Consider the following 55,603-nt stretch of genomic DNA (forward strand, 5'->3'; position numbering starts at 1 on the left):
GGAGGCGGTGCTCGCCGGGATCAGGCGGTTCGCGGAGGGGCTGGAGGCCGACGGCGGCACGGCGATCTACGACAGCCTCGACCACGCGTACCGGCAGCTCGGACCGGCGGTGGCCGCCGACCCGGACCGGTTTCACTCGATCGTGTTGATGACGGACGGGGAGAACGCCAACGGCAAGGACTTCGCGGCGTTCCGGGCGTCGTTCGGCTCGGTGCCCGCGCCGGTGCGGCAGGTGCCGGTGTTCACCGTGCTGTTCGGCGAGGGCAGCAGCGCCGAGCTGACCGAGGTCGCCGCGATGACCGGCGGCAAGGTGTTCGACGCGCGCCGAGGTCCGCTGGCCGAGGTGTTCCAGGAGATCCGCGGGTACCAGTGACGCGTTACCTCGGCTCGACCAGGAACCTCGCCGGCTGCGTCGGCGGGCTGCTCGGCGTGGGGCTGCACCTGCTCGGCCTGGTGGGCGCGTGGTGGCCGCTGGTCGTGGTCGCCCTGTACACCGCGGGCGCGTTGCTCGCGCCGCCGGAGAAGGCGCGGCCGGTGTCCGTCGACGCCGCGACCGAGGCCGACCGGGTGCGGGCGGAGCTGGACGAGCTGGTGGCGGGGTCCTCCGCGCTGCCGGGGGCCGCGGCGGACGGCGTGCGGCGGGTCGCGGACCTGCTGCGGGACGTGCTGGCGCGACCCGACCGGCTGGCCGCCGACCCGGACCTGCGGCACGAGCTGGTCCGGTTGGCCCGCACCGACCTGCCGCTGTCCGTGCGGACCTACCTGGACCTGCCGCGGTGGCTCGCGACCCGGGAGACGGGTGACGGACCGGGTGCGGAGGAGGAGCTGGTCACCCAGCTCGGCCTGCTGGAGCGGCAGGCGCACCGGCTGGCGGAGCGGTGCTACGCGGACGACGTGCACCGGCAGGCCGACCACACCCGGTACCTGCGCGGGCACGACGACTGACCGGAGGACCTGTCCTCGAACCGCCCCCCGCCGGGCGTGGGGAGGACGGTGGTCGGGCGGGGGCCTATCTTTCAGGCAGGCTCCCTGAAAGTTTCGAGACCGGCCCTAGCCGCGCAGGTGGGCGAGCACGGCCAGGACGCGCCGGTTGGTGTCGTCGTCCGGCGGCAGGTCGAGCTTGGCGAGGATGTTGCCGACGTGCTTGCCCACGGCCGCTTCGCTGACCACCAGCCGCCGGGCGATGGCGGCGTTGGAGCAGCCCTCCGCGACCAGCGCCAGCACCTCCCGCTCCCGCGCGGACAGCCGGTCCAGCGGGTCGCGGGCGAGCAGTTGCCGCACCACCTCGGGGTCTATGACGGTGCCGCCGGCGGCGACGCGGCGCAGCACGTCCACGAACTCCTCGACGTCGACCACCCGGTCCTTGAGCAGGTAGCCCACGCCGACCCCGCCGTGGGAGTCGAGCAGTTCCACGGCGCAGCCGCGCTCGACGTACTGGCTCAACGCCACCACCGGCAGTCCCGGGCGCGTCCGCCGCAGGTCGACCGCCGCGCGCAACCCCTCGTCGCCGAAGCCAGGCGGCATCCGGATGTCGGTGACCACCAGGTCCGGTTCCTCCCGCGCGACGGCCTCGACCAGGGCGGGCGCGTCGCCCACGGCCGCCACGACGGGCAGCCCGAACCGGTGCAGCAGCCCGGCCAACCCCTCGCGCAGCAGCACCCCGTCCTCGGCGAGGACTACTCGGATCGGTGACACGGCAGCTCCACCCGCAGCGACGTCGGCCCGCCCACCGGGCTCGACAACACCATCCTGCCGTCGAGCACCGCCACCCGGTCGGCGAGGCCGGTCAGCCCGTCACCGGGCACGGCCCCGCCACGCCCGTCGTCGGTCACCTCCAGCACCAGCGCGTCGGCCACCACGTCGGCGGTGACGGTGATCGCCGTCGCGGTGCCGTGCCGGGTCGCGTTGGTCAGCGCCTCGGCGGCCACGAAGTAGGCGGTGGACTCGACGTGCCGGGGCAGCCTGCCGACGTCGGCGCGCACCGTCACCGGCACGGCGCAGCGCCCGGCCAGGTCCTCCAGCGCGGCGCCCAGGCCCCGGTCGGTGAGCACCTTCGGGTGGATGCCGCGCACGAGTTCCCGCAGCTCGGTCATCAGTGCCTTGGCCTGCTCGTGGGCGTCCACGACGTCGCGGTGCGCGGGCGAGTCGGCGGGCAGGTCCAGCCGCGCCACGCCCAGCCGCAGGGTGAGGCTGACCAGCTTCTCCTGCGCCCCGTCGTGCAGGTCCCGCTCGATGCGCCGCCGTTCGGCGTCGAACGCGTCGACCAGCCGGGCCCGCGACCGGGTCACCTCCACCAGTCGGGCATCGTCGGCCAGCAGCGCCCTGGCGACGGCCGCGTGGCCGTGCGCCAGCAGCGCCACCAGGTACGGCACGGCGGGCAGCAGCACGAGCCCGGCCACCGCGTACCCGATCGACTCGGGCAGCGTCGCGCCGCCGGTGGACCACACCGCCACCGGGCCGTCGACGGTGGCGACCAGCACCGGACCGGCCAGCAGCAGGAACGGCGCGACCGCGAGCAGCACCACCGGCGCGTACACGGCGGGGGCGAGCGTCACCAGCAGGACCGCGTACCCGACCTCGCGCCACGTGGCGGGGTCGCGGTAGCCGCCGGGTGACGGGTGCGTGGTGGCGTCCGGTGCGACCAGCCGCAACCGCCGCCGCTCGAGGCGGGCCAGGGGCCGCGCGATCTGCGGCAGGGCCCCGAACAACACCGCCGACCCGAACGCGCCCAGCAGCAGCGCGGTGCCGAGGGTGGCGGCGCCGAACGCGAGCACCACCGGCGCGGCGAGCAGCCAGATCGGCACGGCGGCGACCACCGCGACCGGCACCGTGCCCGCCACGTACCCGAGTGCCCGCCACGGCCACCACCCGAGCAGGAAGTCCTTGCGCCGCAACGCGGCGGGCAATGTCGGTCGGATCATGCCGGGAACGCTAACCAACGGGCGGGGCGTTGTCGGTGAGCCCCGGTGCAGTCCCGGGGTATGCCCAGCCCCACCTCCGGTCCGCCCACCACGGGTAGTGCGCCGGGGTGTGCCTCGCTGGTCTGCTCGGCGCATGACGATGGCCCCGGCCCGGACGCGCGGCGTCCCGGCGTTCCTCCTGCTGTCCTTCGGCATCGCGTGGTCCGGCATGTTCGGCGCGTGGCTGCTCGGTTTCTCGTTGGCGAACCCGTTGGTGCAGTTGCCTTTCGGCTTCGCGCCCGCGTTCGCGGCGTTCGTGGTGCGGCGTTGGGTGACCCGGGAGGGCTTCGCCGACGCCGGTCTCGCGCCGCGGTTGCGGCAGGCGTGGCCGCAGTACCTGGCGGCGTGGCTGGGTCCGCTGGTGCTGGTGGGCGCGACGTTGGCGACGGCGGCGTTGTGCGGGCTGTGGACGCCCGAGGTCCCGTCGGGCGAGCAGTGGGCGCTGGTGGCGGTGCTGGTGCTCGGCGTGCCGCTGCTGACGCCGATCTACTGGGGCGAGGAGTTCGGCTGGACCGGCTACCTGCGGCCGCGGCTGCTGCCCGGACGCCCGCTGGCCGCGACCCTCGGCACGGGCCTGATCTGGGCGGTCTGGCACTACCCGCTCGCGTTCGTCGGCTACATCGAGTTCGACGACGTCGTGCTGGGGCTGGGTGTCTGGACGTTGTCGTTCCTGTGCCAGGAGGTGCTGCTGAGCTGGCTGTGGGTGCGCAGCGGCACGGTGTGGACGGCGAGCCTGGCGCACGCGGGCAACAACATGGTGCTGTCGCTGCTGGTCGGTTTCGTGCTGGACGACGGCGCGGGCCTGGACACGGCGACGGTCACCCTGATCACGGCCGTGCCGATGGGGTTGGTGGCGTTGTGGGTGGTGCTCGGCGGGCGGCTGACGGGCCGCCGCTGAGCTTCACCGCTGAGCTTCACCGCTGGGCGGCCCACCAGCGGCGGCCGGCGTCGCCGAGCGTGGAGATCGGGTCGTAGTAGGGGTAGCGCCGGTCGAGCGCGTCGGCGTCCTCCAGCTCGATCCCGGTGCGGTAGTTCTTGGTCCAGTAGGAGATGCCCAGTTCGCGGTCGTACTCGGCGACCTGGTGGACCCAGCGCTTGCCGACGTAGGGCACGTCGCACACGATGCGCGGTGTGGCGTAGCCGGGGAGGTAGCCCATGATCGCGTGCTGGAGCTGTTGGGCTTCCCAGACGGCGACGCGCCAGTGTTCGGCGTTGGGGATCATGTCGCACATGTAGAAGTAGTACGGCAGGATGTTCGCTTCGCCCTGGAGGGCGAAGCAGAGGTCGAGCAGGTCGTCCGGGGTGGCGTTGACGCCCTTCATGAGCACGCCCTGGTTGCGCACGTCGCGGACGCCGACCTCCAGCGCGGTGCGCGCGGCTTCGGCGACCAGGGGTGTGACGGACTGGGCGTGGTTGACGTGGGTGTGGATGGCGAGGTTGACGCCGCGTCGGGCGGCGGTGCGGGCGACGCGTTCCAGTCCCTCGACGACCGCGGGCTGGAGCCAGTGCTGGGGCAGTCCGGCGAGGGCCTTGGTGGCCAGGCGGATGTCGCGGACGGTGTCGATGTCGAGCAGCCGCATGAGGAAGGACTCCAGTTGCGGCCAGGGGACGTTGGCGACGTCGCCGCCGGAGACGACGACGTCGCGGACGCCGGGCGTGCGCCGGAGGTAGTCGATCATCCGGTCGCGGCGGTCGGCGGGTTTGAGGTCGAGCTTGAGCTTGCGGACCTGGGGGGTGGAGTTGCCGACGAGGTCCATGCGGGTGCAGTGGCCGCAGTATTGGGGGCAGGTGGACACCAGCTCGGCGAGGACCTTGGTGGGGTAGCGGTGGGTGAGCCCTTCCACGACCCACATCTCCGCCTCGTGCAGGGAGTCGCGCGTGGAGTGGGGGTGGCTGGGCCACTCGGGGTCGCGGTCGGCGCGGATCGGGAGCATGTAGCGGCGCACGGGGTCGGCGAGGAACGCGTCGGTGAAGTCCGCGGGCCGCGCGTGCGGGGCCATGGTGTTGAGCATCTGCGGGGGCAGCAGCATCGACATGGTCGCCAGGTCGGCCTGGTCGGCGGCCAGTTCGTCGTAGAACGACTCGGCCAGCATGTCGCCGGTGACGGCGCGGAGCTGGCGTGCGTTCTTCACGCAGTTCGCCCGCTGCCACTGGGCGTCGCGCCACTGCGCCGCGGTGACGTCCCGCCAGCCCGGGAACCGCCGCCAATCGGGCTCCACGAGCTGCCGCCGGACGTAGGTGTACGGCTGGCGGTCAGGTCGGTGCGGCGCGGGTGCGACTTCGGGTAGCGCGGTCATCCATGCTCCCTACCTGGTGAGTGGCGTAAAGATATTCTGCCATCCTGGCACTTCGACGTAAATATTTCGGCAGGGAGTGTTTTGGCGGGTTCGTACGTTGAGCGGGTATGCGCGTGTTCGCCGTAGTGCTCATCGGACTGGCCGTCGAGATCACCGCCCTGGTGGCGGCCTTCGGGTCGTGGGGCTTCCTGCCCACGCTCGGGCTGCTGGTCCTCGGCGGCGTGGTCGGTTCGCTGCTCATGCGGCGGGAGGGCGCGCGCACCATGGCGGCGTTCTCGGCGGCGCTGCGCGACCGGCGCGCGCCCCACCAGGAGGTGGCGGACGGCGTCCTCATCGCCGCCGCCGGGTTCCTCATCCTCGTGCCGGGCTTCCTCAGCGACATCGCGGGCCTGTTCCTGCTGCTGCCGCCCACGCGCCGCCTCATCAGCCGCCGGATCGCCCGGCGTGCCGAGCAGCGTGAGCGGGAGATGACCCTGAACCTCCGCTACGGCCGCCCGCCGGCGGCGGGCGGTGTGGTGATCGACGGCGACGTGATCGACATCCAGCCCGACCGGCCGAACCCGGTGAACCGCACCGAGCTGACCTGACCCCGGGACCTGTGCGCTGGGGGCCTGTGCGCTGCCACGAGCCGAGTGCCCGGGGCGGGCGCGAGCGGGGTGGGGCGAGACGGGCGGCGCGGGGCGGGATCCGACCAAGCGGAACGGAGCGGCGGGCGGCCGGCCCCGCGGGGCTCGGCGCGGCACGCGGCGGGGCCGGACCCGGGGCAGCCGGTCCGCGTGGCTGAGCGGGCGGACCTGGCTCAATGCTTGCGCAGACTCGCCTCGTCGCGTGAAGATATCCCGGTCCAGCCGCTGTCGACCGAAGGATTTCCATGACTTCGCCGTACGGTCTGCACCGCGTCCTCGAACCCGCGGGTGTGCTGCCGCAGCAGGCGTGGCGGCTGGACGCGACACCGGAGTGCGGCGCGGACGAGGTGGTGCTGGACGTCGAGCGGCTCAACCTGGATGCCGCCTCGTTCCGCCAGTTGCGGGAGGAGCACGGTGCCGGCATCCGCCGCGCGGTGCTGGACATCGTGGCCGAGCGCGGCAAGATGCAGAACCCGGTCACGGGGTCCGGCGGCATGTTGCTCGGCGTGGTCCGCGCCGTCGGCCCGGACTCGCCGCTGGGCCTGCGCGTCGGCGACCGGGTCGCCACCCTCGTGTCGCTGACCCTCACGCCGCTGCGCATCACCGACGGCCTTGCCCGCTGGGACGGCACCACCGAGCAGGCGCCGTGCGCGGGCACCGCCGTCCTGTTCGGCCGCTCCATCGCCGCCGTCCTGCCCGGCGACCTGCCCGACGAACTCGCGCTGTCCGTCCTCGACGTCTGCGGCGCGCCCGCGCTGACCGACCGGGTCGTGCGCCGCCGCGCCGCCCGCTCGGTGCTGGTCCTCGGCGGCGGCGGCAAGTCGGGGTCGTTGTCGCTGGCCGCCGCGCGCCGCGCGGGCGCGACCCGCCTCGTGGCGCTGGTGCCCGACCACGCCGAAGCGGAACGGGTCACGGCGTCCGGGCTGGCCGACGAGGTGGTGCTCGCCGACGCCCGCGACCCCGTGGCGGTGCTCGCCGCGGTCGGCGAGCCGGTCGACGTGACCGTGGTGTGCGTGGACGTGCCGGGCTGCGAGCACGGCGCGATCCTGGCCACCGCGGACGGCGGCACGGTGGTCTTCTTCTCCATGGCCACGTCCTTCTCCGCCGCGGCACTGGGCGCGGAGGGCCTGGCGGCCGACGTGGAGATGATCGTCGGCAACGGCTACGTGCCAGGTCACGCCGCGTTCGCCCTCGACCTGGTGCGGACCGAACCTGCCGTGCGGTCCCTGTTCGAGCACCGGCAGACTGCACAGGCGTGACTACTTTGCTCGTGGGTGGCCGCATCCACTCCCCGATCTCGACCGACGCCACGGCGATGGCCATCACCGACGGCACCGTGGTGTGGCTGGGGCAGGACTCCGTCGGCCGCGCGCTGCACCCGGACGCCGAGGTCGTGGACCTGGCGGGCGCGTGGGTCGCGCCCGCCTTCGTGGACGCGCACGTGCACGCCACCTCGGCCGGCCTGCTGCGCACCGGCCTGGACCTGACCGGCTGCGACTCCCTGGCCGACCTGCTGGCACGGGTGCGCGCCGCGCCCGGCGACCTGGTCTGGGGCCACGGCTGGGACGAGACGCGCTGGCCGGAGGGCCGCCCGCCGACGCGTGCCGAACTCGACGACGCCGCCCGCGGCCGGGTGGTGTACCTGTCGCGGATCGACGTGCACTCGGCGCTGGCATCCACCGCGCTGGTCGACCGCGCCCCGGCGGCCCGCGCCGCGGACGGCTGGCACCCGGACGGTCCGCTGTCGCGTGCCGCGCACCACCACGTGCGCGGTGCGGCGAAGGACGCCATCCCGGTGGAACGCCGCCGTGCCGCGCAGGACGCGTTCCTCGCGCACGCCGCCGCGAACGGCATCGCGTCCGTGCACGAGTGCGCGGGCCCCGACATCTCCAGCCGCGACGACCTGGCCGACCTGCTCGCCCGCACCGACGGCCCGGAGGTCGTCGGCTACTGGGGCGACCGGGAACCGGTCGACCTGCCCGTGCGCGGCCTGGCGGGCGACCTGTTCGTGGACGGCGCGCTCGGCTCCCGCACCGCCGCGCTGTGCTCCCCGTACGCCGACGCCGACACCACCGGCGCGCTCTACCTGGACGCCGACGAGATCGCCGCGCACCTCGTGACCTGCACGCGAGCCGGCATCCAGGGCGGTTTCCACGTGATCGGCGACGCCGCCGCGGCGGCTGTCGTCGCGGGTTTCGAACGGGCCGCCGAGGTCGTCGGCGTGCCCGCCCTGGCCGCCCGCAAGCACCGCCTGGAGCACGTCGAGATGGTCACCGCCGAGCAGGCGGCGAAACTCGGGTCGTTCGGCGTGGTGGCGTCCGTGCAACCGCTGTTCGACCACGAGTGGGGCGGCCCGTCCGGCATGTACGCCCAGCGGCTGGGCGTGGAGCGCGGCACGGCGCTCAACCCGTTCTCCCGGCTCGCCGCGTCCGGGCTGGTGCTGGCGCTCGGCTCGGACGCGCCGGTCACGGCCGCGGACCCGTGGGCCGCGGTGCGCGCGGCCGTGCGGCACCGCACGGACGGCTTCGGCATCTCACCCCGCGCGGCGTTCAACGCCCACACCCGCGGCGGGTGGCGCGCGGCGGGCGTGGACGACGGCGTCACCGGCACGTTGCGGCCCGGCGCGCCCGCCACGTACGCGGTGTGGGAGGTGGGCGAGCTGGAGGTCACCGCGCCCGACTCGCGCGTGCAGCGGTGGTCGACCGACCCGCGCTCGGGCGTGCCCGGCCTGCCGTCGCTGGACGACAACCCCACCTGCCTGCGCACGGTGCTGCGCGGTCGCACCATCTACGAGCGGGGCGCGTCGTGACCGCCCGCGAAAGGGAGTGACGATGGCGCTGCTCGACCTCGACCCGGAGGTGGTCGCCACGGCGCGGCGGCTCGCCGCGCGCGCCGCCGAACCGGTGGTGGCCATCGCCCGGGCCCACACCACCGTGGCGGTCGAGCGCGCGACGCTCCGGCTCGCCGGCATCACCGGCGCGGACTCCACCCACCGCGCGGGCGACGTGCCGTGGGTGAACCGGCTGGTGGACACCGTCCGCGAGCACTGCGGCCTGGAGCACGGGGTGGCGCTGCCCGCGTTCCACGCCCTGCGCCGGCACGACCTCGGCTCGCTCACCGAGCTTGCCGAGGCGACCGCCGCCGGGCAGGTCCGCTTCACCCTGCCCGAGGGGCGCGACGCGGTCCGCGCCGAGAAGGCCGCGCGCACGGCGATCGCCAGGGGGCTGCGCACGGTCGACCGCAACCGCGCGCAGCGCGACCGGCTGGTGGCGCGGCTGGGCGACCCGCCACGCAGGCCGTGGATCTACCTGATCGTGGCGACCGGCGACATCGACGAGGACGTGGTCCAGGCGCGCAACGCGGCGCGGGCGGGCGCGGACGTCATCGCCGTGATCCGCTCCACCGGGCAGTCCCTGCTGGACTACGTGCCCGAGGGCGCGACGCACCACGGTTTCGCGGGCACCTACGCCACGCAGGAGAACTTCCGCATCATGCGTGCCGCGCTGGACGAGGTGTCCAAGGAGGTCGGCCGGTACGTGCGGCTGACCAACTACGCGTCGGGCCTGTGCATGCCGGAGATCGCGGTGCTGGCCGGGTTGCAGCGGCTGGACATGATGCTCAACGACTCGATGTACGGGATCCTGTTCCGCGACATCAACCCCATCCGCACGTTCGTCGACCAGCGGTTCTCCCGCCAGGTCCACGCACGCGCCGGGATCGTGATCAACACCGGCGAGGACAACTACCTCACCACCGCCGACGCCGTGGACGCCGCGCACACCGTCACCGTGTCGCAGCTGCTCAACGAGCACTTCGCGCACGAGGCCGGCCTGCCCGACCACCTGCTGGGCCTGGGCCACGCCTTCGAGATCGACCCGCGGGTGCCCGAGTCGTTCCGGCTGGAGCTGGCGCACGCCCTGCTGGCCCGCGAGCTGTTCCCGGACGCGCCGCTGAAGTGGATGCCGCCCACCAAGCACATGACCGGCGACGTGTTCCACGGCTACCTGCTCAACGGGTTCTTCAACCTGGCGGGCGTGCTCACCGGCCAGAGCATCCTGCTGGTGGGCATGATGACCGAGGCCGTGGTGACGCCGTTCCTGTCCGACCGGGACCTGGCGCTGGCCAACGTGCGGTACGTCCTCGACGCCGCGGGCGGGCTGCGCGAGGACTTCCGCCCCGCGCCGGACGGCCTGATCGTGAAGCGCGCGCACCAGGTGCTCGGCGAGGCCGTGGACCTGTTGGCGCGCATCGTCGACGACGGGTTGCTCAACGCCATCGCGGACGGCACGTTCGGCCTGATGAAGCGCCCGCCCGACGGCGGCAAGGGCGCGGACGGCGTGGTGGTGAAGGCCGACGGCTACCGCAACCCCGCCGCGGACCTGCTGGAGGCGCGGTGAAGCGGCACGTCCGGCCCTACGGCGACACCACCGGCGACGGCATGGTGCAGACGTCGTTCACGCTGCCCGTCCCGTTCGGGCCCAAGGCGGACGGCGCGGCGCAGCAGCTGGCCAACCGGATGGGCATCGACCCGGCGATGGTCGTGCACTCCCACCCGATCGGCGAGGACTTCACGTTCTTCGTCGTCTACGGCTCGGTCAAGCACGTCGTGGACCTCGACGCGGTGCGGGTGGTGGAGCGCGAGTACCCGCTGCTGTCGCCCGCCGAGGTGAACACGGCGCTGAAGAAGTTGTTGCGCCGCAAGCTCGTCGTCGTGGGCGGCTGCATCGGCACCGACGCCCACACGGTCGGCATCGACGCGATCCTCAACATCAAGGGGTTCGCGGGGGAGAAGGGCCTGGAGTATTACCGGGAGCTGAAGGTCGTGAACCTGGGCGCGCAGGTGTCCGTGCCGGAGCTGGTGCGCCGGGCGCGGGCGGAGCGGGCGGACGCGGTGCTGGTGTCGCAGGTGGTCACCCAGCGCGACGCGCACCTGCTCAACACCCGCGAGATGTCGGCCGCCTTCCGCGAGGCGATGGGCGACCGGCGACCGCTGCTCGTCGCGGGCGGCCCCCGGTTCGACCCGCTGATGGCGGGCGAGCTGGGCGTGGACCGCGTGTTCGGCCGGGGCACCACCCCCGGCGAGGTCGCCAGCTACCTGGTGCACGCCGTCCGGACGAAGAAGGGACCAACCGCGTGACCCCCACCGTGGGCTTGACCGTGACCCACCGCCGCTACGTGCCCCACTCCCACGCCCACTACGGCGGGAACCTGGTGGACGGCGCGTACGGCCTGGGCCTGTTCGGCGACGTGGCCACCGAGCTGCTGATCCGCACCGACGGCGACGAGGGCCTGTTCGCGGGCTACTCGGAGGTGTCGTTCGACGCGCCGGTCCAGGCCGGTGACGTGATCGAGGCGACCGCGACCCTGGTGCGCGTGGGCAACCGGTCCCGGGAGATCGAGTTCGAGGCACGCGTGGTGTGCCGGTCGGCGCCGGACCGCGGGCCGTCGGCGGCCGACGTCCTCGACCCGCCGGTGGTGGTGACCCGCGCGCGCGGCACGGTCGTGGCGCCGCCCCGCCCGTCCTGAGTCAGCCGTACGGCCTGCTGCTGCGGCGGTGCGGTCTCTGCCACTATCAACGGCGTGATCAGCCTCGATCCGGTTTCCTCCGTACCGCCCTACGAGCAGGTGCGGTCCCAGTTCGCCCGCAAGATCACCGACCGGGAGCTGGCCGTGGGCACCAGGTTGCCCACGGTGCGCGCCCTGGCCGCGCAGCTCGGCATCGCGGTCAACACCGTCGCCCGCGCCTACCGCGAGTTGGAGGAGGCGGGTCTCATCGAGACCCGCGGCAGAGCCGGGACCGTGGTCAGCGCGGCGGGGGAGCGCAGCCGGGAACGGGTGCTGCGCGCCGCCCGCGGTTACGCGGCCACGGCCCGGGAACAGGGGCTGTCCGCCGACGAGGCGCTGGAGATCGTGCGAGCGGCCCTCGCTGATTGATCAGTAGTGTGGTCGGGTGGCGACCGAACACAGCGGCGGAGGCGACCCGGCACGCACCCTCGCGGTGCTCTGGCGCACGAACCCGCCCAGCGCGCGCAAGGACCTCGGCGTGGACCGCATCGTGGCCGCCGCCGTCGAGCTGGCCGACGCCGAGGGGCTGGGCGCGTTGTCCATGCGCCGCGTGGCGGACCGGCTCGGCGTGGGCACCATGTCGCTGTACACGTACGTGCCCGGCAAGGGCGAGTTGATCGACGTGATGGTGGACGTCGTGCACGGCGAGACGGCGCGGCCGGTCGACGTGCCCGGCGGGTGGCGCGGCAAGCTGACCCGGATCGCGCGGGAGAACTGGGAGCTGTTCCTGCGCCACCCGTGGCTGCTCCAGGTGGCGACCAACCGGGCCGTGCTGGGCCCGAACGTGGCGGCCAAGTACGACTACGAGCTGTCCGCGGTGGACGGCATCGGGTTGACCGACGTCGAGATGGACGCGGTGCTGGGCCTGGTGCTGGGGCACGTGCAGGCGTCGGCGCGGCTGGCGGTGGACGCGGCGCGGATCGAGCAGCGCACCGGGTTGACCGACGAGCAGTGGTGGCAGGCCACCGCGCCGTTCCTGGCCCGGGTGTTCGACCCGGAGCGCTTCCCGACCGCGGCGCGGGTGGGCGCGGCGGCGGGTGAGGCGCACGGTTCGGCGTACTCGGGCGAGCACGCGTTCCGGTTCGGCCTGGAACGCGTGCTCGACGGGATCGAGGTGCTGGTGGCGTCCCGTCAGTAGTCGCGCTTGGGCATGATCACCCACAGTGCGAGGTAGATGAGGAACTGCGGTCCGGGCAGCAGGCAGGAGAGCAGGAACACCAGCCGGACGGTGTTCGGCTGCCAACCGAACCGCTCGGCCAGGCCCGCGCATACTCCGGCGATCACCCGGCGGTGTCGAGGTCTGGTCAACGTGGTCATGCCTCCACGGTGCCTGCCCGCGGGGCGGCGCGCATCGGTGACATCCCTGATCCCGGCCCTGCGGCCACCCCTACCCGGGTGGTGGGGGCAGGCCCCCGGGCGCGGTCGCGGGCGGACGGCGAACCGCGGGGCGCGCGCCCCGTGTTTTATTCCTGCGATGATTTCAGTGTGGACTAAAAGAGCAGTCACTTGACGACGTCGACCTTGTCGCCCTTGTTCAGGCGGTCGAAGAACGCCTTGGCGGCGGAGGCGGAGAGGTGCACGCAGCCGTGCGACTCGACGCTCAGGCTGCCCGCGTGGAAGCCGACCGCGGGCGCGAAGTTGACGTAGTGCGGCATGGGTGCGGGCTTGCCGGTCTTGGGGTCCTTGTACTTGCTGCTGTGGTGGTCGGCGTCCTTGTTCTCGACCTGGAAGTGCCCGATCGGCGTGGGGTGGCCCTCGCGCCCGCCCAGCGCGGCGACCTCCAGTTCGACCACCTTGCCCGGTTTGAGCAGCCACGCGCGGCGCAGCGAGACGGAGAAGCAGGCACGGGCGTCGGAGCGGCACGCGGCGGGCACGGGGGTGGAGACCCGTTTCTTCTTCCTGCCGTCGCGCTGCACGTCGGCGAGGAGCTGCGCGGCCACGGGCGCGACGGCACCGGGGGTCAGCTCCAGCACGTCGGCGTCCTCGTCGTCGGCCTCGCAGCCGCACTCCAGGGTCCCGGGGTCGGGTGGCACGACGTCGCCGGAGTCCAGGGCGGCGCGGGTGAGCGGGCCCACGACGCCGTCCGGCGTGAGGCCGTGCGCCTCCTGGAAGGCGGTGGTGGCGGCACGGGTGAGGGGGCCGAAGACGCCGTCCTCGGCGAGGGCGGGCAGGGCTCCCGCGTGGTTGAGGCGGGCCTGGAGGTCGGTCACGTCCGGGCCGCGGTCGCCCTGCCGCAGCGGGCGTGGCCCGGCGGCCCGGCGCTGCACGGGGGAGTGCCCGCCGAGCAGCGCGGCCACGGCGCCGTTGCCCGCGGTGTGCTGGTAGGCGAGCAGCGGGTGGTCGGGCGGGGGAGTGCGGTGGTGGGCGACGTGGTCGGCGTCGCGTTCGGGGTGGTCTCGGGCGACCCGCATGGCGGCCCCCTTTCCGTGCACCGCCAGTGTGGGCGTGGCCGGTGGCGGGCGGCCTGCCCTCGGGGGCGGCCTTCGCGGCAGCGGGCGCCGCACGGGAGGGCAGTTTTATTCTTTTGATGATTTCAGTGTGGACTTAAAGATCAGATCAACGGACAAAAACGGAAAAACCGCCCGGGGCGGGGGAGGGCACGGGCGGTTGCCGTCCCGGGCTCCACCCGGCCCTCGTACGCTGACCAGGTGGTCGCTCCCCCCGTGGCGCCGGATCAGCCGGTCGCCGACACCCCGCCTCCCGCCCGCCGTCGCCGGGACGTGCGCGGCACGTTGCCGCGGATCGCGCTGGCCGCCGCCGGCGGCGCGCTGGTCTTCCTGAGCTTCCCGCCGAGGTCGGCGTGGTGGCTGGCCCCGATCGGGTTCGCGGTGCTGGGCGTGCTGCTGCACGGCCGCCGGATGCGGGCCGGGTTCGGCCTGGGCCTGGTGTGGGGGCTGGGCTTCCTGACCCCGCTGCTGCGGTGGACCGGGGAGTTCGTCGGGCTGATCGCGTGGCTGCCGCTGGCGCTGACGTGCGCGGTGCTGGTCGCGGTGGGCACGGCGCTGATGGCGCGGGTGTCGACGTTGCCGGGCGCGCCGGTGTGGATGGCGTTGCTGTGGGTGGCCGACGAGTGGTTGCGCTCGGTGTTCCCGTTCGGCGGGTTCCCGTGGGGCAAGATCGCGTTCGGGCAGCCGGAGGGCTGGTACCTGCCGCTGGCGTCGGTGGGCGGCGCGCCGCTGGTCGGGTTCGCGGTGGCGTTGACCGGCTTCGGGTTGGCGTGGCTGGGCCGCGGTTGGCGCCGCGCCGCGCCGCTGGTGGTGCTGCCGCTCGCGGCGGGCCTGGCGGTGACGCCGTTCGTGGGCGTCGCGCCGGACCAGGGCACGGCGGTGGTGGCGGCGATCCAGGGCAACGTGCCGCGCGCGGGCCTGGACTTCAACGCGCAGCGGCGCGCGGTGCTGGACAACCACGTCGCGCGGACGCTCCAGCTCGCCGAGGACGTGCGGGCAGGTCGGGAGCGGCAGCCGGACGTGGTGGTGTGGCCGGAGAACTCCTCGGACATCGACCCGTTCCGCAACCCGGACGCGGCGGCGTTGATCGACCGCGCGGCGAGGGAGGTCAAGGCCCCGATCGCGGTGGGCGCGGTGCTGGTCGACCGGTCCGACGGCCTGCCGCGCAACACGGTGGTGCTGTGGGACCCGGAGCGGGGTCCGGTGGACTCGTACACGAAGCGGCAGCTCCAGCCGTTCGGGGAGACGATGCCGTACCGCTCGTTCTTCCGGCTGTTCACCGAGGCGGTGGACCGGGCGGGCACGTTCCAGCCGGGTTCGGACCCCGAGGGGTTCACGGTGGGCCGGGTGCGGATGGCGGTCGACACCTGTTACGAGGTGGCGTTCGACGGCGTCGTGCGGGAGTCGGTGACCGCGGGGGGCGGGGCGAACATCATCGCCGTCCCGACGAACAACGCGACGTTCGGCTTCACGGAGATGACGTACCAGCAGTTGGCGATGTCGCGGGTGCGTGCGGTGGAGCACGGCCGGGCGGTGGTGGTGTCGGCGACGAGCGGGGTGAGCGCGATCGTCGCGCCGGACGGCTCGGTGACCCGCCGGACCGGCTTGTTCGAGCCCGGCGCGCTGGTGGCGGAGCTGCCGCTGCGCGGAGAGGCTACGCTGGCCACCCGTCTCGGCGCGTGGCCCGAGTGGGTGATGACCGCGCTGGGCCTGGTGGCCGTGGCGTTCGGTTTGGCAGTGCAACGACGAGGATCGCGTCCGGCCCCTGGTGCGGGGACCGGCGAGGAGGAAACGGATGGCGGACCAGCAGGCGCAGCCTGACCGGTCGGTGCTGGTGGTGATCCCGACCTACAACGAGCGGGACAACATCGGGAAGATCGTGAAGCGGTTGCACGCGGCGTTGCCGAAGGTGCACGCTCTCGTGGTCGACGACGGCAGCCCGGACGGCACGGGGCGGCTCGCCGACGAGATGGCCGCCGCGGACGAGCGGGTGCGGGTGCTGCACCGCACGGAGAAGGCCGGGTTGGGCGCCGCCTACGTGGCGGGGTTCGAGTGGGCGTTGGACCACGGCTACGACGTCGTGGTGGAGATGGACGCGGACGGGTCGCACGCGCCGGAGGACCTGCCGCGGTTGCTCGACGCGCTGCGGGACGCGGACCTGGTGCTGGGTTCCCGGTACGTGCCGGGTGGCAGCACGGTGAACTGGCCGTGGCACCGGCAGTTGATCTCGCGTGGCGGGAACGTGTTCTCGCAGGTGGCGCTGGGCACGAGCGTGCGGGACATCACGGGCGGGTTCCGGGCGTTCCGCACGGACGTGCTGCGGGAGCTGAAGCTGGGGACGGTGGCGTCGCAGGGCTACTGCTTCCAGATCGACCTGGCGTGGCGGGCGATCGAGCTGGGCTACCGGGTGGTGGAGGTGCCGATCACCTTCACGGAGCGCGAGTTCGGGCAGTCGAAGATGAGCGGCAACATCGTGCGCGAGGCGTTGTTGCGCGTCACGAAGTGGGGCCTGCGCCGCCGGTACACGCAGTTGCGCGAGTTGTTCGCGCCGCGGTCGAAGACGGGTTCGGCGCGTTGAGGTCCTGATCCCGGGCACGCGGAAGGGCCCGCCGGTGCACACCGGCGGGCCCTTCCGCGTCGTGGTGGGTGCTCAGGCGGTACGGGTGCGCCGTCCCCTCAGCTCTTCGAGCCGCTCGTCCAGCAGTTCCTCCAGCTCGGGGATGGTGCGGCGTTCCAGGAGCATGTCCCAGTGCGTGCGCGGGGGCTTGATCTTCTTGGCTTCGGGCTCGGCGCCGTCGATGATCTTGGATTCGGTCCCGTGGAGACGACACTCCCAGGTGTGGGGGATCTCGGCGTCGTCGGAGAACGGGACCTCGAAGTCGTGGCCCTTGGGGCAGGCGTACCGCACCGACCGGCGCGGGGCGAGGTCGTGATTGCGGTCGGTCTCGTAGCTGACTGCTCCGAGCCGGCTACCCCGTAGAACGCGGTCGGCCATGGCGGTGTCCTTTCGCTCGGCTCAGGGCCGGGGCCCAGGCTGGTGCTCACCGAGTGCAACGATCGGACTGCTCCGTTCGTTCCCGGCGTTGCGGTCATGGTCGCCCACAGTGACGTCTTTCACCCGTCAACGAAGGCTTCCTCCTAAGGGAGGCAATCGCGGCAGGATCGTGACGCGTTATCAAGCTGTCGGGCTGCTTCATCACCCAGATGGAGCAGTACCGGCAGAAAGTGTGCGGCTTCGACAGCTTAGACCGAACACGTAGGGCGATGTTAAGCCGGCTTTAACGCGACCACAGTGACAACCATCATGCTTACGATTACGCAAAGTCATTTCGGGGTGCTTCGGGTCTACCGCCACGCTCCGTGTCCGCACGGTCGTGCTGCGTGGTGGCCAACTCCTGGGGTCACCCGTCCGGCCCGCACCCAAACGTAGGCCACGCGACCTTGTCCGGTTCGTGACGTCGTCCCGCGTCCCGGTGATCGTCTTCAGTGATCGTCTTCGGGGTCGCTCCCGGTGGCGTCGGCGAGGCGGTCGAGGAACGCGCGCTGGGCGGTGACCAGCTTCGCGCGTGCGTCGGCGAGCGGTACCCAGGCGACGCGGTCCACCTCGGGGTAGGCGCGGACGACGCCGGAGCCGGGGGGCCACTCCAGTTCGAACGTGCCGGGCACGACGGCGGCCGGGTCGAGGTCGGCGGCCAGCGCCCACACGTGCACGGTCTTGCCGCCGGACTGGCGCACGTCGCCGAGCGGGACCAGGTCGCCCGCGGGCACGGGCAGGCCCAGTTCCTCGGTGAACTCGCGGCGGGCGGTGTCCTCCAGCGCCTCGTCGCCGGCGGGTTCGCCCTTGGGGATCGACCAGGCCCCGGCGTCCTTGCGGGCCCAGAACGGGCCGCCCATGTGCCCGATGAGCACTTCGAGTCCGTCGGCGGTGGTGCGGTGCAGCAGGATGCCCGCGCTGGTCTTCCCGGTCACGGTGATCAGTGTGGCGTGCCGCCCGCGGCGGCGGCACGCGGGTCAGGTGAGGCTGAGCTGGCGGCCGTCGACGACGTTGGGCCCGAGGTCGCCGGTGCGGTAGTGGCGGCGGCACAGCACCTGGTAGCGCACCTCGGTGTCGGTGTCGGTGGTGTCGGCGACCAGGACGGTGTCCCCGGCGCGGACGACGTCGCCGTCGTGGACGCGGGCGTTGAACCGGCCCGGCCGGCCGCACCAGCACAGCACCTCGACCTGGATGGCGTCGAGTTCGTCGGCCAGTTCGAACAGGCGGCGGGAGCCGGGGAACATCGTGGAGCGGAAGTCGGTGGCCAGGCCGAAGCAGTAGACGTCGACCCGGGCGTCGTCGGCGAGTTCGGCGAGCTGGTCCACCTGCTCCTCGGAGAGGAACTGGGCCTCGTCGACGATGAGGTAGTCCACCCGCGCGCCTGCGGCCCAGTGCCGGCGGACCAGGTCGCGCAGGTCCATGTCCTCGTGCACCTCGACGGCGTGGCGGGCCAGGCCCATGCGGCTGGTGATGCGGGGCGTGCCGGAGCGGTCGTGGCGGACCAGCAGCAGCCCGCCGCGGCCCTGGCGGGCCTGGTTGTGGTCGATCTGGAGGGCGAGGGTGGACTTGCCGCAGTCCATCGGGCCGAAGAAGAACCGGAGCCTGCCGGTCGGTGCGACGCCGCGCCGTGCGCCGTCGGCGGGCACGGGGGACAGGGCGTCGGTCGGGTCGGTGCTGGGGTTCGTCGGCTCCACGGCGGGCCACCTTAGTGGTCGGCGCCGCGGCGGCCCGCGTCGCGCCGGCCGGTCACCGGCCGCCCGGGGGACCGGCCGCCCGCCGGGAGCGGCGGCAGGGGAAGTCGACTCCACTGGACGAGATATACCGCTTTGCGATATAACCTGCGGTGTGAGGGGTATGTCGGAGCAGGCGTTCCTGGTGTTGACGGCGCTCGCGGAGGAGCCGTTGCACGGGTACGCGATCGTGCGGTCGGTGGAGGTCCTGTCCGAGGGGCGGGTGGTGTTGCGCGTGGGCACGCTGTACGGGGTGCTGGACCGGCTGGTCGCCGACGGGTGGGCCGAGCGGGACCGCGAGGAGGTCCACCAGGGGCGGCTGCGCCGCTACTACCGGTTGACCGACGCGGGTGTGCGGGCGTTGTCGGCGGAGGTGGCGCGGTTGTCGGCGAACGTGCGCGCGGCGTCGTCGGTGCTGCGGGCGAGGGAGGCGCGGTGAGCGGGGGAGGGGACGGCCCGCGGTCGAACCTGGAGCGCCGCTACCGGGCGCTGCTGCGCCTGCTGCCGCGCCGGTACCGGGCGGAGCGGGAGGAGGAGATGGTGGGCATCTTCCTCGCCGGCCGGGGTGACGAACTGGACCTGGAGCACGGCTGGCCGGGGTGGGGCGAGGCGGCGGCGACGGCGGCGCTGGCGGTGCGGGTGCGGTTCCGGGCGGGCGCGCCCGCCGGTGACGGCACGCGGCTGGTGGCGATGGCGGGCCTGGTCGGGCACGTGGTGCTGGCGGCGCAGGACGTGGTGTCGGCGGCGCGGTGGGGCGGCGGCTGGTGGGCGTGGTCGGCGGTGCTCGCGCTGGTGGCGTTCGCGGGCCTGCTGACGGGCCGGGTGCTGCCGGCGCGGGTGGCGGTGTCGGTGGCGGCGCTGTGGTCGGTGGCGGTGGCCGGGCAGGTGGTGGTGGCCGCGGGCGACTTCTGGCCGGTGCTGGTGCAGGCGCCGACGTGGGTGACGGCGGCGGCCGTGTGGCTGGGGTTCCACCGGGAGGCGCCGCGGCCACCCCGGGCGCGATGGCCCGCGGTGGCCGCGGTGTCGGCCGCGATCGGCGCGGCGTGGGTGTGGTTCACGCCGTTGTCCCCGGTGGCGTACGTCGGGGCGTGGCTGGTCACCACGGCTGTGGTGGTCGTGGTGCGGCCGTGGGCGGCGGCGCCGGCGCGGACCGGCTGATCAGACCTTGTCGGGCACCGGGTTGCCGGACGCGGTGATGGCCTTGCGCACCGGCACGAAGAACATCAGCGCGAACCCGATGGCGAAGAACACCACCAGCGAGATGATCGCGAGCCGGAACGACCCGGTGGCCTGCCCGACACCCGCGAACACCAGCGGCCCCAGCCACGAGGTGGACCGCTCGCCCACCTCGTAGAGGGAGAAGTATTGGGCCTCGCGGCCGGGCGGGATCATCTGCGAGAACAGCGACCGGGACAGGGCGTTGGTGCCGCCCAGGACGATGCCGATGCCCACCGCCAGCAGGTAGAACTGCACCTCCTGCCCGGCCTGCACGAAGTACGCCGCGCCGATCACCCCGATCCACACCAGCAGGCTGGCCATGATGGTGTGCTTCGCGCCCCAGCGGCTCGCCGCCCACCCGTGCAGCCGGGCGCCGGCGAACGCCACGAACTGCACGATCAGGATCGTGGTGATCAGCGCGGTCTCCTCCAGCCGCAGCTCGTCGCGCCCGTACTGGGCGGAGACGTTGGCGACGGTGGCGATGCCGTCGGTGTAGATCAGGTAGGTGCCCAGGAACGCCAGCGTCAGCGGGAACGCGCGGGCCTGCCGCACGGTCTGCCGCAGCTCCCGGAACCCGGCGGTGATCACCGACGCGCCCCGCTCGCCGCCGTGCGGCTGCTGGTGGCGCTTGAGGCGGGCCAGCGGGATCAGGGTGAACACCGCCCACCACAGACCGGACATGACGAACCCGATGCGGACGGCGGTGGTCTCGCCGATGCCCACGGCGTCGTGGCCGACGAACAACGCCAGCTGCACCGCCAGCGCCAGCCCGCCGCCGAGGTAGCCGAACGCCCAGCCGCGGGAGGACACCGCGTCGCGCTCGTCGGGGCCGGCGATCTCCGGCAGGAACGCGTAGTAGACCACGACCGACGCGCCGTAGCACATGTTGGCGAGGATGAACAGCACCACGCCCAGGTGCCAGTCGGAGCCGCCGACCAGGGCCAGCGCGGCGGTGGCGGCGGCGCCGGTGAACGCCAGCCCGCCGAGCATCCGCCGCTTGTTCTGGGTGCGGTCGGCGATCGCGCCCATCACGGGCAGCACCACGACCTGCACGACGGTCGCGACCGACAGCAGGTAGCCCCACAGCGACCCGGCGGGGAAGTGCAGCCCGAACAACGACACGTCGCACTGCTGGAGGGAGCTGTCGACGCACGCGCGCGCCCCGTTGCGGGCGGTGTCCTCCCGGGCCGCCTCCTTGGCCACGACCGTGAGGTAGCCGGAGAGGAACACGGTGATCACGGATGTGGGGAAGACCTGGTTGGCCCAGTCGTACCAGATCCATCCGCGTTGTTCCCGCTTGCGGTCGATCGCGGGTGCAGGGCTGTCGGCCACGCTCATGGGGGCGGACTGTACTTCCATTCACCCGTCCGGGTGGTGATCACCGGCAAGGTGTTGCCAATCAGCCACCCGCCCACACCCCGCGCGCCGCGAGCACGTCACGCAGCACGTCCGGCCGGTCCGTGACCAGCCCGTCCACCCCCAGGTCCAGCAGCCGCCCCATCTCCCGCGCGGCGTCCACCGTCCACACGTGCACCTCCATGCCACGCCGGTGCGCGGCACGCACGAACCGGCCGTCCACCACCGTCAACCGACCCCGCGTCACCGGCACCTGCGCGATCCGGCCCGCCACCGGCGCCCGCAACGCCGGCACCCGCCCCGCCGCCCACAGGGCCGCCGCCGACCGCGGCCCCACCGACGTCATCAGCCCCGGCCCCAGCAGCCGCCGCAACCGCGCCAGGCGCGCGTCGGAGAACGACGCCAGGCACACCCGGTCCACCGCGCCCGTCCGCCGCAGCAACGCCACCACCGGACCCACCGCCGCGTCGGACTTCACGTCCACGTTGAGCAACGCGTCCGGCAACTCCTCCAGCAGGTCCTCCAGCCGCGCCACCGGCTCCCGCCCGCCGACCTTCGCCGCCCGCACCGCCGACCACGGCTGCGCCGCCACCGGACCCGTGCCGTCGGTCGTGCGGTCCAGCACGTCGTCGTGGTGCACCACCACCACCCCGTCCGACGTGGCGTGCACGTCGGTCTCCAGGTAGCGGTAGCCCTCGGCGGCGGCGCGCCGGAACGCCGCCAGCGAGTTCTCCATGCCGGCCAGGTCGTCGAGGTGCCAACCCCGGTGGGCGTAGGCCCTCGGGTGCGGGCCGGACAGGTACGGGTGGTTCGCGGTCGTCACGCGAGGAGTCTGCCCCGGCGGCGTGGCGCTGGGATGACCGGCGGGTAGCGGGATACCGTCGCCGCCCATGGAGCTGGTGACCGGGACCGCCGCGACCCGCCGCGAGGACACCAGGCACTGCGCCTGGTGCGGACGGCGACTACCCGACAGCGGCCGCATCGGACGCCCCCGCCGGTACTGCGCCCAACCCTGCCGGCAACGCGCCTACGAACGCCGCGCCGCCGTCCAGCGCGGCGGGCTGCCCGAGGACGCGGTCGTGCTGTCCGCCGCCGAACTCGCCGACCTCCAGGACCGCCTGTTCCAGCTGCGCTGCGCCGCCGAGGACATCGCCACCGCCGCGGCCGACGGCGCCACCACCGCCGAACTCGGCCGCCTCGCCACCGAACTCGCCGACACCGCGCGCGACCTGGAACGCCTGCGCTGACACCCCCGGCCCGCCGGGGGAGCGGCCCCGGCTTGCCCGGCCCGCGCCGCCTCCACCATCATGGCCCGCGCGAGGTGCGAGGAGGGCGCGTGGACGGCAACGCCGCGTTGCACCGGGAGGTGCTCGACCGGGCCGACGTCGGATTCGGCGTCACCGACGCCCGCGGCACGCTGCGCTGGGTCAACCCCGCGCTGGCGGCCGTGCTCGGCGTCGCCACCGACCGCGCCGCCGGCCGGTCCCTGCCCGCGCTGCTGCCCGGCGTCCCCGAACGACCCCGCTCCGGGCTCGCGCTGCTCACCCCCACCGGCCACCACGCCGGGCACCGCTGGCTGGAGGTCACCTGCCGCCACCTCGGCCCCGACGGCGACCTGCTGTACCGGGTGGCCGACGTGACCGCCTGGCGCGACCGCGAACTGGAAGCCACCCACGAAGCCGACGCCCTGCGCCGCGCCCAGGTCCTCGGCCGCATGGGCACCTGGGAGTGGCACGTCGCCGACGACCGCCTCGTCTGGTCCGAAGCCCTCCTGGAGACCTTCGGGTTCCCCCCGGACACCCTCCTGGACTTCGACCGCTACGCCGAACTCGTCCACCCCGACGACCTCACCACCATCCAGGCCACCCTCGAACAGGCCATGCGCACCGGAGCCGGGTTCTCCTACACCCACCGCATGGCGGTGGCCGACCACCGCACCGAACGCTGGTTCGAGTGCTTCGGCGAGATCGACACCACCGCCGACGGCACACCCCTGCGCCTGGTGGGCACCGCCCACGACATCACCCGCGCCCGCCGCGTCCACGACGAACTGCTCGCCCTGGCCGAACAGGACCCCCTGACCGGGCTCGCCAACCGGCGCGCCGTCACCCGCGAACTCGAACAACGCCTCGGCGCCGGCGGCCACGGCGCCCTGCTGCTGCTGGACCTGGACAACTTCAAGGACGTCAACGACCTGCGCGGCCACGCCGTCGGCGACCGGCTGATGAAAACCGTCGCCGGCGCGCTGCGCTCCCGACTCGCGCCCACCCACCCCGTCGGCAGGCTCGGCGGCGACGAGTTCGCCGTCGTGCTGCCCGGCCGCACCGCCGCCGACGCCGCCCGCGTCGCCGACGACCTGCGCGCCGCCGTCGCCGCCCTCCCGCTCGTCACCGCGTCCACCCCCGTCACCGCCTCCGCCGGAGTCGCCGAGTACCGCGCGGGCGACACCTGGGAACTGGTCCTGGCCAACGCCGACCTCGCGCTCTACGCGTCCAAGTCCGCCGGCCGCGACCGCGTCACCGTCTACGAACCCGGCCACTACGCCGACACCGCCAAACGCGTCTCGGTGATGGACCGCCTCCGCCACGCCCTCGACCACGGCGGCCTCGCCCTGCACGCCATGCCCATGGTCGAACTCGCCACCGGCCGCACCCTCGGCCACGAACTGCTGCTGCGCCTGGAGGACGGCCGCGAACCCCGCCTCGGCCCCGCCGAGTTCCTCCCCGAGGCCGAGCGCTCCAACCTCGTCCACGACATCGACCGCTGGGTGCTGTCCACCGCCATCGACGCCCTCGTCCGCCACCCCCACCTCGACCTCCGGTTCAACGTCAACGTCTCCGGCCGCACCCTGGAGGACGAGGAGTTCGGCGGGTTCGTCCTCGACCGGCTCGCCACCGCCGGCGTCGCACCCGGCCGCCTCGGCCTGGAGATCACCGAAACCGCCGCCGTCACCAACCTCGACGCCGCCCGCGCCCTCGCCGTGCAGCTGCGCGGCTTCGGCTGCCGCATCACCCTCGACGACTTCGGCTCCGGCTTCGGCTCCTTCGTCCACCTCAAGCACCTGCCCATCACCGGCATCAAGATCGACGGCGAGTTCGTGCGCGGCATCGACGAACGCTCCACCGACGCCGTCCTCGTCGCCGGCATCGTCGAAATCGCCCGCGGCCTGGGCCTGTCCGCCGTCGCCGAATGGGTCGAACGCCCCGCCCAGGTCACCACCCTCACCGCCCTGGGCGTCCGCGTCGGCCAGGGCTTCCACCTCGGCCGCCCCGTCCCGCTCCCGCACATCCTCACGGAGCAGCCGATACCGCCGAACAGCGCATTGTCCGCACCACGCACCGGTACGGAGGATGGGGCGCACTCCTGATCAACCACGCCGCCGAGGGGAACACCCCGTGCCAGGACCCACCACCAGCCCCGCGCGCGGTGTGCGCCGCGTCGAGCTGAGCACCGCCGAACCCGAACCCGTCGCCGACTTCTACGCCCACCTCCTGGGCTGGGTCGTCATCGCCGAACCCGACGGGGCGTTCACCGGCTGGGTGGGGGACCGGCTCGCACTGCGCGTGCGCCCCGGCGACAGCGGCTACCGCATCGTGTTCGCCGGCCCCGAACCCCGCGACCTGCGCGACGGCGCCGCCGTCGACCAGGGCCGCGTCCTGCACGGACCCTGGGCACCCGGACCCCGCGCCGGCGAACCCTGCTGGGTCGAGTACACCGGCGACGGCGACGACTACTGGACCGGCGAACTCGGCTGGCTGCCCCACCACACCGACACCCCGTTCACCCTCTACCACGTCCCCGACGGGCAACGCCCCGTCGCCGCCCGCCGCACCGGCGAGCACACCGGGTGGCGCTGCGCCTTCGCCGTGCCCGACACCGCCAAGACCGCCGACCTCGCCGCCGACACCGGCGGACGCGTCGTCGTGCCACCCGCCGACACACCCGCCGGGCTCACCGCCACCCTCGCCGACCCCGCCGGCGCCGAGTTCACCGTCCTCCAGGACCCACCCGGCTGGGGCGGCGCCTGGCACACCACCGGACCCTGACCCCCCTCACGCCCCCAGCACCGCCACCACACCGTCCCGACCCAGACCCGCGCCGCGCGCCACCACCTCACCGAACACCACCGGACCCAACACCGCCCGCGCCCCGCCCTCCACCGCCACCACGTCCGGGTCCACCACCGCCACCGCGCCCCGCATCCCGCGCGCCGCACCCGCCAACAACGCCGCGCCCCGCGCGTCACCCTCCGCCAACGCCACCGCCGCCCGACCCTCGGCCACCCGCGCCAACACCATCGCGTTGCCCCACTCCACCGCCGACGCCAACGCCAAACCCAACGCCTCCCGCGCACCCGCCACATCACCACGCGCCAACGCCAACCGCGCCGCCGCCACCCGGATGCCCGCCCGCGTCTCCTCCGGCCCGAACCACCCCGCCGGGCACACCCGCAACGCCTCCGCCAACCACCCGGCCGCCCGCACCGGCTCCCCCCGCGACCGGCACACCTCCGCCATCCCCAACCACGCCGACGCCAACATCTCCAACGCGCCCTGCGACCGCGCCAACCCCGCCGCCCGCTCCAGATCCGCCCACGCCGCGTCGAACCCGCCACGCCACGCCGCCCACTCCGCGCGCTGCACCAACATCCCCGCCGTGTGCTCCGACGCCCCCAACACCTCCGCCAACGCCAACGCCTCGTCCAGGAACGCCAACGCCTCGTCCAACCCACCCGCCAACCGCGACAGCTCCGCCAACTGCGCCAACACCGTCGACATGCCCCACCGCTCACCCAACGCGCGGAACCCCGCCAACGCCTCCCCGTGCGCCTCCCGCGCCCGCCCCAGCTGACCCGCGTACTGGAACTGCAACCCCAAACCCAACAACGCCAACGCCCGCGACCACGGGTCCGGACCGATCAACTGCGCCCGCCGCCCGTCCAACACCGGCACGTCCACATCCGGCACCCCGAACGCCATACCCCACAACATCGTCAGGAACGGCCGCGTCGGCGGACCCGCGAAACCCTCCGGCGACTTCGCCTTCGGCGACGGCGCACCCGGCAGGTCCGGCCACCCCTCACCCATCGACGACGCCATCAACGCGCACAACAGGTACTCCTCCGCCAACCCCGCCGGCGCCACCGGACCCGCCGCCCGCACCACCTCACCCGCCACCGCCGCGCCCTCCGACCGCAACCCCCGCAGCCAGAAGTACCAACCCGCCTCCGCCACCAACCGCAACGCCAGCGCCACATCCGCCGACACCGCCCACCGCACCGCCGCCCGCACGTTCCCGTGCTCCGCGGCCAACCGCTCCAACCACACCACCTGCTCCGCCCGCAACAACCGCGGCGCGGCCTCCACCAACAACCCCAACACCCACTCCGCGTGCGCCCGCCGCAGCACCTCCTCCTCACCCGCCTCCACCAGCCGCGCCCCGCAGAACTCCCGGATCGTCTCCAACATCCGGAACCGGCCCCCCGACACCTCCACCAACGACTTCTCCACCAGCGACGGCAACACCTCGTCCACCCCCGCCACCCCGCACACCGCCTCCGCCGCCGCCAACGACACCCCGTCCGCGAACACCGTCAACCGGCGCGCCAACTCCCGCTCCCGCGCACCCAGCAACCCCCAACTCCACTCCACCACCGCGTGCAACGTCCGGTGCCGCGCCACCACCGCCCGCGACCCCCGCGACAACAACCGGAACCGGTCACCCAACCGCGCCGCCACCTCCGCCAACGGCAACGACCGCACCCGCGCCGCCGCCAACTCGATCGCCAGCGGCAACCCGTCCAACGCCCGGCAGATCTCCACCACCAACGGCCCCGACACCCCGTCCAACACGAACGACGGGTTCACCGCCACCGCGCGGTCCACGAACAACCGCACCGCGGGCGACCCCACGTCGTCCACCGGCAACGGCGGCACCGGGCGCACCACCTCACCGGTCACCCCCAACGCCTCCCGGCTCGTCGCCACCACCCGCAACCCCGGGCACGCCGCCAACAACACCCCCGCCAACACCGCCACATCCGCCACCACGTGCTCGCAGTTGTCCAACACCACCAGCACCGAGCGCTCCGCCAACGCCGCCACCAACCGGTCCACCGGCGCCGACACCACCCGCTCCCGCAACCCCAACGCCGACACCACCGCCCGCGGCACATCACCACCGGCCACCACCGACGCCAGGTCCACGAAGAACACATCACCCGGATCGGCCGCCGCCACCTCCACCGCCAACCGCGTCTTACCCGCACCACCCGGACCCAGCAGCGTCACCAACCGCGACCCCGCCAACGCCCGCACCACCGACCGCACCTCCTCCGCACGGCCCACGAAACTCGTCAACTGCGCCGGCAACACGTGCCGCGCCGCCACCCGCTCACCCCGCACCACCGCCAGGTGCGCCGCCGCCAACTCCCCACCCGGATCCGCACCCAACTCCTCCGCCAACAACCGGCGCGTCCGCTCGAACACCGCCAACGCCTCCGCGCCCCGGCCCTCCCGGTGCAACACCCGCACCAACCGCGCCACCAACCGCTCCCGCAGCGGGAACTCACCCACCAGCTCCCGCAACACCCCCACCGGAGCCACGTCGTGGTCCTCCACCGCCCGCAGCCGCAACTCCTCCCACCGTGCCGCCACCACCGACGCGAACGGCGCGTCACCCACATCACGCAACGCCGGGCCCCGCCACAACGCCAACGCCTCACCCGGCAGACCCCGCGCCAACAACTCCTCGAACCGCAACGCGTCCACCTCGGACGGATCCACCACCAACCGGTAGCCCGCGGGGGAGCGCTCCACCACCACGTCCAACACCGACCGCAACCGCGACACCAACGACTGCACCGCGTTCACCGCACCCGCCGGCGGCCGATCCCCGTACAGGGAATCCACCAGCCGATCCACCCCCACCACCCGGCCCGCGTCCACCAGCAACACCGCCAGCAACGCCCGCAGCCGCGGACCACCCACCGGGACCTCCGTCCCGTCACCGCGCCGCACCACCATCGGACCGAGCACACCGAACCTCACGCGGCCCGATTGTTCCCCACCCGACCCGCCCACCGACCCCGAACCGACGCACCCGCGACCCGTGCGGGCCGTCGTGCGTCGGGGGACGGGAGTCACCGGACCGGGTGGGACAGCCCGTGTCCGGTTTGGACCGGATCGCGGAGCCCACCCTGTCACGGGAACACGAGAGAAAGGGTGGACCTGACATGTCCGACGATCACCGCGCGCCCCGCCGAGGACTCGTGGCCGCGACCGCCGCCCTGGCCATCACGCTCACCGCAAGCGGGAGCGTGTCGGCCGCCGACACCCGCCAAGACCCGCAGCCACCGGCCGTGGGAACCGAGTTCACCTGGAAGTTCGACGCGCCCGGCACCGAACTGACCGTCCGGGACCAGAAGGCGGCGGTCGACCTCACCGGCGAAATCGGCCTCCGAGTCGAGGGCAAGAACTCCACCACCGACCCCTGGGACCTGAAGCTGAAGATCACCAAATTCGGGCTCACCGGCGAACACCACACCGAACGCCAAGGTCTGGGAGACATCTCCATCGCCCTCAGCGACGTCGACAGCACACCCGACAGCACCCTCAAGAGCGAGTCCCAGGTGCCCCTGAAACTGGAACAGGTCCTGATCCTGAAACTCAACTTGTCCATCCAGACCCCACCGGACAAGCTCGCCGAACCACTCGTGCTGACCACCAAGGACCCCGCGCGGTTGGTCGGCAAACTCACCCAGTTCCCGCCGAAAGACCAGGCGCACCAACTCGAACAACCGATCAAGCTGACGGAGAAGGGCTCCAACGACGTCGTCGCGACCATCGACAAGCTCCCCGCCAAGGTCGGCGGCAACTGACCTCCCGCGCCGCCGCACCCGGCGAACCCCCGGCGTGCGGCGGCACCGACCGCGGCGGCACCGGACGAACCCTCACACCGGCAACGGCGCCGGATCCACCACACCCACCAGACCCCCGAACAAATCACCCACCCGCGCCACCCGCGCCCGCACCTCATCCGCCGTGAACACCAACCCACCCGGCTCACGGCACCCCACCACCTCCTCCCACGACACCGGCGTCGACACCGACGGCACCTCCCGCGCCCGCAACGAATACGGCGCCACCGTCGTCTTCGCCGGGTTGTTCTGCGACCAGTCGATCAACACCCGACCCGACCGCACCGCCTTCGCCATCGACCACACCACGCGATCCGGCCACTCCCGCGCCAACCGCCGCGCCACCGCCTTCGCGTACACCGAAGGATCACCGGCAGAGGACACCCGCACCGCCGCGTACACCTGCAACCCCTTCGACCCCGACGTCTTCACCACCGGCGACAACCCGTCCGCCACCAACACCCCCCGCAACCGCTCCGCCACCCGACAGCACTCCACCACCGTCGCCGGCGGACCCGGGTCCAGGTCGAACACCACCAGGTCCGGCAACCGCCGCACCCCGTCACCACCCACCACCCACTGCGGGACGTGCAACTCCAACGCCGCCAGGTTCGCCAACCACACCAGCGTCGCCAACTCCTCCACCACCACGAACTCCGCGAACTCCGCACCCCGCGACGACCCCGGCGTCGCCACCCGCACCGTCCGCACCCACCCCGGCGCGTGCGACGGCACGTTCTTCTCGAAGAACGACGAACCCGACACCCCGTCCGGAAACCGCCGCACCGTCAACGGCCGACCCGCCACATGCGGCAACAACACCGGCGCGATCCGCGTGTAGTAATCGATCACCTCCGCCTTCGTGAACCCCACACCCGGGTACAACACCTTCCCCAGGTTCGTCAGCCGCAACCGCCGCTCACCAACCCGCACCGCCAACCGCTCCACCACCCACCCCCTCCCGCGCCACCGCCAACCACGACGACGACCGCACACCCGGCAGGTACGGCGAACCCAACCGCTTCGCCACCACACCCGCGAACCACCGCGGCACCACCCACCGCGGACCCCCCAACCCCAACCCCCGCAACTCCGGGAACAACGCCGTCACATCCCCACCCGACGACGACACCAACCGCACCCGGCCACCCTCCACCCGCACCCCGCCCCACCGGAACCCGAACTCCGCCACCCGCTCCGGCAACCCCGCCACCAGCACCGCCTCCATCGGCGCCACCCACCCCGGCAACGGCACCCGCCCCGGCCGCACCCCGCCGCCGCACCAACCGCACATCCCAGTGCAACGCCGAAGCATGGTGCTCCTGCACCACGAACACGTCATCAGCACCACGGGGGAGCGGAGCACCCTCCTCCGGCACCGGCTCCGGAGTCCGCTCCGCCGACCGCTTCCGCCGGTACTCCGCCAAACCACCCATCCCGCAACCCCTACGCGGGCTTCGCCTTCTTCTTCGGCGCCTTCCCGGCAGCCTTCCCCTTCTCCCCGGAAGCCGCCTTACCACCCGACTTCGCCTTCGCCGCCGACCCACCCCGCGCCGACCGCGCCTGCTCCACACTCCGCTCCAACGCCGTCATCAGGTCGATCACCTCACCCGGCTGCTCCGCCTCCGGCTGCTCCGGCAGCTCCGCACCCTCCGCCTTCGCCTCGATCAACCGCTGCAACGCCACCGTGTAGTCATCCGTGAACTCACCCGGGTCGAACGACCCAGCCATGCTCTCCACCAACGACGACGCCATCCGCAACTCCTGCGGACGCACCTCCACATCGGCGTCCAAGAACTCGAAATCCGGCTTCCGCACCTCGTCCGGCCACAACATCGTGTGCATCACCAACAGGTCCTCACGGGCCCGCAACATCGCCAACGTCTCCCGCTGCCGAACGGTGATCTTCACAACCGCCAACTGGCCCGACCGCTCCAACGCCGTCCGCAACAACACATACGGCCGCGTCGCCGCCTTGTCCGGCTCCAAGTAGTACGACTTCTGGAAGAAGATCGGATCGATCTCCTCCGCCGGCACGAACTCCAACACGTCGATCGCGTGATCGGTGTTGATCGGCAACTTCTCGAAGTCCTCCGCGTCCATCACCACCACCCGGCCATCGTCCAACTCATAGCCCTTGGCGATATCCGCGAACGCGACCTCCTCACCACACACCTGGCACACCCGCTTGTAGCGGATCCGCCCACCGTCCTCCCGGTGCACCTGGTGGAACCGGAAATCATGCTCCTCCGTGGCCGTGTACAACCGCACACCGATCGTCACCAACCCGAAGGAGATCGCGCCGCGCCACACGGACCTCATTCCACGTGAGTACCCGCCCACCGCCCCCACCGCACCAGCACATCACCCGAACGGGCGAGCCTCCACTACTCCTCCCGCCGCACCCGCTCCACACTCCGCCGCAACGCCGACAACAAATCCACCCCACCACCGGTCTCCTCCGGAGCCCGCGACACCGGCACACCCACCCCACCACCCGCGCGCTCCGCCACCAACCCCTCCAACGCCACCGCGTACTCGTCCGAGAACCCCGACAAATCCCACTCCGCCGTCATCGAGTTCACCAACGACACCGCCACCCGCAACTCCGCCGCCGGCGACTCCACCTCCCCGTCCAAGAACCCGAACTCCGGCTCCCGCACCTCCACCGGCCACAACAACGTCTGCAACACCAACAACCGACCCCGCGGCCGCACCACCGCCAACGACTCCCGCCGCCGGATCGCCACCTTCACCACCGCCACCCGGAACGACCGCTCCAACGCGTCCCGCAACAACCCGTACGACACCACCGCCGACCGATCCGGCTCCACGAAGAACGACCGGTCCAACAACAACGGATCCACCTGATCCGCCTGCACGAACCGCACCACCTCGATCACCCGACCCGCGGGCGACGGCAACCCCGCCAGGTCCTCCGCCTCCACCAGCACCAACCGACCGTCCGGCAGCTCGAACCCCCGCACCACCTCGGCCAGCGGCAACTCCTCACCGCACACCGAACACACCCGCCGGTGCCGAACCCGACCACCATCCGCCCGGTGCACCTGGCGGAACCGCACCCCGTGCGGACGCGTCGCCGGGAACAACCGCACCGGGAACGTCACCAACCCGAACGACACCGAACCCCGCCACACCGCCCTCATACGACCTGCGTACACCCGTGCGAACACCAACACACCCAAGTCACCCGGACGCACCCCGCCATCCGGACAGGGCCGATCGCTCAATCGCCACCCGGCAACCGCGACAACGACACGTACGTCCGGTTACCCGCCACCGCCGCACGCCGCTCCCGCGCCGTCGCCTCGATGTAGTTCTGCGACGTCGCCAGCGACGCGTGCCCCAACAACGCCATGATCTCCGACGCCGACGCACCGTCCTCCGCCAACCGCGTCGCGAACGTGTGCCGCAACGCGTGCAGATTCGCCCCCGACGGCACCCGGTCGTGCAACCCCGCCCACCGGAAGCACGACCGCACCAGGTACTCCAACCCACCCCGCCCGATCGGCTCACCGTGCCGGTCCCGCAACAACGCCGAACCCCGGTCGAACCGGCCCTGCGGGAACCGCGCGCGGCACGACTCCAGGTACTGCCCGATGATCCGGTCCATCGCCGGCTCGATCGGCACCGACCGGTCCCGGTTTCCCTTGCCCACCACGTGCAACCGCCGCTCACCCGGCCGACCCACCACCGACGCCAACGTCAACGTCCGCATCTCCGCCGACCGCAACCCCGCCACCAGGCCCAGCGCCAGCACCAGCACATCCCGCTCCGGCCACGGGTCCCGACCCTTGCGGGCGCCCTCCGCGGCGGCCGCCAGCAGCCGTTCCGGCGTGTCCTCACCCCGCAGCGGCTTCGGCACCAGGGGAGGGGTCTTCGGCCGCGCCACCGCGCCCATCGGGTTGCCCGGCACCAGGTCGTCCGCCACGCAGAACGTCAGGAACTGGTTCCACGTCGACCAGGCGCGCAACACCGAACTCTTCGCGTGCGTGTCGGCGAACACCCCGAACGCGGCCCGCAGGTTGGCCGCCGTCAGGTGCCCGATCTCCAACGACTCCGGGGGAGTGGAGCACACCTCGGCCAGCAGTGCGGTCACACCCGCGAGGTCGCGCCGGTAGGCCGCCGTCGTGTGCGGGGAGTCCTTGCGGGGTCGGCGGGCGAGGAAGAACGAGGCCTGAGCGTCGAGAACACGCATTGGATCTTCATACCGCACCCCACCGACAACACCCGGTCGACACCCGGTGTTTGATGGATAATCGCCATTATCCATCAAACGGCGGTCCGGGGGCAGCGCCTGGCGGGAGGGGCGTTCCGGCGTCCTGGGCGCACATCCGGGCCGTTCGTCCGTTCGGGGCATTCCGGTGACACGACCTGCCGGAGGCCGTCCGCCGGGGGATGCGGCCCCGTGCTGGCGCCCTCCAGCGCGCTTTGCCTGCCGGGTCGGGTCTGCGTGCGTGCTGCGCCGTGTCGCCGCGTGCCGAACGGCTCGGCCGGCGCGCCGGGTGAACAGCGCGTGTTGCGACGCGACGCGTGTCAGCGGCCGGCCGAGCCGCCGGACGGCGTGCGGTGATCGTCCCGCCACACCGCCCTAGATACGTCACGTGACGTTTCTCTGCCCTGCTCGGCGGCTCGATCCGCAATGCCGATAATCGACATTATGTTAAGTAGAACGTTCGGAGGTCGGCGGACCAGTCTCGAACCACTGCCCCGCGCCGCACTCACCCGAACCGCGTCACTGCGGGCAACCCGAGCTTCACCACCGGCCGGACACGACCGTGCCGATCACCGCTCGGTGCGCTCAAGCCCGTCCCGCGGCTCGGGTGAGTGCGGGCGGCGGGCCGGGTGTGGCGGCTCCGGTTCGAGGTGTTCGCGCACGCGTTGGTGCATCGACTTCTCCCCCACGGCTCTCAGTGCGAGTTCGACGAGTGTGCTGAGGGGGTACGGGAGTTCGGCGTCGAGTTGGCGGGCGGCGGCGGTGGTGGCGTTCCACTCGGCGTGGATGGTGGGCAGGAGCGCCCGGGTGCGGTCGGTGAGGTGGACGATGCGTTGGCGGGCGTCATCCCCCGGTCGGAGGTCGACCAGGCCGTCCCGCTTCATCTGGTTGACGGTCTGGCTGACGGCGGAGTGGGTGATGCCGATGGTGGTGGCCAGGTCGCGGATGGACTGGGGTCCGCGGGCGTCGACGATGCGGACGACGGGCGCGTAGCGGGGTCGGAATTCGGGGAGTCCGAGGTCGGCGTAGACGCGGGTGATGTCGGCGTCGAGCTGGTCGTGCAGGTGTCGCAGGCGGGTGCCGAGGTAGTCGCTGGTGGGGTGGTCGGCCACTCCCCTAATCTAACAGCGCTGTTGGGGTTGGGAGGGGGCTGGGGTGTACCCGGAGATCGAGCCGTACGAGCAGGGTGAGTTGGACGTCGGTGACGGCAACCTCGTGCACTGGGAGGTGTGCGGCAACCCGGACGGGAAGCCGGTGGTGTGCCTGCACGGTGGTCCGGGCACGGGCCTGTCCCCCGGCACCCGGCGGTTGTTCGACCCGGAGGCGTACCGGGTGGTGTCGTTCGACCAGCGCGGGACGGGGCGCAGCACACCGCACGCGGCGGATCACGGCACGGACCTGTCGGTGAACACGACGGCGCACCTGGTGCGTGACATCGAGGCGTTGCGGGAGCACCTGGGTGTCGAGCGGTGGATGGTGTTGGGCGGGTCGTGGGGTTGCACGTTGGGTTTGCACTACGCGCAGTTGTTCCCGGAGCGGGTGACGGAGTTCGTGGCGGTGGCGGTGACGTCGAGCCGGCACGAGGAGATCGAGTGGCTGTACCACGGGTTGGGCCGGTTCTTCCCGGAGCAGTGGAACCGGTTCCGGGAGGGTGCGCCGGCGGGGTCGTCGGATCTGGTGGCGGCGTACGACGTGTTGTTGAACGACCCGGATCCGGCGGTGCGGGCGAGGGCGGCGGACGACTGGTGCGCGTGGGAGGCGTCGATCCTGTCGTTGGACCCGGATTTCGACCCGGGGCCGCGGTGGGCCGATCCGCGGTGGCGGTTGGGGTTCGCGCGGGTGGCGGCGCATTACTTCGCGCATCGGGCGTGGTTGGCCGATGGGCGGATTGTGGCGGACATGCACCGGGTGCGCGGTATTCCGGCGGTGTTGGTGCACGGCCGGTTGGACATGCAGGGTCCGTTGTGGACGGCGTGGGAGATCGACCGGGCGTGGCCGGACGCGGAGCTGGTGGTGGTGGAGGTCGCGTCGCACGCGGTGCAGGACGCGGGGATGGCGGAGGCGGTGGTGGCGGCGACGCGGCGGTTCGCGCGTCGGCGGTGAGCGGTCAGGCGGGTCGCCAGATGTGGGTGGTGCGCAGGTCGGTGCCTTCGAGGTGGTGGGGCACGGGTACCTGGTAGGTGGCGATGCGGGTGAGGCCGGTGCGGGGTCGGTGCGCGCGTTGGGGGTCGCCGACGAGGACGAGTGCGCCGCGGTCGTGCGCGCGGCGGAGGAAGGGCAGGACGCGGGCGGCCATGTCGCGGTCGTAGAAGACGTCTCCGGCGAGGACGACGTCGGTGTCGGGGGTGGTGTCGAGCAGGTCGCCGAGGTGGGTGTGGACGGTGACGTGGTTGGTCTCGGCGTTGCGCGCGGCGGCGGTGGTGGCGTGGGGGTCGATGTCGTTGGCGGTGACGGTGCGGGCTCCGGTGCGTGCGGCGGCGATGGCGACGAGGCCGGAGCCGGTGGCGAGGTCGAGGACGGTGCGGCCGGCGGTGAGGTGGGGGTGGTCGAGGAGGTGGCGGGCGAGGGCTTGGCCGCCTGCCCAGGGGAAGGCCCAGAAGGGTGGTTCGGGGCTGCCGGTGGTTTCCCAGAGGGCGGTGATGTCGGTGGCGGTGTGCAGCCGGATCTCGGGTGCGAGCGGGACGGGTTCGGGTGTGGTGTGGCGGTCGGGCACGGGTCAGGCGGCGCCGGGTCGGCTGAGGTCGTCGTCGAGGTGGCGGCAGAGGGTGTCGAGGCTGAGGCCGACGGCGGTGGCGAGGGCGGCGACGGTGAAGAAGGCGGGTGTGGGCACGCGGCCGCGTTCGATCTTGCGGAGGGTTTCGACGGAGATGCCGGCGGCGGTGGCGATCTGGACCATGCTGCGGTCGCCGCGGGCGTGGCGGAGGGCTTCGCCGAGGCGTTCGCCGCGGGCGCGGTCGGACTGGGTGAGGGGTGGGCGCACCATGGTGTGATAGTAATACCGGTATAACTATCACGGTTGGGAGTATGTGGTGATCGAGCTGAAATCGCCCGGCGAGCTGGACGCGATGCGCGCGGCCGGTCTGGTCGTGGCCGACGCGTTGGCGGCGGTCCGGGCGCACGCCCGGGTCGGGGTGTCGCTGCTGGAGCTGGACGAGGTGGCGGCGGAGGTGATCCGCGGCGCGGGCGCGGGCTCGTCGTTCCTGGGGTACCGCCCGTCGTTCGCGCCGACGCCGTTCCCGGGGTACATCTGCGCGTCGGTGAACGACGCGATCGTGCACGGCATCCCGACGGGTTACCGGTTGCGCGACGGCGACCTGGTGAGCATCGACTGCGGCGCGCACCTCGACGGGTGGCACGGCGATTCGGCGATCAGCTTCGTCGTGGGTGTGGCGCGGCCGGCGGACCTGGCGCTGGTCGAGACGACCGAGCGGGCGTTGGCGGCGGGGATCGCGGCGGCCGTGCCGGGCGCGCGGATGGGCGACGTGTCGGCGGCGATCGGGCGGATCGGGCGTGCGGCGGGGTACGGGATGCCGGAGGACTTCGGGGGTCACGGGATCGGGCGGGCGATGCACGAGTCCCCCGGTGTGCCCAACGACGGCCGGCCGGGTCGGGGTCTGCGGTTGCGGGCGGGGATGGCGCTGGCGATCGAGCCGATGTTCCACGCGGGCGGGCGCGACGCCTACCGGGTGGCCGAGGACGGGTGGACGCTGGTCACCGTCGACGGCGGTCGCGCCGCGCACGCGGAGCACTCCGTGGCGGTCACCGACGACGGTCCGCGCGTGCTGACCGCGCCCCGGGTGCCCGCCGGGGTGTGAGGGTCACTGGCCGCCGGCGACGCGCAGCACCGCGCCGGTGGTGAAGGACGCGTCGTCGCCGAGCAGCCAGGCGATGGCGGCGGCGATCTCGTCGGGTTGCCCGGCGCGGCGCAGCGGGATGGCGGGTGCGACGCGGTCGGGGCGGTCGGGGATGCCGGACAGCTCGTGGATGGCGGTGTGGACGGTGCCGGAGGCGACGGCGTTGACGCGGATGCCGCGTGGGCCGAGTTCCTTGGCCAGGCCGATGGTCATGGCGTCCACGGCGGCTTTGCTCGCGGCGTAGTGGACGTACTCGCCGGGGCTGCCGAGGGTGGCGGCGGCCGAGGAGACGGCGACGATCGCGCCTCCCCCGGTGAGGTCGCGGGCGGCGCGGCGGGCGCAGAGCAGGGCGCCCAGGACGTTGACGTCGAGCACGCGGCGCAGGTCGGCGACGTCGGTGTCGGCGAGCGGGCCGACGGGGCTGGTGATGCCGGCGTTGATCACGACGCCGGTGACCCGGCCGAGTCCGGCGGCGGTGTCGAACAGGGTGTCGACGTCGCGGGGCGAGGACACGTCGGCGCGCACGGCGGTGCCGCCGACCTCGCGGGCCAGGGCGTGGGCTTCGTCGTCGGCGGCGCGGTAGCCGATCACGACGTGGTGCCCGGCGGCGGCGAGGCGGCGGGTGGTGGCCGCGCCGATGCCGCGGCTGCCGCCGGTCACGACGGTGAGCCGGGGTGGGTTCTCGATCGTCATGCCGGGGAATCTAGCCGGGGGTCCGCGTGGGGGGCGGCGTGCGAGTTTCATTCGAGATTTCCCGCAGATCGCCGGGTGACGATGGGAGCCGCACAGACCCGGGACGGGCAGTGGAGCACCACCGGGTCGCCACACCAGGGGGTTTTCAGGATGGGTATCCAGGTATCCGGGCGTGCCGTGGTCGGCGGCGTCGTCACGTTGGGCTCGGCGATCCTGCTGAGCTTGGCCGTGGCCGCTCCGGCGCTCGCCGCGACCACCGACGTCAACACGGCGCGGAACTACGCGGGGGCCCGGTACGACAGCTCGATCGACACGTTCACGGTTTGGGACAACGGCCCGAACTACCGTTCCGACGACGGCACCAGCGCGCGGCTGAAGGTCACGAAGAAGAACACGTCCCTGACGTTCACCAAGACCCACGAGTGGCGGGCCGGGGTGAACGGGCAGAGCCGGAACTTCGTGCTGCCGAACACCTTCGGGTCGGGTGACGAGATCTCGATCCAGATCTGCTCGCTCAACTCCAGCGGGGGGACGCTGGAGTGCAGGACCGGGACGGCGTGGGTGTAGGCGCGTCCACGGGGGCCGATCCGACCGGTGGCGCGCCGGGCGGGTCGGCCCCCGCCGTCTGCCCGGACCCGGCCGGCGCGCGTTCGGTCGACGGCGTCGTGGTCCCGGGTCCGCGTCGGCCCGGACCGGGCGAAATCCGTTCAGCCGGGGCCGGTGCGATTGGGGTCATCGCCCCGCCGCGAGCATCCCGGCGCCCCGTTCGTCGCGGGCGCGGTGGCGGTGGCGGGCGACCTGTTCGCGGTTGGCGCAGCGGGCGGTGCAGTAGCGGCGGCGGGCGTTGCGGGAGGTGTCGACGTAGACCACGGCGCAGCCGGGGCGGGCGCAGTGGCCGAGGCGGGCGGGGTCCTCGCACACCAGGTGTGCCAGGCCGGCGGCGGTGAAGGCCCGGACGCGTTCGACGGTGGGCGCGGTCTCGGGGGCGAAGTGCAGGTGTGGTGGCCGGTCGTCGTGCACGGAGATGTAGGGGCGGGCGGCTGTCTCGGCGAGCAGGACGTTGACGTGCGCGACGCGGTCGACCTCGCCGGTGAACACGGGTGCGAGTCGTCGTGCCCAGGACGTCAGCTCGGCCGCGTGGGTGTCGGTGAGCACGCCTACGGGGCGGTAACCCTGGGCGCGCAGCAGTGCGGCCAGGTCGGCGGCGGTGCTGCGGGGGTCGGCGTTGACCAGGGCGGCGGCGAGTTCCGCCGCCGCGCCGCCGTAAGGGTTGAAATGCACTGACCCATGACACCACGCTGGGTGGCGTGACGACAAGCTGCCCCTCCTGCGCCTGGCCCGCCGCCGAACCCGCCTACCCGGTGTCCGTCCACGGGCGGGTGTCCTACGTGCGCTGCGTGTGCGGCCTGTGGCTGGTGCTGGACGCGGGCCGGGTGGTGGCGACGGCGGGCGGGCCGGGGTCGGCTAAGGTCCCGTCCCCGTGACGTCCCGCCGCGAGCTGCTGTGCGACACCGTGCTGTCCGTCCTGGCCGCCGAGGGCGGCCGGGGGTTGACGCACCGCGCGGTCGACCGGGCCGCGGCCGTGCCCGAGGGCACCACCAAGAACTACTTCCCCACCCGCGAGTCGCTGCTCACCGCCGCCGCCGAGCGGATGACCGCGTTGCACGGCGAGGCGGTGGCGCGCCTGGCCGCGACCACGCCCGCGGACGTCTCCCCCGGTGACGTCGCCGAGCTGTACCCGGCGCTGCTGCGGCGTGCCGTCGCCGACGACCCGACGCGTTTCCTGGCGATGGTGGAGCTGTACCTGGAGGCGGTGCGGCGGCCGGCTGTGCGGGCGGCGCTGGGCCGGATGGTGGTGTCCAACGCGGAGGCGGGCGCGCGGTTGCACCACGCCGCCGGGCTGGCGTCCACCGCCCGCGACGCGGGCCTGCTCGACGCGTACTTCCTGGGTGTCGCGGTGTCGTTGCTGGCGTTGCCCGACGAGGCGTTGCGGGCCACGGGCCTGGACGACCCGCACGCGTTGGGGCTGGGTCTGTTCCACGCCGCCGCGGGCCGTCCCGGCGACGGGGGCTGACGCGGGGTCAGCGCAGCACGCGCCGCCCGAAGCGGACCCCGTCGAACCCGGCCGCCTCGCCGATCAACGCCGAGCCCACGTCGGTCCAGCCCCGGAACCAGGACCGGGAGAACAACGCGTCCTGGTGGAACACCACGTCCCCGAACAGGGCGCGACCGCCGAAGAACACGTCGGCGAAATCGGCCGCGCCGCCGAACTCGGCGCGACGCAGGTCGGCCCGCCCGGACACCTTCGCCGCCCGCAGCCGCGCCTCCTGCGCCACCTGGACGCCCGCGAACGCCAGGTTCCCGGTGAACACGGCCAGCGTGAACGACGCCGAGCGGGCGAACAGGGCGTCGGTGAACACCGCGTGCCGCAGGAACCGGGCGCCGTCGAACACCGCCTCGCCGGTCACGGTCATCGCCGCGAACCGGGCGTCGCCGACGAACACCGCGCCGGTGAAGTCGACCTTCGCCACGCGGCAGCCCGACAGGTCCAGGTCGACCAGGATCGCGCCCGCCGCGTGCACGTCCATGCCCGGCCAGAAGTCGTCGCCGGGCCGCAGGTGCGCCGCCAGCCGCCGCTGCACCTGCACCCGCCAGCCCGCGTCCAGGCCCCGCGCGACCCCGCCGCGCAACGCGGCCAGCCACGTGTCCACCACGTCCTGGCGTCGGCGCGGCACCGCGCGGCCGATCTCGGCCAGCAGCAGCAGGCCCTCGTGCTCGCCCGCCCGGAACCGGCGGTTGGCCTCCCGCCACACGGACACCGGTGTCGGCCCGTCACCGCCCGTGCGGCGACGCGCGTGCTCGTCGAGCAGCGTCTCCGCCTGCGACCGGCGGTGGTGGCGCACCACCACCAGGGCGAGCACGAGGGCGACCACCAGCCACATGACCCACGTCGGCATACCACCGATCATGCCCTGACCGGATACGTCGGCGTACGTAGTCGCGGACACCGCTTCGGAACGGACGCCGCGACCCTCGGCCGCCCGGAGTATCGGGTGGCATGAGCGACCACGATCCCGCGGTGCGCGCCTCCGACGGCGAGCGCGAGCACACCGCCACCCGACTCCGCGACGCCGTCGGCGAGGGCCGGCTGACCCTGGCCGAGGCCGAGGAGCGGATCACCGCAGCCTACGCCGCGGTGCACCGCGCCGATCTCGTGCGGCTGACCGCCGACCTGCCCGAGCCGCCGCGGGCCGCGTCGCCGCCGGCGCGGCGGTCGTGGCCCTGGGCGCCGCTGCTGCTCGGTGTGCCGCTGCTCGTGGCGTGGGTCGCGGGGCCGTGGCCGTTCCCGTGGCCGGTGCTGCTGGTGGCGCTGCTGGTGCTGGGTGCCCGTCGCGCGCGGCGCCGCCCGGTCTGACCGCCGCCGGCCGCCGCCGGCCTAGGGTGCGGCCATGGACCTGACCGACGCGTGCCACGCGGGCGCGGCCCGCCAAGCCGAGTTGCTGCGGGCGGGCGTGGTGCGTTCCCGCGACCTGGTCGCCGAGTGCCTGCGCCGCGTGGAGCGGCACGACCGGCGGCTCAACGCGTTCCGCCTGGTGTTCGCCGAGCGGGCGCTGGCCGACGCCGACGCGGCCGACGCGCGGCGGGCCCGGGGCGGGGACGCGCCGCTGCTGGGCGTGCCGGTGGCGGTGAAGGAGGACCTGGCCGTCGCCGGGCTGCCCACCACGAACGGGACCGCCGCGGTCGACCGGGTCGCCGACCGCGACAGCGCGGCGGTGCGGTCGCTGCGTGCCGCGGGCGCGGTGGTGGTGGGGCGCACCCGGATGCCGGAGCTGGGGTTGTGGCCGCACACCGAGAGCAGTTGGGCGGGGGCGACCCGCAACCCGTGGTCGACCGCGCACTCCCCCGGCGGGTCCAGCGGCGGGTCCGCCGCGGCCGTCGCCGCCGGGTTCGTCGGCGCCGCCGTGGGCACCGACGGCGCGGGTTCGGTGCGCATCCCGGCGGCGTGCACGGGGTTGTTCGGGCTCAAACCGCACCGCGACCACGTGCCGCTGGACGGTCCGGTGTGGGGTGGCATGGTCGTGGCCGGGCCGATCACCCGCCACGTCCGCGACGCCGCGTTGCTGCTCGACGTGCTCGCGCCCGGCCACGGGCACACGGCGGCGGCGAGCACCGACCCGGGTCGGCTGCGGATCGCGGTGTCGTTGCGGCCCTGGGGTCCGGCGACCCCGCTGGACCCGGAGGTCCGCGCCGCCGTCCTGGACACCGCGGGGCTGCTGGCCGACCTCGGCCACGACGTGACCCGTCGGGACACCGCGCCACGCGGCCTCGGCGGCCCGGCCGGGTTCGCCACCCGCTACCTGCGGGCCGCCGCCGACACCGCCGCCGACCTGGACCACCCCGCGCGCCTGGACGCGGGCACCCGGCGGGTGGCGGCGCTCGGCGCGGCGCTGCCGGCGCGTGCCGTGCGGGCGGCGGTGGCGCGGGCCGACCGGGTCACCGCCCGCGCCAACCGGGTGTTCGCCGACCACGACCTGCTGCTGACGCCGGCGTTGACCGGGCCGCCACCGCGGGTCGGGCAGTGGCGGCGCACGCCCACCGTGCCGGCGTTGCTCGCCGCCGCCCGCCTCACCGCGTTCCTGCCGCTGTGGAACATCACCGGCAACCCGGCCGCCGCTGTGCCCGCCGGGCGTGCCCGCGGCGGGCTGCCGCTGGCGGTGCAGCTGGTGGGCGCGCCGCACGCCGAGAACACCGTGCTGGCCGTCGCGGGCCAGTTGGAGCGGGCCCGGCCGTGGGCCGACCGCCGGCCCGACCTGCCGTGACGCCGGGGTGGTGTCACCGGTCGTGCGCGGTCAGCGTCGCCAGCAGGTCGCGCACGGCCTCCGGCGGGCGGGCGCGCGCCACCTCGGCCAGCACCTCCTCGCGCAGCCGCGGCCACCCGCCGACCACGGCCGCCACCGCGCGCAGCCGCTCGAACGACGCCACCGACGGCGCGGCGAGGAACGCCTCCCGCCGCCACGCCACGGCCCGCTCGGACCAGCCCAGGCGCAGGCACTCGTCCACCGCCAGGTCCACCAGGCGGTCCGCCGCGCCCCGGCCGCCGGTCGCGCGCAGGCCCCGGCCGACCCACTCCAACGCCTCCTCCACCCGGCCCGCGTCCCGCAGCACCGTCGCCACCTGGAGGTAGTGCCAGCCCGACGACAGGTCCCGGGTCAGCACCAGCACGTGCAGGTCCACGTCGCCAGTGTGCTCGGCCAGCTCCTCCATCACCCGCAGCAGCGCCCACCGCCGCCGGTCGTAGCGCCCGGTCTCCCCGAACCCGATCACCGGCAGCCCGGTGAACCGCTCCACCGCCTCCGCGCGGTAGCGGGCCAGGCCCGCCACGCCCAGTGCCGACGCGTACGGCGCCAGGCGCACCTCCGGCGGCTCCGGGTAGCCCGTCTGGACGTGCAGCAGCCAGTCCGCCAGCGCCGCCGGCCCGGGTGGGTCCGCGGCGCACGCCACCGCGTGCAGGTCCAGCGCCCGGTCCACCAGCGCCTGGAGCGCCGCGCGGTGCTCCCGGTGCTCCGCCACGCCCGCGACCAGCAGTTCCACCACCTGCTCGGCGACCCGGCGGGCGCCCGGCCCGGCCGCCACCAGCGTGGCCAGGTCCGCCACCGCCGCCGTCAACCCGTCCCGGCGCTCGGCCCACGACACCCCGGACCGGACCAACCACGAATTCACTCGAACGGGTAACGGGTGCACCGGCACATATAACCGCACCGACCCCGGTGGCAGCGATGCTCCACCCCGGTGGCGTGATCACCGCCCGAACGGGGCGGGGGCGGTCGGCCCCGAACCGGCCGACCGCCCCCGCCCCCGCCGTGGTCGTTACTCCCGCGTGCCGCCGTCGGGCGCCTCGTCGGCGACCGGCGCGGCGCCCAGGCCCGGCACGGGCGACGCGCCGCCCGGCAGCCCGCCGCGCTCCGGTCCCGCCGCCACCGGCGACGGGCGGGCGCCCGACAGCGGGCTCGGGACCTCCTTGCGCGCCACCTCCTCGGCCGCGCGCACCGCCTCGGCGACCGCCGGGTCCGGAGCCGTGTCGAACCACTCCGCCACCGACGCGTCGTCCTCCTCCGGCCGCGACGCCGCCGGCTCCTCCGCGGGCGGCTCGTAGCGGAACACGCCGTCCTCGCCGGGCGCGCCCAGCATCCGCGCGAAACCCTCCAGCGCCTTGCCGTAGTCCGACGGCACCAGCCACACCTTGTTCGCGTCGCCCTGCGCCATCTGCGGCAACGTCTGGAGGTACTGGTAGGCCAGCACCTCCGGCGTCGGCCGGCCCGCCTTGATCGCCGCGAACACCTTCTCGATCGCCTTCGCCTGGCCCTGCGCCTGGAGGTAGCGGGCCGCGCGCTCGCCCTGCGCCTTGAGGATCCGCGACTGCCGCTCCGCCTCCGCCGCCAGGATCGCCGCCTGCTTCGCGCCCTCCGCGGACAGGATGGCCGCCTGCTTCTGGCCCTCCGCCGACTTGATCGCCGACTCCCGCTGGCCCTCCGCGGTCAGGATCATCGCGCGCTTCTCCCGGTCGGCGCGCATCTGCTTCTCCATCGAGTCCTGGATCGACGGCGGCGGGTCGATCGCCTTCAGCTCCACCCGCGCCACCCGGATGCCCCAGCGGCCGGTCGCCTCGTCCAGCACGCCCCGCAGCTGGCTGTTGATCTGGTCGCGGGAGGTCAGCGTCTCCTCCAGGCTCATCCCGCCCACCAGGTTGCGCAGCGTCGTGGTCGCCAACTGCTCCACGCCGACGATGTAGTTGGAGATCTCGTACACGGCCGCCCGCGGGTCGGTCACCTGGAAGTAGACGACCGTGTCGATCGACACCGTCAGGTTGTCCTGGGTGATCACCGGCTGCGGCGGGAACGACACCACCTGCTCGCGCAGGTCGATCCGCGCCCGCACCCGGTCGAAGAACGGCACCAGGATGTTCAGGCCCGGCGCCGCCGTCGTGCGGTAGCGGCCCAGCCGCTCGATCACCGCGGCCGTGGCCTGCGGGATCACCAGCACCGACTTCACCGCGACGATCAGCACGAACAACACCAGGACCGCGACGACGATCAACGTGGTGGTCAACTCTCTCCCGCCCCTCCCAAGCTCAGGACCCGGACATCACCACGGCGGTCGCGCCCGAGATCTCGACAACGGTGACCTCGGCGCCCGGTTCGAGCACCGCGTGGTCCAGCGACCGCGCCGACCACACCTCGCCACCGATCCGCACCCTACCGCCGTGCCCGTCCACAGTGGACACCACGACCGCGGTGGCGCCGACCAGCGCCGCCACCCCCGACCGCAACTCGTTGCCGGCCGTCAGGCGCCTCTTCAGCACCGGCCGCGCGCCCGCGACCAGACCCAGCGCGGCCACCGCGAACGCACCCGCCGCGACCAGGTCGCCGGCGCCCAGCGCCGACACACCCGCCGCGCCCAGCGCGGCCACCCCGAGCATCACCAGCACGAAGTCACCGGACAGCAGCTCGGCGGCCACCAGCAGCACGCCGAGCACCAACCAGATCAACGCGGCCACCCGCCCATCCTCGCACCCGTGGCCGCCGAAAGGTCAAAAACCGCCGGAACCGGGTTCCGTCACGAAGTCGATCAACCGCTCGACCGCCCCGATCAGCGGCGTCTCCAGGTCCCGGAACCCCGACACGCCCGCCAGCACCCGCCGCCAGCCCTCCGCCGGCTCGCCCCAGCCCAGCGCCGCGCACACCCCGTCCTTCCACGGCACCCCGCGCGGCACCTCCGGCCACGCCGCGATGCCCACCGACGCCGGCTTCACCGCCTGCCACACGTCGACGTACGGGTGGCCGGTGACCAGCACGTGCGGGTCCCGCAGCCGCTCCACCAGCCGCGACTCCTTGCTGCCCGGCACCAGGTGGTCCACCAGCACACCCAGCCGCCGCGCCGGGCCCGTGCCGAAACCGGCGACCCGGTCGGCCAGCACGTCCACCCCGTCCAGCGGCTCCACCACCACGCCCTCCACCCGCAGGTCGTGGCCCCACACCCGCTCCACCAGCTCCGCGTCGTGGCGGCCCTCCACCCAGATCCGGGAGTCCCGCGCCGTGCGCGCCCGCAGCCCCTCCACCCGCACCGACCCCGACGCCGAACGCCGCGCCGCCGCCGGAGGGCGGGGCGCGGGCCGCACCAGCGTCACCGGCGCGCCGTCCACCAGGAACCCGGCCGGGTTCAGCGGGAACAGCCGCTCCCGGCCGTGCCGGTCCTCCAGCACCACCCGGCCCTGCTCGAAGCGCACCACCGCGCCGCAGAACCCCGACGCCGGGTCCTCCACCACCAGCCCCGGCTCCGCCGCCACCTCCGGCACCTTCCGCCGCTTCGGTCCCGCCAGCACGTCCCGGCCGTAGTCCTGTGATCGCACGGCTCGCGACGCTAGCCGTTCACCCGGTCGGTGCACCCGCAGGCACGCCGCGACGGTCAGAACGCGGGCCAGGGGATCGCCGGCCAGTCGTCCGACGGCGTCGGGTACACCCCCGCCGCCAGCAGCTTCTCCACCCGCTCCGCCAGCGCACGCACCTCCGCGCGCGTCAGGTGCTCGTGCAGCCGCTCACCCAGCTCACCGCCCAGGTGGCCGCGCAACGCGCGCAGCGCCTCCACCGCCTCCTCCGGCAGCGGCTCGCCCAACCAGCCCCACAGCACCGTGCGCAGCTTGTCGTCCGAGTGCAGGCAGATGCCGTGGTCCACGCCGAACACCGCGCCGTCCACCGCGTGCAGCACGTGCCCGCCCTTGCGGTCGGCGTTGTTCACCACCGCGTCGAACGCCGCCATCAACCGCATCCGCGGGTGGTCGGCGTGCACCAGCACCGCCGGCTCCCCGTACCGGTCGTGGGCGCGCAGCACCGGCCGCCACCCCGGCCGGACGTCGTCCTCCGGGACGATGTCCACCAGGTCGTCGTCGTCGCGGGTGTCCACCCACAGCTGCACCATGCCCGACCCGAACGGGCCCGGCCGCAGCACCGTCGGCGGCACCAACCCGAACCCCGCCGCCTCCGACACCAGGTAGGTCGCGATCTCCCGGCCCGCCAGCGTGCCGTCCGGGAAGTCCCACAGCGGGCGCTCGCCGCGCACCGGCTTGTACACGCACCGCGCGGCCACCCCGTCGAGGCTGATACCGCAGAACAGGGTCGCGTTCGACGCGTCCACCAGCCTGCCCTCGACCTCGATGCGGCCACGCCCCAGTAAGTCCAGGACACCCTCGTCGCCGGGCCGCACGACGGCTCAGCCCTCGTCCGAGCGCCGGTAGCCGTTCTGCCGGGGGCACACGTGGCCGTCCGGGTCCAGCGGCTCCGAGCACAGCGGGCACGGCTTGCGGCCCGCGCGCACCACCCGGTCGGCGCGCTCGGCGAACGCCCGCGCCTCCACCGGCGACAGGAACACCCGGACCGCGTCCGGGCCCTCCTCGGTGTCGTCGAGCACCACCGCCTCGTCGACCTCCTCCTCGGTGATCGCGAGCAGCTCGATGACCACCGCGCGGGACTCCGCGTCCCAGCCCAGCCCCATCGTGCCGACCTTGAACTCCTCCTCGACCGGCACCGTCAGGGGTTCGGTGTCCCGGAGGTCCTCCGGCACCGCGTCGGGCACCTCCGCGCCGAACCGCCGGTGCACCTCCTCCAGCAGCGAGCCGATGCGCTCGGCGAGTACGGCGACCTGTTGCTTCTCCAGCGCCACGCTCACCAGGCGCGCCTCCTCGGCGGCCTGGAGGTAGAACGTGCGCTCGCCAGGTTGCCCGACTGTCCCGGCGACGAACCGGTCGGGCTGGCGGAATACGTGAATGACGCGTGCCATGACACCAACGACCCTAGGACACGCGGACAAGATCGGCAGCCCTCCCCCCGCTTTTCCGTCATCTGTGGAGAGGCGCGCCGCGCCGAACGGCGCTCACCGGCCCTCCGGGCGTGCGGATAGGGTCTGCGGCGTGGTGAAGATCGCACCGTACGGAACGTGGACATCGCCCATCGGCGCGGCCGACGCCGCCGCGGCCGGCGGGGGCCTGCACTGGGTGGACCTGCACGACGGCCGGGTCTGGTGGGCCGAGGGCCGGCCCGCCGAGGGCGGCCGGGTCGCGCTGGTGCGCGACGGGCGGGACCTGCTGCCGCCGCCGTGGAACGCGCGCAACCGCGTCCACGAGTACGGCGGGCGGCCGTGGGTGGTGCTGGACACGCCCGACGGCACGCGCGTCGCGTTCACCAACTGGGACGACCAGCGCGTGTACCTGTTCGACCCGGACGACCCGGCCCCGGCCCCGACGCCGATCACCCCGGAGCCGGAGCGCCGCCAGGGCGTGCGGTACGCCGACCTCACCGCCGGCCCCGGCGGCACGGAGGTGTGGTGCGTGCGGGAGACCGCCACCGGCGACGCCCGCACCGACGTCCGCCGCGACCTGGTGGCCGTGCCGCTGGACGGGTCCGGGCCGCGGGTGCTGGCCGCCGGCCACCACTTCATGACCGGGCCCCGGCTGTCCCCGGACGGCACCCACTACGCGTGGATCGGGTGGAACCACCCCGACATGCCGTGGGACGGCACGGAGCTGTGCGTCGCCGAGGTCGGCTCCGACACCCACCGCGTGCTCGCCGGCGGACCCCGCGAAGCGGTGTGCCAGGTCGAGTGGGAGGGCCGCGACCTGCTGGTCCTCACCGACCCCGACGGCTGGTGGAACCTGTTCCGGATCACCTTGGACGGCGGGCGCACGAACCTCGCGCCCTGCGCGGAGGAACTCGGCGGACCCATGTGGCGGCTGGGCAACCGCTGGTTCGCCGCGATCGAACCCGGCCGGTACGCGGTGCTGCGCGCCGGCGCGCTGGCCGTGCTCGACGAGAGCACCGGCACCGTCACCGACGTCGACACCGAGCTGCCCGTGTGGCTGTCGCAGCTGGCCGTGCACGACGGGGTCGTGGTGGGCGGCGCCGCCGGGCCGCGCGACGAGGCCGCCGTGGTCACCCTCGACCTGGCCACCGGCGAGCTGACCCGGCTCACCGGGCACTCGGCGGCGCTGCCGCCCGCCGAGTACCTGCCGGTGCCCGTCGAGCGCGTGTTCACCGGCCCCGACGGGCAGCAGGTGCCCGCCTACGTGTACCCGCCGACCAACCCCGGCTTCGCCGCGCCCGACGGGGAGCGCCCGCCGTACGTGGTGCACGTCCACGGCGGGCCCACCGGGCGGTCCGTGCCCGTCCTGGACATCGACCTGGCGTACTTCACCAGCCGCGGCATCGGCGTCGTGTCGGTCAACTACGGCGGTTCCACCGGATACGGCCGGGCGTTCCGGGAACGGCTGCGCGAGCAGTGGGGCGTGGTCGACGTCGCCGACTGCGCGGCCGTCGCGCAGGCCCTGGCCGACGAGGGCGTCGCCGACGGCGCGCGCCTGGGCATCCGCGGCGGCAGCGCCGGCGGCTGGACCTCCGCGGCGTCCATGACCAGCGTCGAGACCTACCGGTGCGGCATGATCTCGTTCCCCATCCTGGACCTGCGCGGCTGGACCGGCGAGGGCGGCGAGACCCACGACTTCGAGTCCCGCTACGTGGAGGGCCTGGTCGGGCCGTGGCCGCAGACCGCCGACCGGTACGCCGAGCGCTCACCCGCCAACCGGGTCGACCGGCTCAACGGGCCGGTGCTGCTGTTGCAGGGCCTGGAGGACGAGATCTGCCCGCCCGAGCAGGCCGACCGGTTCGTCGCCGCCCTGGACGGCACCGGCATCCCGCACGCCTACCTGACCTTCGAGGGCGAGCAGCACGGGTTCCGCAAGGCCGCGACGATCGTCGCCGCCCTGGAGGCCGAGCTGTCGTTCTACGGGCAGGTGTTCGGGTTCGAGCCGGCCGGCGTGCCGGTGCTGGAGCTGCGCACGTGACACCGCGCCCGCTGCGGGCGGGCGACCGGGTGGTCGTGGTCAGCCCCGCCGGTCCCGTGCCGGCGGGGCTGCTCGACGCGGGCGTGGCGTGGCTGACCACCTGGGGCCTGGACGTGCGGGTCGCGCCGCACGCCCGCGACACCCACCCGGACCTGCCGCACCTCGCGGGCGTCGACGCCGACCGGGCCGCCGACCTGCGGGAGAGCTGGCTGGACCCGACCGTGGCCGCCGTGCTGTGCGCGCGTGGCGGGTACGGCAGCCGCCGCCTGCTCGACCTGCTCGACTGGCCCCGCCTGGTCGCCGAGCCCACGGTGTTCGTCGGGTCCAGCGACGCCACCGCCCTGCACGAGCCGCTGACCCGCGCCGGCGTCGCCACCTGGTTCGGCCCGATGGTCGGCACCGCGGCGTTCGTCCACGACCCGGTCGCGCGCGACCGGCTGCGGCACGCCCTGTTCGGCGGCGCCGTCGCGTTCCGGGGCGTCACCGTCGTGCCCGGCCGGGCCCGGGGCGTCGCCGCCGGCGGCACCCTGAGCCTGCTCGACGCGCCACCGCCGGACGGGGCGATCGCGTGGCTGGAGGACGTCGGGGAGCCGCCCTACCGGGTCGACCGGATGCTGACCGACCTGCTGCGGCGCGGCTGGTTCGACCGGGTCGCCGGGATCGTGCTCGGGTCGTGGACCGGGTGCGGCGACGTCGACCCCGTGCTGGCCGACCGGCTCGGCGGGCTGGGCGTGCCGATCGTCGGGTCGGTGCCGTTCGGGCACTGCGCCGCGCAGCACACCGTGCCGTTCGGGGTGCCGATGGAACTGGACGCCGACACCGGCGTCGTGACGTGGGGAGGACCCTGATGCGCCTGGGGTTGCGCGACCTGGTCGACGCCCGGCTCGCCACCCACGCCGAGCAGGCGCGGGCCGACGCCGCGGCCCGGCCCGTGCGGGGGCCGGGGAATCCGGCCGAACTGCGTGCCGCGCGGGCCGCGGCGACACCGCGGTGGACCGACCCGTCGGCCGTCGAGCAGGTCGTCGACGCCGCCGGCCGGCGGGTGGCCGTGCGGGTCCTCACGCCCGCCGGCCCGCCGCGCGGCGTCCACCTGGACATCCACGGCGGCGGCTTCTACCTCGGGTCGGCGGCGCAGGGCGACGCGCGCAACCGGCGGCTGGTCGACGCCCTCGGGGTCGCCGTGGTGAGCGTGGAGTACCGGCTCGCGCCCGAGGACCCGTGGCCGGCCGCGCCCGACGACTGCGAGACCGCGGCGCGGTGGCTGCTCGAGCACGCGCAAGCCCGCTTCGGCACGACGCGGCTGTCGATCGGCGGTTTCTCGGCCGGAGCGACCCTGGCCACGACGACGCTGCTGCGGCTGCGCGACCGCGGCGGGGTCGACGCGTTCACCGGCGCGGTGCTCCAGTTCGGCACCTACGACCTGAGCGGCCGGACACCGGCGGGCCGGCTGATCGCCGACGAGTTCTTCCTGCGCGCCTACGCGGGCCACGCGCCCGACCGCACCGTCCCGGACATCTCCCCGGTCTACGGCGACCTGCGCGGCCTGCCGCCGCTGCTGCTGGTCGTGGGCGGCGCGGACGTCCTGCTGGAGGACAACATGGCGATGGCGGTCCGGGTCTCCGCGGCCGGCGGCGACGTCGACCTGCGGATCTACCCGGACGCGCCGCACGCCTTCACCGCGCGGCCCACCGCCATGGCCGACGCGGCGCTGACCGACGTCGAGCACTGGCTCGCGGACCGCGTCGCCGGGCGGTGACGGGTGGGACCGGGCCGCCCCACCCGCCGCCGCGCCTAGAGGCCGAACGCCAGCAGCACGCTGCCGTTCGGGTTCGGGTACGCGGGCCAGTACCCGGCCTGCACGTACACCATCCCGTTGGACACCACCGCGCCGCCGCCACCGCCGGAGATCGTGCCGCCCCGGCCGGGCAGCCCGTTCACGCCGGTGAAGTCGCGCACCGTGTCGAACGTCCACAGCACCTGGCCGGTGCGGGCCGAGTAGGCGCGCAGCTTGCCGTCGTTGCTGCCCTCGTACACCACGCCCGGACTGGTCGACACCGCCGGCCCGTGCGCCAGGGTGCACACGTCGGGGTGGTTCGCCGCGCCGCCCGTGGTGCAGCCGTCCGCCGGGTGCGGTGTCTCCCACAGCACCCGCCCCGTGCCGGGGTCCACCGCGAACAGCTTGCCCGGGTCGGCGAAGTAGGTCGCGATGTAGAGCCGCTGACCGTCGTAGCTGGAGCCCCACTGGATGCCCGAGATGCCGCCGCTGGGCAGCGGCACGCCCAGCTGCCGCCGCCACACGACCTCGCCGGTCGTGGCGTCGAACACGTGGTAGACGCCCAGCTTCTGGCCGACGCCGACCAGGTGGCGGCCGTTGACGGTGAACAGGTTCGGCGTCGCGCCGATGTCGTAGTCCAGCGCCGAGCCGTCCTTGAGCCCCGGGCAGTAGCCCTCGGCGTCCGGCGCGTTGCACAGCCCGCGCCACGTGTCGGCCTTGGTGACCTGGTTGCGCCACTTCACCGCGCCCGAGCGGGTGTCCAGCGCCAGCAGCGTGTCGAAGTCACCCGCGCTGCCGGTGTAGTTCTGCCCGGTGCCGACGTACAGCGTGCCGGTGCGGACGTCGATGGTGGGCGAACTCCACACACCCGCGCCGGACGGCTCGTAGCGGGTCGCGCCCGACGGCCACGTGCCCACCGCCTGCGGCTCCGGCACCGTGTAGTGCCGCCACACCAGGTCGCCGGTGTCGGCGTCCAGGGCGTCGACGTGGCCGCGGAAGGTGCAGCACGGGTAGTCCCGCGCCCCACCGGCGAAGTCGGCGTTCTCCCCGCTGGAGGTGCCCACGAACACCTTGCCGTCGTGGACGACCGGCGAACTGGTCACCGTCGCCGCCGGGTGCGCGTCGACCTGCTTGGCCCACACCACCCGCCCGGTGTGCTGGTCCAGTGAGTACACGTAGCCGCGCATGTCGCCGAAGTACACCCGGCCGCCGGTCACCGCCGGGCCGTCCCACGGGATCACGGGCCGCGCACCCGGCGCGATGCCACGCAGGTCCGTGGTCCACCGCTGCGCGCCGGTCTTCGCGTCACGCGCGTGGAACCGGCCGTCCGGGCCGCCGAAGTAGGCCACGCCGTCCACCACGGCCGGCTGGCTGCGCACCGGCGCGTCGGACTTCTCGTAGGCGAACGCCCACTTCAGCTTCAGGTCCTTGACGTTGTGCGGCGTGATCCGCCACTCCGCCGCGTTGTGCCGCGACCCGGCCGGGTCCTTCTGCCACCCGGGCCAGTCGCCGTCGCGCCGGTCCGGCGCGGCCGTCGCCGCCGCGCCCAGCAGCGCGACGCACGACGCGACCGCCACGATGGCCGTTGCTCGTCTGGGTAAACCCATCACCACTCCCCCATGTCGATGGTGCGGACTCCACCACCATGGCAGCGGCGCGGGACGGGGCGCGATCGGTCGAAAGGAGCGGATCGCGTAAGGCGAAGGTCGCCCCCGATCCACGCCCAAGGAGTGACCCGCGGCCCGTGCCCGGGCCGGTACCCTGCGCGCGGCGGCCGAGACCGGCGGACCCCGCCCCGACCGGTGTCCGACGCCCGGCGATCGACGCCGCCCGAGGTGTCCCGCGCTCCCCGGCGTCGTCAGCGCTGCCGGGCCCGCGCCACGTCCGCCACGACCGCGCGCACCTCGGCGGCCAGCGCCGGGTCGGCCACCCGGGTGGTCTCCAGGGCGGCTTCCAGGGCGTCCACGAGCACCACCGGGTCGCCGTCGGCCACCGCCGCCCGCACCCGCGCGTCGACCACCGCCACCCGGCCGGCCAGGTCGCGCAGCGCCTCGGCGTGGTCCCGCGCCCACGCCGCCACCGCCCGGTCGGCGGCACGCCGGTCCCGCGCCGCACGCACCCGGCCCTCGGCGGTGTCGCCCAGGTCCTGCCGCAGCCGCAGGTAGCGCCGCTCGGCCGCCTGCCTGCTGGACACGCCCAGCGCCGGCGCGAGCCGCGCCCAACTGGTGCCCCGCGACCGGGCCGCCTCGATCAGCCGCGGCTCCCACGCCGTCAGCTCCGCCTTCAACTCCCGCAGCAGCACCAGCGCGGCCAGCACGTCACCCTCACCGTCGACCGCCGCGCGCACCGTCTCGTAATCCCCGATCACGGCCCTACTGTGGCAGGTGCGCCCGCCGCACCCGCCACCCGCGGTCGCCCGACCACCCCGCCGTGCGCGACACTGTCCGGCCATGCGCCCCGCACCAGGCGAAGTGCTGCACTTCTCCGAAGACCCGACGATCACCCGGTTCGTGCCGCACGTCGCCGCCACCGCGCGGCAACCCGAGGCGTACGTGTGGGCCGTCGACCACGACCAGGCCCCGGCGTACTGGTTCCCCCGCCAGTGCCCGCGCGCGATGGCGTGGGCCGGCGACCGCACCACCGACGCCGACCGCGCCTGGCTGGGCCCGCACCGGGTGCACGCCGTCGAGTACGGGTGGCTGGACCGGATGCGGGACGTGGCGTTGTACGCCTACCGGTTCGACGCGGCGGCGTTCCGGCCGCTGGGCGACGCCGCGCAGGTCGCCACCGAGCCGGTGGAGCCGCTGGGCCCGCCCGAGCACGTCGGCGACCTGCTGGCGCTGCACGAGCGGGCCGGGATCGAGCTGCGGGTGCTGCCCCGCCTGTGGTCGTTCTGGGCGGAGGTCACCGGCCGATCCCTGGAGTTCAGCGGCATCCGGCTGCACAACGCCCGCGACGCCTAGCGTCAGGCGAACTCGGCGGCGTGCTCCCGCGCCCACCGGTCGAACGTCAGCCCCGGCCGGCCCAGGACCTCCGCCACGTCCGGCGACACCCACGCGTTGGCGTCCGGTGTCGTGCCCATCTCCAGGAACCACTCCACGACCTGCGGCGGGTACAGGTCCCGCCAGTGCTCCCGCGCCTGCGCCGGGGTCAGCTCCACGAACTCCACCGGCCGCCCCACCGCCTCGCCGATCATCCGCACCGCGTCCCGCCGCAGCACCGGCTCGGGACCGGTCGGCTGGTAGGCGCGGCCCGCGTGCCCGTCCTCCAGCAGCGCCCGCACCACGACACCGGCGATGTCGTCCTCGTGCACCAGGGCGCTCGACCAGTCGCCGAACGGGGCGCGCACCACGCTCTCCGCGCGCACCCCGGGCGCCCATTCCAGGGTGTTCGCCATGAATTCGCCGGGGAACACGTGCGTCCACTCCGCGCCGGACGCCTCGATGGCGCGGTGGAAAACGCGGTGCCACGTCTCCAACGGGTCGTCGTCGGGGCGGGAGGGGTCGTTGTGGCCGAGGTGGGTCAGGCGCTCCACGCCGGCGCGGCGCAGCACGTCCGCGATCGCCGGCCCATCGCCCCCGATCGACACCAGGTGCACGCGCCGCACCCCGCGCAACGCCGGTACCAGCGACGACGGCTCCAGGAACGACCCGCCCACCACCTCCACACCGGCCGGCAGGCGCGCCTGGTCCGGGTACCGCGTCAACGCGCGCACCTCGTGCCCCGCCTCCAGCAGCTGCCGCACCACGGCCCGGCCGACGGTGCCCGTGGCACCGGTCACCAAAATGGGTTCCATGACTCCGAGAAAACCACGCCGGTCAATTTGTTTACCGTAAAACGTGAACACCCTGTTCACGTTTTACGGCGTTTCTCCAGGTCATTTCATCCGTGATTCACGGGGGATCAGCCGGCGGGCTCGCCGAACCAGCGGGACAGGTGCGCGTCCAGGTCGCGCTGGTCGTCGCCGACCCACGCGACGTGACCGTCCGGGCGCAGCAGGACGCACG

62 protein-coding genes (2 of these 62 only partly in view) are annotated in these 55,603 nt (G+C 73.8%); 30 read left to right on the forward strand and 32 right to left on the reverse strand.

Annotation, left to right across the window (positions count from 1 at the left end):
- Window positions 1-373: the end of a substrate-binding domain-containing protein gene (locus tag KZQ38_RS33255; protein WP_219447982.1), read on the forward strand. 1,247 nt of this gene lie to the left of the window's left edge; the window shows 373 of its 1,620 coding nt (coding positions 1,248-1,620); the start codon falls outside the window, past its left edge; its stop codon occupies window positions 371-373.
- The gene (locus KZQ38_RS33260) at window positions 370-945 is read left to right on the forward strand and encodes a hypothetical protein (protein WP_219447983.1); all 576 of its coding nucleotides are present in this window, start codon (window positions 370-372) and stop codon (window positions 943-945) included. The genes KZQ38_RS33255 and KZQ38_RS33260 overlap by 4 nt, the downstream gene beginning before the upstream one ends.
- 105 nt (window positions 946-1,050) lie before the next feature.
- Here the strand turns inward: KZQ38_RS33260 and KZQ38_RS33265 are convergent, their stop codons facing one another.
- On the reverse strand, window positions 1,051-1,686 hold the full coding sequence (locus tag KZQ38_RS33265; RefSeq protein ID WP_219448057.1) for a response regulator transcription factor: 636 nt from the start codon (window positions 1,684-1,686) through the stop codon (window positions 1,051-1,053).
- A complete protein-coding gene (locus tag KZQ38_RS33270) occupies window positions 1,677-2,921 on the reverse strand; it encodes a sensor histidine kinase (RefSeq protein WP_219447984.1) in 1,245 nt (414 codons plus the stop codon). The genes KZQ38_RS33265 and KZQ38_RS33270 overlap by 10 nt, the downstream gene beginning before the upstream one ends.
- 133 nt (window positions 2,922-3,054) lie before the next feature.
- Between KZQ38_RS33270 and KZQ38_RS33275 the strand changes: the two genes are divergently transcribed.
- On the forward strand, window positions 3,055-3,858 hold the full coding sequence (locus KZQ38_RS33275) for a CPBP family intramembrane glutamic endopeptidase (protein WP_257902840.1): 804 nt from the start codon (window positions 3,055-3,057) through the stop codon (window positions 3,856-3,858).
- 16 nt (window positions 3,859-3,874) lie between these two features.
- On the opposite strand, the gene KZQ38_RS33280 is transcribed toward KZQ38_RS33275, so the two are convergent.
- Entirely contained in the window at window positions 3,875-5,257 is a 1,383-nt protein-coding gene (locus tag KZQ38_RS33280; protein WP_219447985.1) for a KamA family radical SAM protein, read from the reverse strand.
- Between the two features lie 107 nt (window positions 5,258-5,364).
- Between KZQ38_RS33280 and KZQ38_RS33285 the strand changes: the two genes are divergently transcribed.
- From KZQ38_RS33285 to KZQ38_RS33320, 8 genes are all read left to right on the forward strand, one after another.
- Window positions 5,365-5,844, forward strand: a complete 480-nt coding sequence (locus KZQ38_RS33285) for an FxsA family protein (RefSeq protein WP_219447986.1) — start codon at window positions 5,365-5,367, stop codon at window positions 5,842-5,844.
- A 284-nt stretch (window positions 5,845-6,128) separates the two neighbouring features.
- Window positions 6,129-7,142 carry an L-erythro-3,5-diaminohexanoate dehydrogenase gene (gene kdd, locus KZQ38_RS33290; RefSeq protein WP_219447987.1) on the forward strand — a complete coding sequence of 338 codons (1,014 nt, stop codon included), beginning with the start codon at window positions 6,129-6,131 and terminating at the stop codon, window positions 7,140-7,142.
- A 56-nt stretch (window positions 7,143-7,198) separates the two neighbouring features.
- Window positions 7,199-8,692, forward strand: coding sequence for an amidohydrolase (locus KZQ38_RS33295; RefSeq protein WP_219448059.1), 1,494 nt, complete (start codon window positions 7,199-7,201; stop codon window positions 8,690-8,692).
- 22 nt (window positions 8,693-8,714) lie between these two features.
- Complete coding sequence (gene kamD, locus KZQ38_RS33300; protein ID WP_219447988.1) at window positions 8,715-10,280, forward strand: lysine 5,6-aminomutase subunit alpha; 1,566 nt, start codon at window positions 8,715-8,717, stop codon at window positions 10,278-10,280.
- A complete protein-coding gene (gene kamE, locus KZQ38_RS37370; RefSeq protein ID WP_308258717.1) occupies window positions 10,277-11,020 on the forward strand; it encodes a lysine 5,6-aminomutase subunit beta in 744 nt (247 codons plus the stop codon). Before kamD ends, kamE begins: the two co-directional genes overlap by 4 nt.
- The gene (gene kal, locus KZQ38_RS33310) at window positions 11,017-11,409 is read left to right on the forward strand and encodes a 3-aminobutyryl-CoA ammonia lyase (RefSeq protein ID WP_219447989.1); all 393 of its coding nucleotides are present in this window, start codon (window positions 11,017-11,019) and stop codon (window positions 11,407-11,409) included. The genes kamE and kal overlap by 4 nt, the downstream gene beginning before the upstream one ends.
- Window positions 11,410-11,463: 54 nt before the next feature.
- Window positions 11,464-11,817 carry a GntR family transcriptional regulator gene (locus tag KZQ38_RS33315; RefSeq protein WP_219447990.1) on the forward strand — a complete coding sequence of 118 codons (354 nt, stop codon included), beginning with the start codon at window positions 11,464-11,466 and terminating at the stop codon, window positions 11,815-11,817.
- Window positions 11,818-11,833: 16 nt separating this feature from the next.
- Window positions 11,834-12,586 (forward strand): TetR/AcrR family transcriptional regulator, encoded by a 753-nt coding sequence (locus KZQ38_RS33320; RefSeq protein WP_219447991.1) that lies wholly within the window; start codon window positions 11,834-11,836, stop codon window positions 12,584-12,586.
- On the opposite strand, the gene KZQ38_RS33325 is transcribed toward KZQ38_RS33320, so the two are convergent.
- Window positions 12,580-12,765, reverse strand: coding sequence for a PspC domain-containing protein (locus KZQ38_RS33325; RefSeq protein WP_219447992.1), 186 nt, complete (start codon window positions 12,763-12,765; stop codon window positions 12,580-12,582). The genes KZQ38_RS33320 and KZQ38_RS33325 overlap by 7 nt on opposite strands.
- Window positions 12,766-12,950: 185 nt before the next feature.
- The gene (locus KZQ38_RS33330) at window positions 12,951-13,859 is read right to left on the reverse strand and encodes a L,D-transpeptidase family protein (RefSeq protein ID WP_219447993.1); all 909 of its coding nucleotides are present in this window, start codon (window positions 13,857-13,859) and stop codon (window positions 12,951-12,953) included.
- 237 nt (window positions 13,860-14,096) lie between these two features.
- On the opposite strand from KZQ38_RS33330, the gene lnt reads away from it, so the two are divergent.
- The gene (gene lnt / locus KZQ38_RS33335; RefSeq protein WP_308258718.1) at window positions 14,097-15,716 is read left to right on the forward strand and encodes an apolipoprotein N-acyltransferase; all 1,620 of its coding nucleotides are present in this window, start codon (window positions 14,097-14,099) and stop codon (window positions 15,714-15,716) included.
- On the forward strand, window positions 15,691-16,473 hold the full coding sequence (locus KZQ38_RS33340) for a polyprenol monophosphomannose synthase (protein ID WP_219447994.1): 783 nt from the start codon (window positions 15,691-15,693) through the stop codon (window positions 16,471-16,473). The genes lnt and KZQ38_RS33340 overlap by 26 nt, the downstream gene beginning before the upstream one ends.
- A 72-nt stretch (window positions 16,474-16,545) precedes the next feature.
- Here KZQ38_RS33340 and KZQ38_RS33345 read toward each other — a convergent pair whose 3' ends face one another.
- From KZQ38_RS33345 to KZQ38_RS33355, 3 genes are all read right to left on the reverse strand, one after another.
- Window positions 16,546-16,890, reverse strand: a complete 345-nt coding sequence (locus tag KZQ38_RS33345) for an RNA polymerase-binding protein RbpA (protein ID WP_219447995.1) — start codon at window positions 16,888-16,890, stop codon at window positions 16,546-16,548.
- A gap of 488 nt (window positions 16,891-17,378) precedes the next feature.
- Window positions 17,379-17,864 carry an NUDIX hydrolase gene (locus tag KZQ38_RS33350; RefSeq protein ID WP_219447996.1) on the reverse strand — a complete coding sequence of 162 codons (486 nt, stop codon included), beginning with the start codon at window positions 17,862-17,864 and terminating at the stop codon, window positions 17,379-17,381.
- Between the two features lie 42 nt (window positions 17,865-17,906).
- The gene (locus KZQ38_RS33355) at window positions 17,907-18,623 is read right to left on the reverse strand and encodes a thymidine kinase (RefSeq protein ID WP_219447997.1); all 717 of its coding nucleotides are present in this window, start codon (window positions 18,621-18,623) and stop codon (window positions 17,907-17,909) included.
- Window positions 18,624-18,783: 160 nt separating this feature from the next.
- On the opposite strand from KZQ38_RS33355, the gene KZQ38_RS33360 reads away from it, so the two are divergent.
- The gene (locus tag KZQ38_RS33360) at window positions 18,784-19,098 is read left to right on the forward strand and encodes a PadR family transcriptional regulator (RefSeq protein ID WP_219448062.1); all 315 of its coding nucleotides are present in this window, start codon (window positions 18,784-18,786) and stop codon (window positions 19,096-19,098) included.
- Window positions 19,095-19,817, forward strand: a complete 723-nt coding sequence (locus KZQ38_RS33365; RefSeq protein WP_219447998.1) for a hypothetical protein — start codon at window positions 19,095-19,097, stop codon at window positions 19,815-19,817. The genes KZQ38_RS33360 and KZQ38_RS33365 overlap by 4 nt, the downstream gene beginning before the upstream one ends.
- On the opposite strand, the gene KZQ38_RS33370 is transcribed toward KZQ38_RS33365, so the two are convergent.
- Together KZQ38_RS33370 and KZQ38_RS33375 are read right to left on the reverse strand one after the other, a co-directional pair.
- Window positions 19,818-21,215, reverse strand: coding sequence for an MFS transporter (locus tag KZQ38_RS33370; protein ID WP_219447999.1), 1,398 nt, complete (start codon window positions 21,213-21,215; stop codon window positions 19,818-19,820).
- A 61-nt stretch (window positions 21,216-21,276) separates the two neighbouring features.
- Entirely contained in the window at window positions 21,277-22,056 is a 780-nt protein-coding gene (locus tag KZQ38_RS33375; RefSeq protein ID WP_308258719.1) for a glycerophosphodiester phosphodiesterase family protein, read from the reverse strand.
- A 67-nt stretch (window positions 22,057-22,123) separates the two neighbouring features.
- Between KZQ38_RS33375 and KZQ38_RS33380 the strand changes: the two genes are divergently transcribed.
- From KZQ38_RS33380 to KZQ38_RS33390, 3 genes are all read left to right on the forward strand, one after another.
- Window positions 22,124-22,480: a hypothetical protein gene (locus tag KZQ38_RS33380; protein ID WP_219448001.1), complete on the forward strand. Its 357-nt coding sequence runs from the start codon at window positions 22,124-22,126 to the stop codon at window positions 22,478-22,480.
- Window positions 22,481-22,569: 89 nt separating this feature from the next.
- A complete protein-coding gene (locus KZQ38_RS33385; protein ID WP_308258720.1) occupies window positions 22,570-24,600 on the forward strand; it encodes a putative bifunctional diguanylate cyclase/phosphodiesterase in 2,031 nt (676 codons plus the stop codon).
- 28 nt (window positions 24,601-24,628) lie between these two features.
- A complete protein-coding gene (locus KZQ38_RS33390; protein WP_219448002.1) occupies window positions 24,629-25,279 on the forward strand; it encodes a VOC family protein in 651 nt (216 codons plus the stop codon).
- A gap of 6 nt (window positions 25,280-25,285) precedes the next feature.
- Here KZQ38_RS33390 and KZQ38_RS33395 read toward each other — a convergent pair whose 3' ends face one another.
- Entirely contained in the window at window positions 25,286-28,282 is a 2,997-nt protein-coding gene (locus tag KZQ38_RS33395) for an AfsR/SARP family transcriptional regulator (RefSeq protein ID WP_219448003.1), read from the reverse strand.
- 221 nt (window positions 28,283-28,503) lie between these two features.
- Between KZQ38_RS33395 and KZQ38_RS33400 the strand changes: the two genes are divergently transcribed.
- Entirely contained in the window at window positions 28,504-29,112 is a 609-nt protein-coding gene (locus KZQ38_RS33400; protein ID WP_219448004.1) for a hypothetical protein, read from the forward strand.
- A 72-nt stretch (window positions 29,113-29,184) separates the two neighbouring features.
- Here the strand turns inward: KZQ38_RS33400 and ligD are convergent, their stop codons facing one another.
- The 6 genes from ligD to KZQ38_RS33430 all read right to left on the reverse strand — a co-directional run bounded on the left by ligD (window position 29,185) and on the right by KZQ38_RS33430 (window position 34,500).
- Window positions 29,185-30,102: a non-homologous end-joining DNA ligase gene (gene ligD, locus KZQ38_RS33405; RefSeq protein WP_308258721.1), complete on the reverse strand. Its 918-nt coding sequence runs from the start codon at window positions 30,100-30,102 to the stop codon at window positions 29,185-29,187.
- Entirely contained in the window at window positions 30,071-30,379 is a 309-nt protein-coding gene (locus KZQ38_RS33410) for a DNA ligase-like domain-containing protein (RefSeq protein WP_219448005.1), read from the reverse strand. The genes ligD and KZQ38_RS33410 overlap by 32 nt, the downstream gene beginning before the upstream one ends.
- 218 nt (window positions 30,380-30,597) lie before the next feature.
- A complete protein-coding gene (ku, locus tag KZQ38_RS33415; RefSeq protein WP_219448006.1) occupies window positions 30,598-31,473 on the reverse strand; it encodes a non-homologous end joining protein Ku in 876 nt (291 codons plus the stop codon).
- 65 nt (window positions 31,474-31,538) lie between these two features.
- Window positions 31,539-32,318: a non-homologous end joining protein Ku gene (gene ku / locus KZQ38_RS33420; protein WP_219448007.1), complete on the reverse strand. Its 780-nt coding sequence runs from the start codon at window positions 32,316-32,318 to the stop codon at window positions 31,539-31,541.
- A gap of 80 nt (window positions 32,319-32,398) precedes the next feature.
- A complete protein-coding gene (locus tag KZQ38_RS33425; protein WP_219448008.1) occupies window positions 32,399-33,388 on the reverse strand; it encodes a tyrosine-type recombinase/integrase in 990 nt (329 codons plus the stop codon).
- A 569-nt stretch (window positions 33,389-33,957) separates the two neighbouring features.
- Window positions 33,958-34,500: a MarR family winged helix-turn-helix transcriptional regulator gene (locus KZQ38_RS33430; RefSeq protein ID WP_308258722.1), complete on the reverse strand. Its 543-nt coding sequence runs from the start codon at window positions 34,498-34,500 to the stop codon at window positions 33,958-33,960.
- Window positions 34,501-34,543: 43 nt separating this feature from the next.
- On the opposite strand from KZQ38_RS33430, the gene pip reads away from it, so the two are divergent.
- On the forward strand, window positions 34,544-35,491 hold the full coding sequence (pip, locus tag KZQ38_RS33435) for a prolyl aminopeptidase (RefSeq protein WP_219448009.1): 948 nt from the start codon (window positions 34,544-34,546) through the stop codon (window positions 35,489-35,491).
- A gap of 4 nt (window positions 35,492-35,495) precedes the next feature.
- Here the strand turns inward: pip and KZQ38_RS33440 are convergent, their stop codons facing one another.
- Window positions 35,496-36,101 (reverse strand): class I SAM-dependent methyltransferase, encoded by a 606-nt coding sequence (locus KZQ38_RS33440; RefSeq protein WP_219448010.1) that lies wholly within the window; start codon window positions 36,099-36,101, stop codon window positions 35,496-35,498.
- A gap of 3 nt (window positions 36,102-36,104) precedes the next feature.
- On the reverse strand, window positions 36,105-36,371 hold the full coding sequence (locus KZQ38_RS33445; RefSeq protein WP_219448011.1) for a helix-turn-helix domain-containing protein: 267 nt from the start codon (window positions 36,369-36,371) through the stop codon (window positions 36,105-36,107).
- Between the two features lie 46 nt (window positions 36,372-36,417).
- Here KZQ38_RS33445 and map point away from each other — a divergent pair, with 46 nt between their 5' ends.
- Window positions 36,418-37,203: a type I methionyl aminopeptidase gene (gene map, locus KZQ38_RS33450; protein ID WP_219448012.1), complete on the forward strand. Its 786-nt coding sequence runs from the start codon at window positions 36,418-36,420 to the stop codon at window positions 37,201-37,203.
- A 3-nt stretch (window positions 37,204-37,206) separates the two neighbouring features.
- On the opposite strand, the gene KZQ38_RS33455 is transcribed toward map, so the two are convergent.
- Window positions 37,207-37,935, reverse strand: coding sequence for an SDR family oxidoreductase (locus tag KZQ38_RS33455; RefSeq protein WP_219448013.1), 729 nt, complete (start codon window positions 37,933-37,935; stop codon window positions 37,207-37,209).
- 150 nt (window positions 37,936-38,085) lie between these two features.
- On the opposite strand from KZQ38_RS33455, the gene KZQ38_RS33460 reads away from it, so the two are divergent.
- On the forward strand, window positions 38,086-38,502 hold the full coding sequence (locus KZQ38_RS33460) for a hypothetical protein (RefSeq protein WP_219448014.1): 417 nt from the start codon (window positions 38,086-38,088) through the stop codon (window positions 38,500-38,502).
- Between the two features lie 165 nt (window positions 38,503-38,667).
- Here the strand turns inward: KZQ38_RS33460 and KZQ38_RS33465 are convergent, their stop codons facing one another.
- Window positions 38,668-39,216, reverse strand: coding sequence for a CGNR zinc finger domain-containing protein (locus KZQ38_RS33465; RefSeq protein WP_219448015.1), 549 nt, complete (start codon window positions 39,214-39,216; stop codon window positions 38,668-38,670).
- A 26-nt stretch (window positions 39,217-39,242) separates the two neighbouring features.
- Here KZQ38_RS33465 and KZQ38_RS33470 point away from each other — a divergent pair, with 26 nt between their 5' ends.
- Both KZQ38_RS33470 and KZQ38_RS33475 read left to right on the forward strand, forming a co-directional pair.
- Window positions 39,243-39,419, forward strand: a complete 177-nt coding sequence (locus tag KZQ38_RS33470) for a hypothetical protein (RefSeq protein ID WP_219448016.1) — start codon at window positions 39,243-39,245, stop codon at window positions 39,417-39,419.
- Window positions 39,416-40,009, forward strand: coding sequence for a TetR/AcrR family transcriptional regulator (locus KZQ38_RS33475; RefSeq protein ID WP_219448017.1), 594 nt, complete (start codon window positions 39,416-39,418; stop codon window positions 40,007-40,009). The genes KZQ38_RS33470 and KZQ38_RS33475 overlap by 4 nt, the downstream gene beginning before the upstream one ends.
- Window positions 40,010-40,016: 7 nt before the next feature.
- On the opposite strand, the gene KZQ38_RS33480 is transcribed toward KZQ38_RS33475, so the two are convergent.
- Complete coding sequence (locus KZQ38_RS33480; RefSeq protein WP_219448018.1) at window positions 40,017-40,892, reverse strand: pentapeptide repeat-containing protein; 876 nt, start codon at window positions 40,890-40,892, stop codon at window positions 40,017-40,019.
- A 101-nt stretch (window positions 40,893-40,993) separates the two neighbouring features.
- On the opposite strand from KZQ38_RS33480, the gene KZQ38_RS33485 reads away from it, so the two are divergent.
- Together KZQ38_RS33485 and KZQ38_RS33490 are read left to right on the forward strand one after the other, a co-directional pair.
- Window positions 40,994-41,350, forward strand: coding sequence for a DUF1707 SHOCT-like domain-containing protein (locus tag KZQ38_RS33485; protein WP_219448019.1), 357 nt, complete (start codon window positions 40,994-40,996; stop codon window positions 41,348-41,350).
- A gap of 34 nt (window positions 41,351-41,384) precedes the next feature.
- Complete coding sequence (locus KZQ38_RS33490; protein ID WP_219448020.1) at window positions 41,385-42,755, forward strand: amidase family protein; 1,371 nt, start codon at window positions 41,385-41,387, stop codon at window positions 42,753-42,755.
- 13 nt (window positions 42,756-42,768) lie between these two features.
- Here the strand turns inward: KZQ38_RS33490 and KZQ38_RS33495 are convergent, their stop codons facing one another.
- The 6 genes from KZQ38_RS33495 to KZQ38_RS33520 all read right to left on the reverse strand — a co-directional run bounded on the left by KZQ38_RS33495 (window position 42,769) and on the right by KZQ38_RS33520 (window position 47,766).
- Window positions 42,769-43,656 (reverse strand): hypothetical protein, encoded by an 888-nt coding sequence (locus tag KZQ38_RS33495; protein WP_308258723.1) that lies wholly within the window; start codon window positions 43,654-43,656, stop codon window positions 42,769-42,771.
- Between the two features lie 147 nt (window positions 43,657-43,803).
- Window positions 43,804-45,042 carry an SPFH domain-containing protein gene (locus tag KZQ38_RS33500; protein WP_219448022.1) on the reverse strand — a complete coding sequence of 413 codons (1,239 nt, stop codon included), beginning with the start codon at window positions 45,040-45,042 and terminating at the stop codon, window positions 43,804-43,806.
- A gap of 22 nt (window positions 45,043-45,064) precedes the next feature.
- Window positions 45,065-45,490 (reverse strand): NfeD family protein, encoded by a 426-nt coding sequence (locus KZQ38_RS33505; RefSeq protein WP_219448023.1) that lies wholly within the window; start codon window positions 45,488-45,490, stop codon window positions 45,065-45,067.
- 33 nt (window positions 45,491-45,523) lie between these two features.
- Window positions 45,524-46,342 (reverse strand): DUF3097 domain-containing protein, encoded by an 819-nt coding sequence (locus KZQ38_RS33510; RefSeq protein ID WP_219448024.1) that lies wholly within the window; start codon window positions 46,340-46,342, stop codon window positions 45,524-45,526.
- Between the two features lie 56 nt (window positions 46,343-46,398).
- A complete protein-coding gene (locus KZQ38_RS33515; protein ID WP_219448025.1) occupies window positions 46,399-47,193 on the reverse strand; it encodes an SCO1664 family protein in 795 nt (264 codons plus the stop codon).
- 6 nt (window positions 47,194-47,199) lie between these two features.
- Window positions 47,200-47,766, reverse strand: a complete 567-nt coding sequence (locus KZQ38_RS33520; protein ID WP_219448026.1) for a DUF3090 domain-containing protein — start codon at window positions 47,764-47,766, stop codon at window positions 47,200-47,202.
- A gap of 130 nt (window positions 47,767-47,896) precedes the next feature.
- Between KZQ38_RS33520 and KZQ38_RS33525 the strand changes: the two genes are divergently transcribed.
- The 3 genes from KZQ38_RS33525 to KZQ38_RS33535 are packed head-to-tail and all read left to right on the forward strand — an operon-like array spanning window position 47,897 to window position 51,578.
- Entirely contained in the window at window positions 47,897-49,822 is a 1,926-nt protein-coding gene (locus KZQ38_RS33525; RefSeq protein WP_219448027.1) for a dipeptidyl-peptidase 5, read from the forward strand.
- A complete protein-coding gene (locus KZQ38_RS33530) occupies window positions 49,819-50,670 on the forward strand; it encodes a S66 peptidase family protein (RefSeq protein WP_219448028.1) in 852 nt (283 codons plus the stop codon). Before KZQ38_RS33525 ends, KZQ38_RS33530 begins: the two co-directional genes overlap by 4 nt.
- Window positions 50,670-51,578, forward strand: coding sequence for an alpha/beta hydrolase (locus tag KZQ38_RS33535; protein ID WP_219448029.1), 909 nt, complete (start codon window positions 50,670-50,672; stop codon window positions 51,576-51,578). The genes KZQ38_RS33530 and KZQ38_RS33535 overlap by 1 nt, the downstream gene beginning before the upstream one ends.
- 35 nt (window positions 51,579-51,613) lie before the next feature.
- Here the strand turns inward: KZQ38_RS33535 and KZQ38_RS33540 are convergent, their stop codons facing one another.
- Together KZQ38_RS33540 and KZQ38_RS33545 are read right to left on the reverse strand one after the other, a co-directional pair.
- Window positions 51,614-53,203 carry an outer membrane protein assembly factor BamB family protein gene (locus KZQ38_RS33540; protein WP_219448030.1) on the reverse strand — a complete coding sequence of 530 codons (1,590 nt, stop codon included), beginning with the start codon at window positions 53,201-53,203 and terminating at the stop codon, window positions 51,614-51,616.
- 251 nt (window positions 53,204-53,454) lie between these two features.
- Entirely contained in the window at window positions 53,455-53,964 is a 510-nt protein-coding gene (locus tag KZQ38_RS33545; RefSeq protein ID WP_219448031.1) for an SDR family oxidoreductase, read from the reverse strand.
- A gap of 82 nt (window positions 53,965-54,046) precedes the next feature.
- Between KZQ38_RS33545 and KZQ38_RS33550 the strand changes: the two genes are divergently transcribed.
- A complete protein-coding gene (locus KZQ38_RS33550; protein ID WP_219448032.1) occupies window positions 54,047-54,559 on the forward strand; it encodes a DUF6886 family protein in 513 nt (170 codons plus the stop codon).
- 2 nt (window positions 54,560-54,561) lie between these two features.
- Here KZQ38_RS33550 and KZQ38_RS33555 read toward each other — a convergent pair whose 3' ends face one another.
- Together KZQ38_RS33555 and KZQ38_RS33560 are read right to left on the reverse strand one after the other, a co-directional pair.
- A complete protein-coding gene (locus KZQ38_RS33555) occupies window positions 54,562-55,392 on the reverse strand; it encodes an NmrA family NAD(P)-binding protein (protein ID WP_219448033.1) in 831 nt (276 codons plus the stop codon).
- 107 nt (window positions 55,393-55,499) lie between these two features.
- Window positions 55,500-55,603: the final stretch of an FAD-dependent monooxygenase gene (locus KZQ38_RS33560; protein WP_219448034.1), read on the reverse strand. 1,351 nt of this gene lie beyond the right edge of the window; only the last 104 of its 1,455 coding nucleotides appear in the window; its start codon lies off the right edge, out of view; it ends in the stop codon at window positions 55,500-55,502.

It is taken from the genome of Saccharothrix obliqua (assembly GCF_019375475.1).
GTDB lineage: Bacteria > Actinomycetota > Actinomycetes > Mycobacteriales > Pseudonocardiaceae > Actinosynnema > Actinosynnema obliqua.

Bases quoted from the DNA above. Each gene is read 5' to 3' on its own strand.
- KZQ38_RS33270 (WP_219447984.1), bottom strand. From the start codon at position 2,921: ATGATCCGACCGACATTGCCCGCCGCGTTGCGGCGCAAGGACTTCCTG.
- KZQ38_RS33275 (WP_257902840.1), top strand. From the start codon at position 3,055: ATGACGATGGCCCCGGCCCGGACGCGCGGCGTCCCGGCGTTCCTCCTG.
- KZQ38_RS33280 (WP_219447985.1), bottom strand. From the start codon at position 5,257: ATGACCGCGCTACCCGAAGTCGCACCCGCGCCGCACCGACCTGACCGC.
- KZQ38_RS33285 (WP_219447986.1), top strand. From the start codon at position 5,365: ATGCGCGTGTTCGCCGTAGTGCTCATCGGACTGGCCGTCGAGATCACC.
- kdd (WP_219447987.1), top strand. From the start codon at position 6,129: ATGACTTCGCCGTACGGTCTGCACCGCGTCCTCGAACCCGCGGGTGTG.
- KZQ38_RS33295 (WP_219448059.1), top strand. From the start codon at position 7,199: ATGGCCATCACCGACGGCACCGTGGTGTGGCTGGGGCAGGACTCCGTC.
- kamD (WP_219447988.1), top strand. From the start codon at position 8,715: ATGGCGCTGCTCGACCTCGACCCGGAGGTGGTCGCCACGGCGCGGCGG.
- KZQ38_RS33325 (WP_219447992.1), bottom strand. From the start codon at position 12,765: ATGACCACGTTGACCAGACCTCGACACCGCCGGGTGATCGCCGGAGTA.
- KZQ38_RS33330 (WP_219447993.1), bottom strand. From the start codon at position 13,859: ATGCGGGTCGCCCGAGACCACCCCGAACGCGACGCCGACCACGTCGCC.
- KZQ38_RS33340 (WP_219447994.1), top strand. From the start codon at position 15,691: ATGGCGGACCAGCAGGCGCAGCCTGACCGGTCGGTGCTGGTGGTGATC.
- KZQ38_RS33345 (WP_219447995.1), bottom strand. From the start codon at position 16,890: ATGGCCGACCGCGTTCTACGGGGTAGCCGGCTCGGAGCAGTCAGCTAC.
- KZQ38_RS33360 (WP_219448062.1), top strand. From the start codon at position 18,784: ATGTCGGAGCAGGCGTTCCTGGTGTTGACGGCGCTCGCGGAGGAGCCG.
- KZQ38_RS33370 (WP_219447999.1), bottom strand. From the start codon at position 21,215: ATGAGCGTGGCCGACAGCCCTGCACCCGCGATCGACCGCAAGCGGGAA.
- KZQ38_RS33380 (WP_219448001.1), top strand. From the start codon at position 22,124: ATGGAGCTGGTGACCGGGACCGCCGCGACCCGCCGCGAGGACACCAGG.
- KZQ38_RS33410 (WP_219448005.1), bottom strand. From the start codon at position 30,379: ATGGAGGCGGTGCTGGTGGCGGGGTTGCCGGAGCGGGTGGCGGAGTTC.
- ku (WP_219448006.1), bottom strand. From the start codon at position 31,473: ATGAGGTCCGTGTGGCGCGGCGCGATCTCCTTCGGGTTGGTGACGATC.
- ku (WP_219448007.1), bottom strand. From the start codon at position 32,318: ATGAGGGCGGTGTGGCGGGGTTCGGTGTCGTTCGGGTTGGTGACGTTC.
- KZQ38_RS33445 (WP_219448011.1), bottom strand. From the start codon at position 36,371: ATGGTGCGCCCACCCCTCACCCAGTCCGACCGCGCCCGCGGCGAACGC.
- KZQ38_RS33455 (WP_219448013.1), bottom strand. From the start codon at position 37,935: ATGACGATCGAGAACCCACCCCGGCTCACCGTCGTGACCGGCGGCAGC.
- KZQ38_RS33460 (WP_219448014.1), top strand. From the start codon at position 38,086: ATGGGTATCCAGGTATCCGGGCGTGCCGTGGTCGGCGGCGTCGTCACG.
- KZQ38_RS33480 (WP_219448018.1), bottom strand. From the start codon at position 40,892: ATGCCGACGTGGGTCATGTGGCTGGTGGTCGCCCTCGTGCTCGCCCTG.
- KZQ38_RS33485 (WP_219448019.1), top strand. From the start codon at position 40,994: ATGAGCGACCACGATCCCGCGGTGCGCGCCTCCGACGGCGAGCGCGAG.
- KZQ38_RS33490 (WP_219448020.1), top strand. From the start codon at position 41,385: ATGGACCTGACCGACGCGTGCCACGCGGGCGCGGCCCGCCAAGCCGAG.
- KZQ38_RS33520 (WP_219448026.1), bottom strand. From the start codon at position 47,766: ATGGCACGCGTCATTCACGTATTCCGCCAGCCCGACCGGTTCGTCGCC.
- KZQ38_RS33535 (WP_219448029.1), top strand. From the start codon at position 50,670: ATGCGCCTGGGGTTGCGCGACCTGGTCGACGCCCGGCTCGCCACCCAC.
- KZQ38_RS33540 (WP_219448030.1), bottom strand. From the start codon at position 53,203: ATGGGTTTACCCAGACGAGCAACGGCCATCGTGGCGGTCGCGTCGTGC.
- KZQ38_RS33550 (WP_219448032.1), top strand. From the start codon at position 54,047: ATGCGCCCCGCACCAGGCGAAGTGCTGCACTTCTCCGAAGACCCGACG.
- KZQ38_RS33555 (WP_219448033.1), bottom strand. From the start codon at position 55,392: ATGGAACCCATTTTGGTGACCGGTGCCACGGGCACCGTCGGCCGGGCC.